Origin of the sequence: Isoalcanivorax pacificus W11-5 (genome assembly GCF_000299335.2) — a bacterium.
Taxonomy (GTDB): domain Bacteria; phylum Pseudomonadota; class Gammaproteobacteria; order Pseudomonadales; family Alcanivoracaceae; genus Isoalcanivorax; species Isoalcanivorax pacificus.
The window spans coordinates 972,387-1,029,201 of the sequence record NZ_CP004387.1 but is presented as its reverse complement, the minus strand read 5'-3'; the positions used below and the strand labels follow the sequence as shown (position 1 = coordinate 1,029,201).

Here is a 56,815-nt window from a genome sequence, read left to right as displayed (position 1 = left end):
CGCACCGGCATGTGGAAAATCTCTTCGGCCAGTTCCGCCGCGCCCTCAATTTTCGAGGAGCCACCGGTCAGCACGATGCCACCCGGTATCAGATCCTCGAAGCCGCTGCGGCGCAGTTCCGCCTGGATCAGCGTGAACAGCTCGTCGTAACGCGGCTCCACCACTTCCGCCAGATTCTGGCGGCTCAGTGTGCGCGGCGGGCGGTCGCCCACTGACGGCACCTTGATGGTTTCATCCGCGCCAGCGAGCTGGGTCAGCGCGCAGGCGTATTTCATCTTGATCTCTTCGGCGTACTGCTTCGGTGTGCGCAGCGCCATGGCGATGTCGTTGGTGACCTGGTCACCGGCAATCGGAATATTTGCCGTGTGACGGATCGCACCTTCGGTGAAGATCGCGATGTCCGTGGTACCGCCGCCGATGTCCACCATGCACACACCGAGTTCGCGTTCGTCCTCGGTCAGCACTGCGTAGGCGGAGGCCAACTGTTCGAGGATCATGTCCTCCACTTCCAGGCCGCAGCGACGCACACATTTTTCGATGTTCTGCGCCGCGTTTACCGCGCAGGTCACCAGATGCACTTTCGCTTCCAGGCGCACGCCACTCATGCCGACCGGCTCACGCACGCCTTCCTGGTTGTCCACCACATATTCCTGTGGCAACACATGTAGTGTTTTCTGGTCCGCCGGGATCGCCACCGCCTGGGCGGCGTCGATCACCCGGTCGATATCCGCGTGCAGCACTTCGCGGTCGCGGATGGCGACGATGCCGTGGCTGTTCAGGCTGCGTACGTGGCTGCCGGCGATACCCGCGTACACGGAATGAATCTGGCAGCCGGCCATCAGTTCGGCTTCCTCCACCGCGCGCTGGATCGAGCGCACGGTGGCTTCGATATCCACCACCACGCCTTTCTTCATGCCACGCGAAGGCTGCGATCCGATGCCAATGATCTCCATGGCACCCTCGGCATTTACCTGGCCGACGATGGCCACCACTTTCGAGGTGCCAATGTCCAGGCCAACGATCATCCGGTCCTGTGCTGAATTTGCCATGGCGTCAGACTCTCTTCTCGGGCTTGCTGTCCGGGGCCTTGTCCTGGCCCCATGTCACCGCCATGCCATCGGCATAGCGCAGATCCACTTTTGCCAGAGCGCGGTTGTCCGCCTCCAGCACTGTCCGGTATAGCTGCACAAAACGACGCAGCTTGTGCGCGTATTGTTCACGGTCCACCACCAGTACCACACCGTTGTCGAGCGTCAGTTCCGCGGTCAGTCGCGCATTGACACTGACGTTGCGGATGCCGAGGCCGATCTCCTGCAGAATGCGGCTCATGCTGTGGTAGTAGCCCATCACTTCCGTCAGTCGCAGCGCCGGTCCGGACAGTCTCGGCAATGCGTCCACGCTGTACTTGTCCAGACCACGGAAAGGTTCACCGCTGCTGGCCACCAGCAATTCATCGTTCCACACCGCCACCGGCACGCGTTCTTCCACTTTCAGTACCAGTTGCCCCGGCCAGCGGCGGCGCACTTCTGTTTCCGCCACCCAGCTCAGGGCGCTCACTTCCTGGTGCAGCGCATCCAGGGAGACGGAGAAAAAATTCTCGCCGCTGACCAGCGTCGACAGCGTCAGTTGCACCTGCTGCTGACGCCGTGCGTCCTTGACGCCTTCCACTGTCACCGCCTGCAGCGGGTAACTGTCGAGCATCCGCGGCAGGTAGATCAGCCCGGTCATGACGATCAGCAGTGCCAGGCTGGCGAGCAGCCAGGGCAGCGCCCGTGACAGCCGCGCCAGGATGCCCGTCAGCGAAACGGACGGCAGGCGGCGCGCTGCCGGCCTGCGGGCCGGCTTGCGTACCGCCCCGCGGGCGGGCTTACGCGCCGGCCGCGCCACGTCCCACGTCTCCCGCCGACAGCAGGATCTCTGCCACCAGCGCTTCAAAACTCAGCCCCTCGGCCCGGGCCGCCATCGGCACCAGCGAGTGGTCTGTCATGCCGGGCACCGTGTTGATTTCCAGCAACTGGAACTGACCATCGGCGTCCTGCATCACATCGACGCGGCCCCAGCCTTCGGCGCCAACGGCACGGAAGGCACGCAATGCCAGCGCTTTCAGTTCGTTTTCCTGCACCTCATCCAGACCGCACGGGCACAGGTAACGCGTGGTGTCGGCCCGGTACTTGGCGTCGAAATCGTAGAAGCTGTTCGGCGTTTCCAGCCGGATCGCCGGCAGCGCCCGGTCGCCGAGAATCGCCACGGTGAATTCGGCACCGGTGACCCAACGTTCCACCAGCACCTCATCGTCGTATTCCTGGGCGGCGGCAATCGCCCCGGCCAGTTCCTGCGCGTTGTCCACTTTGCGCATACCGATGGATGAACCTTCGCGCGCCGGTTTCACCATCAGTGGGAACCCCAGCGCCGGTGCGTCGGCGCTGCCCGCCACATAGAACGCCGGTGTCGGCAGGCCCGCGCCGGCCCACAGCAATTTGGTCCGCACCTTGTCCATGCCGATCGCCGACGCCATGACACCGCTGCCGGTGTACGGCACACCCAGGTGCTCCAGCACACCCTGGATCACACCGTCTTCTCCGCCACGCCCGTGCAGGGCGATGAACACACGCTTGAAACCGGTCAGGGTATCCACCGGCACTTCTGCCGGATCAACCAGTTCTGCCAGCACGCCCAGCTTGCGCAGGGCGGCGTGCACTTCGCGGCCGCTTTTCAGGGAGATCTCCCGCTCTGCAGAGCGGCCACCCGCCAGCACGGCCACGCGGCCGACACGGGACAATGCCTGTTTCAGTTGCGCCGGGGTGTCAGTCATGGCGCACGCCTCCCGCGGCCAGTTGCCGCGCAATAGTGCCTACGTTACCGGCGCCCTGCGTCACCAGCAGATCGCCGTCCTGCAACAGTTTTTCCAGCAAAGCCGGCAATTTGGCCGGGTCGTCCACGAACACCGGCTCGACCTGTCCACGCTGGCGAATGCTGCGGCACAGCGCACGGGCATCCGCGCCGGGAATCGGCTCTTCTCCCGCGCCGTACACTTCCAGCATCAACAGCACATCGACGCCGGACAGTACTTCCACAAAATCCTCGTACAGATCACGGGTACGCGTATAACGGTGCGGCTGGAACAACATCACCAGACGCTTGTCCGGCCAGCCGGCACGGATGGCATCGATGGTGACTTTCACTTCGCGCGGGTGGTGGCCATAGTCATCCACCAGCATGGCCTTGCCAGCGCTGAAACCGTAGTCGCCAAGCACATCGAAACGACGGCCGACACCCGTGAACTTCTCCAGGCCACGGACAATGGCGTCATCCGGTGCGCCTTCATCTGCCGCCACGGCAATCGCTGCCAGTGCGTTCAGCACATTGTGCCGGCCCGGCAGGTTGATGGTGATCTCCAGCGGCGCGCTGTCACCACGCAGCACACGGAAACGTGTGCTCATGCCCTGCTGGGTCATCACTTCGCCACGGACGTCGGCGTCTTCGTCGAAACCGTAGCGGATCACCTGACGATTGACGCGCGGCAGCAGCCGGCGCACCACCGGGTCATCAATGCACAATACCGCCAGACCGTAGAACGGCAGGTTGTGCAGGAACTCAATGAAGGTATTTTCCAGCCGCGCAAAATCACCGCCATAGGTGTGCATATGATCGGCGTCGATATTGGTGACGATGGCGGACATCGGCTGCAGGTGCAGGAACGAGGCATCTGACTCATCCGCCTCGGCGACCAGATAGCGGCTCTGGCCCAGGCGCGCGTTGGTGCCGGCGCTGGTCAGGCGGCCACCAATCACGAACGTCGGGTCCATGCCGGCCTCGGCCATGATCGATGCGGTCATGGACGTCGTCGTGGTCTTGCCGTGTGTCCCGGCCACGGCGATACCGTGACGGAAGCGCATCAGCTCGGCGAGCATTTCCGCACGCGGCACCACCGGAATGCGGGCCTTGTTGGCCGCCAGCACTTCCTCATTGGACGATGCCACCGCGGTGGACGTCACTACTACGTCCACACCCTCGACATTCTTCGCGGCATGGCCAATGTCCACCCGCACACCCAGTTCACGCAGGCGTGTTACCACCGGCGACTCACGCAGGTCGGAACCGCTCACCTCATAACCCTGGTTGCACAGCACTTCGGCAATACCACACATGCCGACACCACCGATGCCGACAAAATGGATACGCCGGATGCGGCGCATTTCCGGCACCACATGAGCAATCGGTGCAGTGTGTTTCATATCGTGCTTATCGTGGTCAGCCACGCAGCACCTCCTCACAGATATCGGCCACCCGGGTTGCGCTGTCCGGCAGTGCAGCCGCGCGGGCCCGGCCGGCCAGTTCGGCCAGCGCAGTGCGATGCATCAGGCCGGCCAGCTTCTCAGACAAGCCGGCGGCATCCAGTTCCTGTTGTGGCAAAAGTCTTGCCGCGTTTCGTGACGCGAGCCACGCTGCATTGTGCGTCTGGTGATCGTCGACAGCGGTCGGCAGCGGTACAAACAAGGCCGCCACACCTGCCGCCGCCAGTTCCGATACCGTCGAGGCGCCACTGCGACAGATCACCAGATCCGCCCAGGCGTACGCGGCGGCCATGTCATCGATGAATTCTTCTACCGCAGCGTCCAGCGCGACCACCTGATAGGCTTCGCGTGCTTCGTCAGCGCGGTTGCGCCCAGCCTGGTGTCGCACGATCACCGGCTCGCTGCCAAACAGCGACGCCAGCGCCGCCGGCAATTTTCGATTCAGCGCCAGCGCACCCTGGCTGCCACCGAGCACCAGAATGCGCAGCGGCCCCTGATGCTGGCTGTAACGCTCCGCCGGTGCCGGCAGGGCTGCAATGGCGTCGCGTACCGGATTGCCCACCATCACTGCACGGCCACCGAATGCGCCATCAAATCCTTCCAGTGCCCGCGTCGCCACGCGTGCCAGAACACGATTGGTCAGGCCCGGAATCGCGTTTTGTTCGTGAATGATCAACGGCACACCGCACAACCGCGCAGCAATGCCGCCCGGACCACTGGCAAAACCACCAAAGCCCAGCACCAGCACCGGCGACAGTGCGCGGATTTTCTGCCGCGCCGCCAGCACCGCACGCAGCAGTTGCAACGGCATCTGCAGTTTGCGCACCACACCACTACCACGTACACCACGCACGTTCAGTGTATGCAGTGGATAGCCCGCTGCCGGCACCAGACGGTTTTCTATGCCCTGCTCCGCGCCCAGCCATTCAATATGGTAGCCACGCGCGCGCAGCACATCGGCCACAGCCAGGGCCGGGAATACGTGGCCGCCGGTGCCGCCGGCCATGATCAGGATGGTGCCGCTCATCAACGCACCCTCCCGCGCTCACGCGCTTCGTAACCCTGTAACTCGGTGCCGGCACGGAGCACGATCGCGACCATGGCCGCCGATACCAGCAAGCTGCTGCCACCATAAGAAACAAACGGCAGGGTCAGGCCCTTGGTCGGCAGCACCCCCATGTTCACACCGAGGTTGATCAGCGCCTGGGTGCTGAAGATCAGCGCAATGCCGTATACCAGCTGCGCGTGGTAGAACCAGCCACGCTGTTCCAGCCGGCCACCGAGCAGGAAGATGCGCGCGATCACAAACGTGAACGCCGCAATCAGCAACAGGTTGCCGATCAGGCCGAGCTCTTCGGCCATCACCGCAAACACAAAATCGGTATGCGCTTCCGGCAGGTAGAACAGTTTCTGTACGCTGTTGCCCAGGCCGACGCCGAACCAGTGGCCGCGTCCAAACGCGATCAGGCTCTGGGTAAGCTGATAACCGCTGCCGAACTGGTCGGCCCACGGATCCATGAAAGACATCAGCCGCGCCACGCGGTAAGGCTGCGCAAAGGCCACGACAGCAGCCAGCACCACTACCACCAGCGACAGCAGCAGGAAGCGCTGGGTCGGGACGCCCGCCAGGAACAGCATGCCCATCGCGGCCACACCGAGGACCACCACCGCACCAAAATCCGGCTGCATCAACAACAGCAGCGCCAGCATGCCCATCACCATCAGCGGCAGCAGGAAACCTTTCCAGGTGGTTTGCAGCTCGGTGCGGCGCTGCGCGATATAACCGGCCAGGTACATGACAAACCCCAGCTTGGCCACTTCCGAGGGCTGCAGGGTAAAACCGGCGATGCTGATCCAGCGCAACGAACCGTTCACTTCGCGGCCCAGGCCCGGAATAAAGAGGAGAAGCAGCGCAAACACGGCCGCCGGCAGTGCCAGGAAACGGATTTTCTCCAGCAGCGACAGCGGCACCAGCGTGTAGACAAACAGGCCCACGCCCAGCCCCATCAACAAATAGATGCCGTGGCGCAATGCGTAATAGAAGGGTTCGCCCAGACGCGTTTCAGCAATCTGCAACGATGCCGAGGTCACCATCACCAGACCCAGCAGTGACAGCGACAGCGCAGCGGCCAGCAACGGCACATCGATCCGCGCCAGCGTCGGGCGCAGTACCTGCCACTCAAGCTTCACCGGTCACCTCCTGCACCTGGCGAATGAAATCTTCACCGCGTGCGACATAACCGGAATACATGTCAAAACTGGCACAGGCCGGAGACAACAGCACCGCATCGCCCGGTTGCGCCAGCGCGGCAGCCCGGCGCACGGCGGCGGCCATGTCCGCCACGCGCTCGCAGGGCACGCCGGGCAATGCCGACGCCAGTTGATCGGCATCCTGCCCCAGCAACAGCGCGGCACGCACATGGCGTTGCGCCGGTTGCGCCAGCGGTGAAAAGTCCTGGCCCTTGCCCTGGCCACCCGCGATCAGCAGCACCTGCCCCTGAATCGCCGGGCCAATCCCCGCCAGCGCCGCCAGCGTGGCGCCGACATTGGTGCCTTTGGAATCGTTGAACCACTGCACCCCGTCTTTTTCGCTGACCAGCTGGCAACGATGCGCCAGGCCACTGAAACGCCTTGCCGCTTCCAGCGCTGCGTCACGCGGCAGTTTCAGCGCATCCGCCATGGCCAGCGCAGCCAGCACGTTCAGTGCATTGTGGTTGCCCCGCAGCGTCAGCGCCGACACTGCCATCAGGTCTTCACCACGGCAGGTCAGCATGCCGCGCGCGGCATCCAGCCGGTAGTCCGCCTGTGCATGTTCACCGAAGGTAATTTCACGCGGCACCGCGCTTTGCGGCCGGGTGGCTTCATCGTCGCGGTTCCACACCGCCACTTCACAGCCGTCATAGATGCGCTGCTTGGCAGCGATGTAATCCGCCAGGCTGTGATAGCGATCCATATGGTCCTGCGACACGTTCAGGATCGCCGCCACCTGCGCGTCCAGGCTGTAGGTGGTTTCAAGCTGGAAGCTGGACAGCTCCAGCACGTAAAGCTGTGCATCGGCATCCAGCAGGTCCAGTGCGGGAGTGCCGAGGTTACCGCCGGTAAGCGCGTGGCGCCCGCCCGCGTGGGCAATATCACCCAGCAGCGTTGTCACGGTGCTTTTCGCATTGGAACCGGTGATGGCCGCCACCGGCACACTGGCGGCACGGGCAAACAGTTCGATGTCGCCGATCACTTCCTTGCCGGCCGCCACCTGACGGGCGATCTCGGGCGTGCTGATCGCAATACCGGGGCTGACGATCAGGCGACGCGCCTGATCCAGCCAGTCCTCGCGATACCCTCCGGTGTGCATCGGCACATCACGGAACCGTTCCCGCAGGTCATCCAGGCCCGGCGGCTGGGCACGCGTGTCCAGCGCACGCACCGGCATACCCTGCGCCGCCAGATAGCGCACGCAGCTTTGCCCGGTGATGCCCAGACCAATGACCAGATCGAACGCTTCCTTACTCATATCCGCGTCGCCACACCATCAATACAGCTGTTAACGAATCTTCAGGGTCGCCAGACCCACCAATACCAGAATCACTGTGATCACCCAGAACCGGACAATGATCTTCGGCTCCGGCCAGCCCTTGAGTTCAAAATGGTGATGAATCGGTGCCATGCGGAAAATACGGCGGCCGGTCAGCTTGAAGGAGGCCACCTGCAACATCACCGAGACGGTTTCCATCACGAACACGCCACCCATGATGAACAGCACGATTTCCTGCCGGACGATGACGGCCATCACCCCCAGCACCGCGCCCAGCGCGAGCGCACCGACATCGCCCATGAACACCTGCGCGGGGTAAGCGTTGAACCAGAGGAACCCCAGCCCGGCACCGCAGATCGCAGCCGCCATCACCACCAGTTCGCCGCTGCCGGCGATGTAGGGAATGTGCAGATAATTGGCGAACTGGGCGTGGCCACTCACATAGGCGAAGACGCCCAGCGCGCCGGCCACCAGCACGGTCGGCATGATGGCCAGCCCGTCGAGGCCATCGGTCAGGTTCACCGCGTTACTGGTGCCGTTGATCACGAAATAGGTCAGTACGATGTAGAACACGCCCAGGTTGATGGCCACGTTCTTGAAGAACGGCACGATCAGCTGCGTTTCCGCCGGGGTCTGCGCGGTGAAGAACAATGCGCAGGCGGCCGCGATGGCACCGACCGACTGCCACAGGTATTTCCAGCGCGCGGGCAGCCCACGCGGGTTCTTTTCCACCACCTTGCGCCAGTCATCGACCCAGCCCACGGCGCCGAAAATGAACAGCACGCCAAGGGTAATCCAGACGAAACGGTTTTCCAGATCAGCCCACAGCAGCGAGGCCAGTACAATCGCCACCAGGATCAGTGCGCCACCCATGGTCGGCGTGCCGGCCTTGCTCAGGTGACTTTTCGGCCCGTCATCGCGGATCGCCTGGCCGACCTGGTAATGACGCAGCTTTTCAATCATTACCGGCCCGACCACGAAACAGATCACCAGCGCCGTCAGGACGCTGAAAATGGCGCGCAGCGTCAGGTACTGCACCACCAGAAATCCGGGATGGAACTGCGTCAGGTATTCTGCCAGCCAAAGCAGCATCAGTGTGTCTCCCCCATTGCCCGCAGCTGTGACGCGACCACGTCCATATGTGCGCTGCGTGACCCTTTGACGAGCACCGTGCCCCCGCCCTGCAACACCGGCCGTGCCTCCTGCACCGCCGCCTCATGGTGCGCGGCGTAACGTGCCGACTCACCGAATCCTTCTGCGGCCGGACGGGCGCCTTCGCCCACCGCGACCAGATGTTCAATGCCGGCGGCGCGTGCCGTACGGCCCAGTTCCCTGTGAATGTCGGCAGACTGCGGGCCAAGTTCGCCCAGCGCGCCCAGCACCAGCATGCGCGGCGCCGCATAGTCCGCCAGCAACGCGATCGCGGCCTGTACCGAACCGGGGTTGGCGTTATAGCTGTCATCGATCAGCGTGCCACCCAGGCAGGCGCTGCGGTTGACGCGCCCCGGCACCGGCTTGAGTGTGGCCAGCCGGCCAATGGCCTGGGCCAGCGGGATACCTGCAGCGTTCACCGCCGCCAGCGCCAGCAGCGCGTTGCTGACCTGATGCCGGCCCGGCAAGGGAATCATCACCGGGTAGAAATCGCCGCCGACGCTCAGTGAAAAACGCACCTGATCAATATCGGTCTCGATATCGGTGGCACTGATATCCGCTGCCTGTTCGGCGCTGACCCGGCACAGTGTCAGGCCGGCGTTTTCCGCCTGCGCACTGAAGAAATCCGCAAAGGCATCATCGCTGTTGATGATGGCCGTGCTGCCGGCGCGCATGCCGGTGAAAATTTCTGACTTGGCATCCGCAATGCCCTGCAAGGTGCCAAAGCCTTCCAGATGCGCGCCGGTGACATTGGTGATCAGTGCAATCTGCGGTTTCACCAGGCTGCTGGTCCAGCGGATTTCACCCGGCGCATTGGCGCCCAGTTCGATCACCGCGAAACGGTGGCTGTCATTCAGCGACAACAATGTCAGTGGCACGCCGATGTCGTTGTTCAGGTTGCCGCGTGTTGCCAGCGTCTGCCCGCCCAACATCAGCGCGATCATTTCCTTGACGGTGGTCTTGCCGGCGTTGCCCGTCACACCGATGCGCAGTGCAGTGAACTGATCCGCCCATCCGGCAGCGAGCAGGCCCAGGCCGCGGCGGCTGTCTTGCACCTGCACATAGTGGGCGAAAGCCCCGGTGGGCTGTTCCACCAGCGCGGCACGGGCGCCGGCAGCGGCGGCCTGATCCAGATAATCGTGTGCATCGAAATGTTCGCCGCGCAGCGCGACAAAAAAATCTCCGGCCTGCAGGGTGCGGGTGTCGGTGCTGACACGCTCGATGGCGATATCCGTGCCCACCAGCGTGCCCCCGGTCAGTGCGGCGATACGGGACAGGTTCATGCGCCCTCCCCGCCGGCACGACGTGCCTGCAGTGCCGCCAGTGCCAGTGCGCGATCATCCATCGGGTAGCGCTGGCCCTGGATTTCCTGATACGTCTCGTGCCCCTTGCCCGCGATCAGCACCACGTCATTGTCACCCGCCTGCCCAATCGCCTCGGCAATGGCGTCGTCGCGGCGCACGATGATGCGGGCCCGCTCAGGCTGGGCCAACCCGGCGCGCATGTCAGCCAGGATCGCCTGCGGTGATTCAAAACGCGGGTTGTCGCTGGTCAGCACCACGACGTCGGCCAGTTGCTCAGCGACCGCCGCCATCTCCGGACGCTTGCCGCGATCCCGGTTGCCGCCGCAACCGACCACGCAATGCAGCCGGCCGGCAAAATGCACGCGCGCAGCACGCAGGGCTTTGTCCAGGCCATCCGGGGTGTGGGCGTAATCCACCAGCACCACTGGTGCCGGCGTACCAGCCAGCGTGACAGGCTGCATACGGCCCGGTACCGGTGTCACCGCAGCGAAGGCGCGCTCCAGCGCGTCGGCATCGTAGCCCAGCCCGTGCAGCACGGCGGCCACTGCCATCAGGTTGTCAAGATTGAAACGGCCATACAGCGGCACGCTGGCCGTCACGTTTGTGCCGGCCACATTCAATACAAAGCGGATGCCGTCCGCGCCGGCCTGCAGGCGCTCGCAGCGTACTACTGCGTCGGCGTGATCACCGAAGGTGATGCAGGGCAGCCGCGCTGGCAGGCGCTCACGCAGGCGCACGCCGGCCGGGTCATCCAGATTGATCACCGCGAGCGACAGGTCGGCCCCCTCAAACAGCTTCGCCTTGGCCGCCAGGTACTGTTCCATGTCGCCGTGATAATCCAGATGATCACGGCTGAGATTGGTGAACACGGCCACCGATACCGGGGTGCCATTCAGGCGTCCCTGATCCAGCGCGTGGGAAGACACTTCCATCACCACCGCCTGGGCGCCTTCATCGCGAAAACGGGCCAGCGCCCGTTGCAGCGTGATCGGATCCGGCGTGGTGTGGCCCACATCCTCCAGCGCCCCGGCAAACCGCAGCCCGAGCGTACCGACCAGCGCACAGGCGCGGCCCACCGCATTGAGCGCATCACACAGGAACCAGCTGGTGCTGGTCTTGCCATTGGTGCCGGTAATGCCGGTAACCGTCATCGCCCTGCCCGGTTCACCGAACAGCCGCGCGGCAATCACACCCAGTTGCTGGCGCAGCGCAGTGATGCCGATCACCGGCACGCCCTGCTGCATGACAACGCGGGTTTCGTCCGCTTCCGCCAGCACCAGCGTCGCGCCGCCGGCAATGGCCTGCTCGATATAGATGCGGCCGTCCTGCTGATGCCCCGCGAGCGCCACAAACGTATCGCCGGCGCTGATGCGCCGGCTGTCCAGACACAGTGCGGAAATCGGCGTCGCCGCCAGCGACGCCGGCAGGGGCATGTCGGGCAGCAGCTGACTCAGGGCCAGGCTCATAGACGGCCCTCCCGGTCGATCACGCCGGCATAAGTACCGACCGGCTGTTCCGGTTCGATATTCAGTGTGCGCAGGACGCCGGCCATGATGCTGCCAAACACCGGCGCCGCCACCAGCCCGCCGTAGTAGTCCTGACCCTGCGGATCATCCACCACTACCACCGTGACGATACGCGGATCTTCCGCCGGGGCGATACCGGCAAACAGCGCCACGTAACGATCATCGGCGTAGCCGGCGGCGGTCAGCTTGTGCACGGTGCCGGTCTTGCCGGCGACACGGTAGCCCGGCACTTTCGCGCGCCGCGCGGTGCCCTCGGCGCTGATGACGGTTTCCAGCATGCTTACCAGAGCACTGGCGTGCTCTGCACTGATGATGCGTTCGCCCTGCGGCGGCTGGTCCACTTTTTCCAGCGACAGCGGCACTTTTATGCCGCCATTGGCGATCACGGCGTAGGCGCGTGCCAGTTGCAATGCCGTCACGGACACACCGTAACCGTACGACAGAGCGGCAGTTTCGATATCGCGCCAGCGCGACCGGATCGGCAACATGCCGTCACTTTCACCCGGGAACGGAATGCCGGTGGCGGTGCCCAGGCCGAAGTGTTCCATGAACGCCGGCAGCGCATGATCTTCCATCGCCAACGCCAGCTTGGTGGTGCCGACGTTGGAGGATTTGGTCAGCACCGTGGTGATGTCGATGACGCCGTAGTTGCGGTGATCACGAATCGTCTTGTTGGCCACGCGAATGGTGCCCGGCCGCGTGTCGACGGTGGAGTTCACCGAGACTAGCCCGCTTTCCAGCGCAGCCGCCACCGTCAGAGGCTTGATGGTGGAGCCCGGCTCGAACACGTCGGTGATGGCGCGGTTGCGCAGCGCGGCAGTCTGCACGCCGGAGCGGTTGTTCGGGTTGTAGGCCGGCTGGTTCACCATCGCCAGCACTTCGCCCGTTCTGGCATCCAGCACCACGGCGCTGCCGCCGGCGGCGCGGTTGCGCGTTACGGCAGCAAGCAGTTCGCGGTAGGCGAGATACTGCAGGCGCAGGTCGATGCTCAGGGTCACATTGCTGCCCGGGTGGGCCTCTTCCAGTACGGCAATATCCTGGATCACGCGGCCGTGCAGATCGCGTACCACTTTCTTGCGCCCCGGTGTGCCGCGCAGGCGGTTATCCATGGACAGCTCAATGCCTTCCTGCCCGACATCATCAATGTTGGTGAAGCCGACCAAATGGCTGGTGACTTCGCCGGCCGGATAATAACGGCGGTACTCGGTCAGGGCGTAGATGCCGGGCACGCGCAGATCAAGCACCTGCTGTGCCTGCTCAGGCGCCAGGTGGCGGGCCAGGTAAATAAACTCCCGGCCGGCGTTGGCCTCGACACGCTGCGAAAGCGTGCGGCTGTTGAGCACCGGGTTGTTGGAAAGTTTCACCCACTGCTCGCGCGCGGCCAGGACTTCGCGCGGGTTGGCCCACAAGGTGGTGACCGGGGTGCTCACGGCCAGCGGACGGTTGGCGCGGTCGGTGATCACACCCCGATGCGCTGCCAGCGGCTCAGTACGCAGGTTGCGCAGGTCGCCCTGGCGGGCGAGAAAATCATGTTGCAGCACCTGCAGGTCCAGCGCACGCCAGCCCAGCACCAGCGCACAGACGCCCAGCGCGCCCAGCACCACGCGCAATCGCCGTGGACTGTAGCCTGCCTGCTGTTGTCTGCTGTGACGCCGTGCTCCGCTCATGGACGCACCACTACCCGCTCACTGGCCGCTGGTTGTTTCATTTTCAGTTCCTGCCGCGCGAGCTGTTCCACTCGCGCGAATGAACCCCAGGTACTTTCTTCAAGGAGCAATTGCCCCCATTCCGTGTGCAGCCGGTACTGTTCGCGCTGCAATTGCTGTGACTGTGCGGTGAGCTTGCGGGCCTGATGCACGCTGTAGCTCACCGCCACCGCCGTCATGACCAGCACGGCGGTCAGCGCCGGCCAGATCAGCGGGTTGTTGCGCTCGGCCACCGCGGCCATCAGGCAACCACCTTTTCTGCAGCCCGCAGCACCGCGCTGCGCGCCCGGGCGTTGGCCGCCACTTCGGCGTCACCGGCCTGCCGCGCCTTGCCCAGGGGTTTCATCAACACCGGCTGCGGCGGCAACGGCAAACCCCGGGGTTGCGGACGACGCCCCGAGGCATCACGCATGAACAGCTTCACCAGCCGGTCTTCCAGCGAATGAAAACTGATCACCACCAGCCGGCCGCCGGGTGCCAGGCACTGCAACGCCTGATCAAGCACCGCTTCCAGGGCAGCCAGCTCCTGGTTCACATGGATCCGGATCGCCTGGAAGCTGCGCGTGGCCGGATGCTTGCCCGGTACACCACGTCCCAGCACGGATTCGATCAACGCCGCCAGTTCCGTGGTGGTGGTCAGCGGTCGCTCGCGGCGCTGCGCGCAGATGCGGCGGGCAATGGCCCGGGAGCGGCGCTCTTCGCCATAGCGATACAACACGTTGGCGATGTCTTCTTCTTCAGCACGGGCCAGCCACTGAGCAGCACTTTCGCCACTGGTAGGATCCATGCGCATATCAAGCGGCCCTTCGCGCATAAAGCTGAACCCCCGGGCCGGGTCGTCCAGTTGCGGCGACGACACCCCCAGGTCCAGCAACACACCATCCAGCGGACGCCCGGCTTCGGCGACCACTTGTTCAAGGCAGTCGAAACGGCCCGCATGAATACGGAAACGGCTGTCGGCCTGTGCCAGATCATGGCCTGCGGCGATGGCCAGCGGGTCACGGTCGATTCCGACCAGCCGTCCCTGAGCATCCAGGCGCGCCAGCAGTGCCCGGCTGTGTCCACCACGGCCAAAGGTGCCGTCGACGTAGAAACCGTCTGTCCTGGTAGGCAACAATTCCAGCACCTCCTCCAGCATGACCGGCTGGTGTACGTACTGCTCAGGTTGCGTCATGGCGTGGCCCTTGTGGCTGTCGGAACGTTCGCTTCAGGCGCAGTTCAGAACGCCAGCTTCTGCACGCTTTCCGGCATGGCCGAAAGATCCATCTGGCCATACTGGTCCTGCTCCGCCTGCCAGGCGGCCTCGCTCCAGATTTCGAAACGATGAATCTGCCCCACCAGCATGGCGCGCTTTTCCAGGGCCACCAGTTCACGCAGTTCGCCAGGCACCAGATATCGGCCGTTGGCGTCCATTTCCAGCTCCACGGCCTGACCGAGAAAGCGGCGCTTGAGGTAGCGCACCACCGGCTCGGCGTCGCTCAGACCCGCCACCTGACGGGCGACGTCCTGCCACTGCTGTTCGGGATAGAGGGACAGACAGTTGTCGTAGGGGTGATGTGTCAGCACAACGCGTCCGCCGCAGGCGCGCACGAGCGCGTCACGGTGTCTGGTCGGTATCGCCAGACGCCCTTTGGCATCCACATTGAGGGCGGTGCGCCCACTGAACACGATGATTACCCCGCTGCCGGTTCCATCCACCTGGCCGATCCAGGCTGCTCACCGGGATTCCTTCGGATGCCCACAAAACCGCACCCGAAACTGCTCGAAATCCCACTAAATCCCACTTTTCTCCACATTGCGACACTCTAGGGCCGCGACAAATTCAAAGTCAAGCAACGCCGGGTCAGCGAATGTAAAAGAAAGCTTTTGCGAATCAGTGATTTAGGGGGTCAGGGGAGGCATTTTGCCAGTCTTCGGGAAGGGGGCCACAAGACTAATCAGCAGCCTGGGCGGACCATCTGAGGTTTTACATTAAGTGTTAGAATAATTGGCTATATGAATAAGATTCAATGAGGAAAATAAAGAATAAGCAACGATGAGGGAGAGCCTTTTGCTTTCCCACTCTCCCCCACCGTTGCCTTGCGGATCAGGGAACCAACCGATAAGCCGGGTTCTGTCGTGGACAGTCATTCATCTGGGACCGGCGTCGCCGCCGGCCTCTAGCGACCTACCCGTGTCCAGCGCGGGCCGCGCCATGGGACACCTATTTGGTCTTGCTCCGGGTGGGGTTTACCCTGCCACGGCGGTTGCCCGTCGCGCGGTGCGCTCTTACCGCACCTTTTCACCCTTACCTGTGCACCGGTTCCGAAGAAACGGGCCATCGGCGGTATCTTCTCTGCGGCACTGGCCGTAGCCACGCCGTCGCCAGCGTGGCCCCCAGGCGTTACCTGGCACCCTGCCCTGTGGAGCCCGGACTTTCCTCCAGCGGCTTGCGCCGCCAGCGACTGTCTGGTTGGTTCGCGACGGAGTCTACAGGCGTGCCCGGGGGCGCGCCAGCGGCGGGCTGCAAGCGGCGAGCTGCGGGCCAAACGATTCAGGCTCGCAGCCCGCCGCTGTGGCCCGGGCATTAAAGGCGTCCGAGCCACTCATAAACCTCCTGACGTTTGCGGCCGGAGTACGCTGCCAGGATGCGGGCAGCGCGGGAGGCAGGGAGTTCTTCGAGCAGCAGCTTGGCCAGGGGAATCAACTCCGCGTCCCCGGCCGCCTCGGGCGGAGCACCGGCAAGGACCAGCACCACTTCACCGCGCTGCTGGTCCGGGTCATTCGCTACGCGCTGGCGCAGGCCGGTAACGCTGTCGCGGATCACGGTTTCAAAACGCTTGGTCAGTTCGCGGCACAAGGTGATCTCGCGCTCGCCAGCACCAGCGGCCTCAATGCTCTCCAGGAGCGACAGCAGTCGATGCGGCGCCTCAAACAGCACCGACGTCGCGCGGTTGGCGAGAATATTGCGCAGCGCCTCGTCACGCACGCTGCCTTTATTGGGCAGAAACCCCTCGAACAGAAAGCGGTCGGTGGGCAGGCCGGCCACGGCCAGCGCGGCCAGCACGGCACTGGCGCCCGGCACCGGCACCACCGGCACCCCCGCCTGCTGGCAGGCACGCACCAGACGGAAGCCTGGGTCACTGACCAGCGGCGTCCCCGCATCAGAGATCAACGCCACCGACGCGCCAGCCTGCATTTGCGCCACCAGTTGCGTGCTGCGCTCTCCTTCATTGTGATCGTGGCAACTCACCAGCCGGGCACGGATACCCAGCGCATCGAGCAATTGCCCACTGCGGCGGGTGTCCTCGGCGGCCACCACCTCGACGTCAGCGAGCACGCGCAACGCGCGCTGGGTGATGTCCTCCAGATTACCGATCGGCGTGCTGACAACATATAAAGCGCCGGACATGGCCAGGGAACCTCTGCAACAGACATTGATCCCAGCAACAGCGGCACGGCGCACACGCCGCCGTCAGCTTGGTGGTGGGCTATAGATGAACCGCCTACAATAGCCGCTTCATTTCCACAATTCGACCGCTGGTGATCATGCCCTATCGTCTGCTGATTCCTGTCCTGAGCCTGCTGGTGCTGCTCAGTGCCTGTACGACCAGCCCCACCCAGACCTCTTCTTCTGCGCCGGCCCGCCCGGATCGCGGCACCGTGATCGCCGCCCCGGCGCAACTGGAGGAGGCATTGGGCGAGCTCTCCACCCGACAGGGCGAGGAGCGCACCACGCTGGCAATGGCCTGGGCACGCAGCTACCTGGCATCGGATCGCCCGCGCGATGCCGAAGCCTTGCTGAACCGGATCGACGGCGAACGCCTCAGCGGCGATCTGCGGCTGGAATGGCTGATGCTGCGCGCGCAACTGCTGCTGGCACGCCAGGAAGCCGGCGATGCCCTGGCATTGCTCAGCGACAACGCTCGTTATCAGGTCGACCGCCTGGTGAATGAAGCCCCGCTGGCATTGCAGAACCGTTATCTGCTGCTGCGTGCCGACGCACTGGCGATCAACGGCGAACTCGCCGCCAGCCTGCGCGCACGCGTGGCGGTGGACCCGATGCTGGACACCGACGACCAGGACTACAACCAGCAGATGATCTGGACACTGCTGATGCAGATGCCACAGACCGCCTTGCAGGCATTGGCCGGCAGCAGCGAACAGGATCTGCTCGGCTGGGCAGAACTGGCGCAGGTCTATCGTGATCCGCTGGCGGATATCGACCGCCAGATAACGGGCCTGCAGGACTGGGAACGTCGCTGGCGCAATCATCCGGCGGCGCGCAACAAGCCGGTCATGGTGCAGGCACTGCAGCAGGCGGTCAGCCAGCGGCCGCAGCGTGTGGCCGTGCTGCTGCCGGAAGCCGGTTCGCTGGCCGGCGCAGCGCAGGCCGTACGCGACGGCATCCTGGCCGGTTACTACAGTGCGCTGGAACAGGGTAATCCGGTGCCTGAAATCCTGTTCTTCGATACACACGAGGCAGACCTGTTTGCGCTCTACAACCAGGCCCTGGTGAGCGGTGCTGAATTCATCATTGGCCCGCTGGATAAAGAACAGGTCACTCAACTGGCCGGCGTACAGGATTTGCCCGTCACCACCCTGACACTGAATTACACCGATACCGCCCCGGCGTCTGCCAACCTGTATCAGTTTGGCCTGGCCCCCGAAGACGAAGCCCGCCAGATCGCCCGCCAGGCCTATGCCGAAGGCGCGCGCCTGGCAGGTGTGTTGTATCCGGAAAATGAATGGGGTCAGCGCCTGGCTGCTGCCTTCACCCAGGCCTGGCAGGACCAGGGCGGCATCCTGACCGCGCAACGCGGCTACGGTGACGACATCAGCAACGACGTGAAACAGATGCTCAGCATCGAACAGAGCCGCGCCCGCTCTGAAGCAGTGGCGCAGTTCATCCAGGAAAAAGTGCACCTGCAGGGCCGTCGCCGCCAGGATCTGGATTTCATTTTTATCGTGGCCAGCCCGGCCCAGGGCCGTCAGCTCAAGCCGGCCCTGAATTTCCATTACGCAGAAGACCTGCCGGTCTACTCCACCTCGCATATCTACAACGGCCAGCCGGACCGGCGCGCCGACACAGACCTCAACGGCATCCGCTTTGTCGACCTCCCCTGGTTGCTGGATCACGACTCTGCATTGCATCAGACCGTTGCCCAGGCCTGGCCGCAGGGCCACGGCCGCTACGAGCGGCTGTTCGCCATGGGCGTGGACGCCTATCGCCTGCAGGCACGCCTGGCCCTGCTGCGGGAAGTGCCGGGCAGCAGCCTGCCCGGCGCCACCGGCGAGCTGAGCCTGGACGCACAGCATCGGCTGGTACGCGAACTCGACTGGGCCTGGTTCCGGCGCGGCCAGCCGGAGCGGCAACCGGTCGTGCAGACGCCGTGATGCGCATGCTGTTCGGCGGCGGCGATCGCCGCACGCGCGGCGCCAGCGCCGAGCGGCAGGCCGAACAGTGGCTCAACCGGCAGGGGCTGGATACCGTGGCCCGCAATTACCGCTGTCGCCAGGGCGAGATTGATCTGGTCATGCGCGGTGGCAACGTGCTGGTGTTTGTGGAAGTGCGCCTGCGCGCCTCACAGGACTACGGCGGCGCACCGGCGTCGGTAACCGCCCGCAAGCAGCAGCGGCTGGTGCGCGCGGCGCGTCATTATCTGGCCGCCCATCCCGGCCAGGCGACGCTGGACTGTCGTTTCGATGTGCTGGGCGTGGCGCCCGGCGCCGGCGGCGAGCCGGACTTTGAATGGATCACACATGCCTTTTATGCTGAATGACAGCCTTGGCATTAACGCGGTTTGACTCGGAGTGAGACACCCAATGAGCGTAGAACGAATCCGGCAGATGTTCGTCGACAGCATCGAAACCAAGGTCCAGGCCGCCGAAGTGCTGCCGGAAGTGATCGAGGCCGCCGGCCAGCGCATGGTGGAGTCGCTGCTCAACGGCGGCAAGATCCTGACCTGCGGCAACGGCGGCTCTGCCGGTGACGCACAGCATTTTTCCTCCGAATTGCTGAACCGGTTCGAGCGCGAACGCCCGGCGTTGCCGGCGGTGGCCCTGACCACGGACTCCTCCACCGTGACGTCGATCGCCAACGACTACAGTTACAACGAAATTTTCTCCAAGCAGATTCGCGCGCTGGGCAACGCCGGCGACGTCTTGCTGGCCATCTCCACCAGCGGCAACTCCGCCAACGTGATCCAGGCCGTGCAGGCCGCCCACGACCGTGACATGACCGTGGTCGCGCTGACCGGTCGCGAAGGTGGTGAAATGGCGAACCTCTACAGTGCCGGCGATGTCGAAATCCGTGTGCCGGCGAAAGTCACCGCCCGCATCCAGGAAGTTCATCTGCTGGTCATCCACGCATTGTGTGATTACATCGACCAGCAATTGTTTGGAGGGGAATAAATGGCAGTCACCTCAGGGCGTGGCGCGCTGTGGAGTGCACTGGCACTGAGCCTGACGCTCAGCCTGACGGGCTGCGCCAGCGTCACCGCCTCCTGGTCCGACGAGCCGGTGGACACCAGCCACGGCTCGCGTACCTTCGGCGCCCGCATCGAAGACGGCAGCATCGAGCGCAAGGTGCGCATCAATCTGCTGCGCGATGACCCGCGCTTCGCGGAAGAGTCCTCGTTCGACGTGGTCAGCTTCAACGGCAACGTGTTGCTGGTAGGCGAAGTCCCCGACGCGCAGCTCAAGGCGCGTGCCAGCGACATCGCCGGCCGCGTGCGGCACGTCCGCAACGTGCACAACGAGTTGCAGGTCGGGCCGCGCAGCTCCTGGGTCGCAGGTTTCAACGACGGCTGGCTGACCACCAAGACCAAAAGCCGCCTGTTGATCGACGGCGATGCCCCCGGCACCCGCACCAAAGTCGTCACCGCCAACGGCGTGGTCTACCTGATGGGGCTGCTGACCCGCGCCGAAGCCGACGCAGCGGTTGAGCAGGTACAGCGCGTTTACGGCGTGCAGAAGATCGTAAAGATCATCGAGTATATCGACCAGCCCTGACCGCTTCATTGCACGCACCCCATAAAAAAAGCGCCGATACTCCGGCGCTTTTCTTGTTTTATCGCGGCATCACTTCTTATTGTGATACAGCATATAACGCTGGGTTTCGTACAACCCTTCCAGCAGCGATTTCAACTCTGCCTTCTTCTCCGGCAGGGCCTCGGACAACTCGTTCTCCAGCGACGGCTCGATCTGCGAATACAGGCGCGCCTGATCGCCGTCGTAGTACATCTGCAGGTAATGCTCCGGGCCCACCAGACCGATATAGGGCCTTACACTGCGGTCGCCGCCGAACACCGTCACATAGTTCCAGTCCGGATCAGCCTGCAACAGGTTGCGGCCCATGGTGCGGTTCTCATACGGCAGGCCGGCCAGTGCCAGCGTGGTCGGCAGAATGTCCACCAGGCTGGCGTTCATCTCCATTTCCCTTGCCTCATCGATCAGGCCCGGCGCATGGATGATGAGCGGCACGTGATAGCCATCCAGCCCCAGGTGCTCAGTCCAGCCCATATGCTGGCCGAAGGTGCCCCGGGTGTTGTGGTCGCCGTACAGCACAAAGATCGTGTTGCCGTCGTAGGCTGAACCGGGCACCAGCTCGTTCAGGTAGAAGTTGATATTGAAATCCAGCAGCCGCGCGGCGTTGTACTGGCCATGGTCCTGCCAGGTGTATTTGCCCAGCCAGTCCATGTCCGGCGTCTTGTATTCGAAACCGGAGTCATCGACCGGGATGGTATAGGGCCGGTGGTTCGCAGCGGTCTGGATAAACATCACGAACGGGCCATCCTTCGCCGCCTCACTGGCACGCTTGTGCGCTGCCTTGAACAGTTCACGGTCGGAGATACCCCATACATCGACCGTGGGGGCGTCGTAATCCTTCTGTTCCCACAGCTCCAGGCCATCAATGTTGTGCTCCAGCAGGCCGCGGATATTGGCCCAGCCGGCGTCACCGCCAATGAAGTACAGCTTGTGGTAGTCCTTGAACTCATTCACCAGCGTGTACTGGTCAATGATCAGCGGATTGCGCGAGGAGGTGGAGCCGCCCCAGGCCACATCCGGAATGCTGGTCACGATACCGAATACCGTGCGCGCGGTACCGCTGGCCGGCACCATGAAACGCGGGAAGAACAGGCTGTCATTCTTGGCCAGCGCATCCAGATGCGGCGTGGCGCCGGTCGGGTTGCCGTACAGGCCCAGGCGGTTGGCACCCAGCGATTCCAGCATGATGAACACCACGTTGGGACGGCGGCCGCTGTCGTTGCCCGGTACCTGGCGAACGAAAGAGAGATTCTCCGGGTCACGCTCAGTCACGCCCAGGTAGGACGCAATCTGGTCGTAGTGTTCGGCCACCTTCTCCCGGTCGAACGATTTGCCCTGGTTGGTGTAGGTGTCGAAAAAGTACACCACCGGGTTCAGTCCCAGCGAGGAGATCTGCACGTTGCCGGAGAAAAAGGCGTTGCTCCAGCGCAGCGGCACCACGCTGGTGACCTTGCCGATAATGCCGACGCAGAACAGCGCCACGCATACACCGACAATGGCCAGGCGCGTGTACCAGCGGTACTCAGGCCAGGGCTGGCTGCGATAACGGTTCAACAGGAAGCGTGCGAAGCGATAGCCAACGAACCCCATCACCGCCAGCACCAGCAACAGGCGCACCACCGGGTAGGTCTGCCAGACCATCGCCATGGAATCGCGCTGGTCCTTGAAGAATTCCAGCACGGTGACGTTGATACGCTCGCCCAGGTAGGCAAAGTGGGCAAAGTCAGCGATATAGAACAGCGACAGCCCCAGCGAGGCCAGCACCAGCCAGGCAATCATCAGCGCACCGGCGATGCGGCTGTCGCGCAGCCGCAGCGGCCAGGGCAGGAAACTGATCACTGCCACCGGCAGCATCACCAGCAGCGCCAGCCTCAGGTCAAAGCGGACACCAATCCAGAACGCCTGGGACAGGGCATCGCCATGCATTTCGGCCTGGGGCCGGAGGAAGTACAACAGGAAACCGATACGCAGCAGTACCAGTACGGCAGACACAGCCAGCACCAGGGTCAGCAGCATGCGCACACGGGGAGAAAGTCTCGACAACATGCAGAACAGCTCCGAAAAAAGAAAACGGCAAGCGCCGGGTCTGTTATCTCGCCACAGAAACACCCGCGTATCGCCCTGCTCCCGGCAGGCGGACGACCGTATGAAGGCGGGTTGCGGCAGGCCGACACGATACCCCTATTGGGCGGAGACGTGAAGCGACCTGCTTCGCGCGGACAAGCTGTTGTGCAACGCCTGCCCGACGGCACGCCGGCCATCCACACAGGTACGGCAGACAGTGGGTCCTGCCGCTAACCACAAAGAGAGCCAGGGAAGGCCGGGAGCCGCTTCAGACAGAGAGTGCACAGCAGACGAACAGGAAATCTATTTGACGACTTTCAGGGACGGCCGCCCGCCTTCCGGTTCCGGGGTCGGCTCGGGATCGCTCGGCGGCGTCGGTTCAAACGCCATACCTTCGCCATTTTCGCGGGCGAATACCGCCAGCACGGCATTGACCGGTATCTCGATCTGCATCGGGCGGCCGCTGAACCGGGCCGAGAAGCTGATCAGGTCATTGCCGGCCACAAACTGCTGCACTGCCGCCGGAGCAACATTCAGCACGATCTGGCCGTTATTGATGAACTCCCGCGGCACATGCACCCCGGGGTATTCCGCATCCACCAGCAGGTGGGTGGTCAGGCCGTTGTCACAGATCCACTCATAGACCGCGCGAATCAGATACGGTCTGTTAGGGGTCATGGCTGACATTGGCCCTCCTCTGGATGCAGCACAACCCGCCTTACAGCGGGTTGCGCATTTCCCGTTCCTGTTCGGACAGGCTGGCCTGGTAGCTGTCACGCTTGAACACGCGCTCGGCATAGTCCAGCAGCGGCTTGCATTGCTTGGCCGGCAGCTCGATACCCAGCGACGCCAGGCGCCACAGGATCGGTGCAATCGTGCAATCCACCAGGGTGAACTCGTCGTTCATGAAGAACGGCTTTTCATTGAACAGCGGAGCAATGCTGGTCAGACCGTCTCGCAGCTCTTTGCGACGCTTGTTCAGTTCGGCCTCTTTCTCCACACCGGCGGCAATGGCATCCACATGGACACACCAGTCTCGCTCGATACGGTGGATCAACAGACGGCTCTGGGCACGCGCCACCGGGTACACCGGCAGCAACGGCGGATGCGGAAAACGCTCGTCAAGGTATTCCATGATGACGTTCGACTGAAACAGCGTCAGCTCGCGGTCCACCAGAGTCGGCACTTCGTTGTAGGGATTCAGCGAAGCCAGGTCTTCCGGCTTGTTGTTGTCGTCCACATCAACGATATCGACGGTGACCCCTTTCTCAGCCAGCACGATACGGACCCGATGGCTGTAATGGTCCCGTGGGTTGGAAAAGAAGGTCATCGAGGAACGCTTGGTAACAACGCCCATGGTGAGTCGTCTCCCGCGACAGGGTGATAAAAAAGACAAGAAACAGGATAACCGCTGCGCCGGCCGGGATTAAGCCCCCGGGCCAGACACAACGCCCGGCAGAGCCGGGCGTTGGCAAGGTTACCCTGTTTCGCGCCGGAAGTGCGTGAAACTTACTCCACGTCCTTCCAGTATTCCTTCTTCAGCAGATACGCCGGAATCAGGAGGATGAACAGGAACACCAGCACATAGACCCCCAGACGCTCACGTTCGAGCTGCACCGGCTCGGCGGTGTAGGTCAGGAAGTGGGTGATATCCAGCATCGCCTGCTTGAAGTCTTCCTCGCTCAGTTCTTCCTGCAGATCAGCCATGACGTGCGGCATACCCACGGACGGGAACACGTGGTTGTTGTAGCCGTACGGACGGCTGTCGTCCGGGTAGAAGCTGATCAGATAGGAATACAGCCAGTCAGGCGTACGCAGACGGGACACCATGGTCAGGTCCGGCGGCGCCGCGCCAAACCAGGTGGATGCCTCGTCCTTCGGCATGGCGTTGTTCATCTGGTCGCCAATCTGCTCGCTGGTGAAGTTCATGTGCTCCATCACCAGTTCGCGCGGAATACCCAGATCATCCGCCATGCGGCCATAACGCTGGTACTCCAGCGAATGACAGCCCATGCAATAGTTGACGAACAGTTGCGCACCACGCTGCTTGGACACCTTGTCCTGCAGGTTGATCGGCGCATGCACCACGTGTTCGTTATGACCACCGGCGGCAAATGCCAGGACCGGCAGGCAACTGAGCAGCAATACAACCAGCTTTTTCATCAGTGGCCTCCCGTAACCCGATCCGGAACTGGTTTCGACTTCTCAAAGCGGTGACCAAACGGCAGGATCACCAGGAAGAAGATGAAGTAATAGAAGGTGCCAATCTGTGCCCAGCCGGTGAAGCTGATGCCCAGGAAGCTGTTATTGGCAGGCTGTGTCCCCAGGAAGCCCAGCACCAGGAAGAACAGCGCGAACAGCATCAGGGTGACCTTGCTCAGCATGCCTTTGTAGCGGATCGACTTGACCGGATGACGGTCCAGCCAGGGCACCACGAACAGGATGGCAATCGCGCCGCCCATGATGATCATGCCCCAGGTCTTGGCGTCGAACAGGAAGCTGAAGGTGGTCGCCCGCAGCATCGCGTAGTACGGCCCATAGTACCACACCGGTGCGATGTGATCCGGCGTCGCCAGCGGGTTTGCCGGGGTGAAGTTCGGACGCTCGATGAAATAGCCGCCGCCATCGGGGAAGAAGAACAGCACCACGGCGAACACCATCAGGAACACCACCACGCCGACCAGGTCTTTCACGGTGTAGTACGGGTGGAACGGAATGCCGTCTTTCGGAATGCCGTTCTCGTCCTTGTTTTTCTTGATCTCGACGCCGTCCGGGTTGTTGGAACCCACTTCGTGCAGCGCCAGGATGTGCAGCACCACCAGCGCCACCAGCACCAGCGGAATCGCCACCACGTGCAGTGCGAAGAACTTGTTCACGGTGGCTTCGGAGAGCAGGTAGTCACCACGCACCCAGGTGGTCAGCGCCTCGCCCATGGCGGCCGCTTCGGTGCCGTCCACGAACGGCAACACCTGGAACGGAATCGCTTCGGCCAGGGAAATGATCACCTGCGCGCCCCAGTAGGACATGTTGCCCCAGGGCAGCACATAACCGAGGAAACCTTCGGCCATCAGCGCGAGATAGATCATCATGCCGAAAATCCACACCAGCTCGCGCGGTGGCTTGTACGAACCGTACAGCAGGCCACGGAACATGTGCAGATACACCACAGCGAAGAAGGCGGAGGCGCCGACCGCGTGCATGTAGCGGATCAGCCAGCCGAACTGGACGTCGCGCATGATGTATTCCACCGACGCGAACGCATCGGAGGGCGAATAGAACATGGTCAGCCAGATACCGGTGAGCAGCTGGTTGACCAGCACCACCAGAGACAGCACACCGAAGTAGTACCAGAAGTTGAAATTCTTCGGCGCGTAATACTCCGACATGTGCTTTTTGAAGGCATTGACCACCGGCAGACGGGCATCAACCCAGTCCACTGCACCCTTGATCATCCCCATCACGCGGTCTCCCCTTCTTCAGAGCCAATGATGATAACGGCGTCGCTGAGGTAGGAATGTGGCGGCACAACCAGGTTGGTCGGCGCCGGCACACTGCGATAGACCCGTCCCGCGAAATCGAACATGGAACCGTGGCAGGGGCAGAAGAAGCCACCAAACTCCAGTTGCACCGTCGGTTGCGGTGTATAGGTCGGCGAGCAGCCCAGGTGAGTACAGGTACCGATCAGCACCAGCACTTCCGGCTTGATCGAACGATACTGGTTCTGAGCGTAATCCGGCTGCTGATTGGTGTTGCTGGATTCCGGATCCGACAGCACTTCTTCGGTAGCCAGCTTGTCCAGCCCTTCCAGCATTTCCTTGCTGCGACGCACCACCCATACCGGCTGGCCACGCCACTCACGCACCACGCGCTGGCCTTCTTCGAGTTTGCTGATATCGATCTGCACAGGGGCGCCGGCGTTTTCGGCACGGGCACTGGGCAGCCAGGACTTAACAAAGGGAACTGCAACACCGACTGCGCCCACGGCACCGACAGCGGATGTCAGGCCAATCAGAAAGGTACGCCGGCTGGTGTTTACGCCGTCTTTACTCATCGAGATGATCTCCCCTGGATCCCACGCTCGGGTGGTTCGGTCAACGCAGGATGAAAGACCCTACGTTCCGGGCGGAATAAGGCGCCGCAAATGGTAAAGAAAAAGCCCGGTACTGACAACCGGATTCAGGCCGTCAGAGCGGCGATAAATGGCTGATTTGACCATAAAAAAAGCCCAGCCAAAGGACTGGGCTTTTTGGGCCACACGCAGCGTATTAACGCTTGGAGAACTGCGGACGCTTGCGCGCTTTGTGCAGGCCGATTTTCTTCCGCTCGACTTCGCGGGCATCGCGGGTCACATACCCGGCGCGACGCAGCGACGAACGCAGCGCTTCATCATATTCGATCAGCGCACGGGTGATACCGTGACGGATGGCGCCGGCCTGACCGGTGGTGCCACCACCTTCAACCGTGACCAGGATGTCGAAACGCTCGGTCATTTCCACCAGTTCCAGCGGCTGACGCACCACCATGCGGGCGGTTTCGCGGCCGAAGTACTCGTCCAGCGGACGACCGTTGACGACGATCTGGCCATTGCCCTGGCGCAGGAACACACGCGCCGAGGAGGTCTTGCGGCGGCCAGTGCCGTAGTTGCTTGCTGCAGTTGCCATCAGTTACCCCTTAGATGTCCAGTGACTGCGGCTGCTGCGCAGTGTGAGGATGTTCGCCGCCGGCATACACCTTCAGCTTGCCCAGCATGGCGCGACCCAGCGGGGTGCGCGGCATCATGCCTTTCACGGCCAGCTCCAGCACTTGCTCCGGCTTTTTGGCAATCAGGGTTTCGAAGTTGGCTTCCTTGATACCACCCGGGAAGCCACTGTGGCGGTAGTACATCTTGTCGCTGGCTTTCTTGCCAGTAACACCGATCTTTTCAGCGTTGATCACAACGATGTAATCACCGGTGTCAACGTGCGGTGTGTATTCCGGCTTGTGCTTGCCGCGCAGACGCGTGGCAATTTCGCTGGCCAGGCGGCCCAGCGTTTTGCCGGAAGCGTCCACCACATACCAGTCGCGCTTTACGCTGTCCGGTTTGGCGCTGAAGGTTTTCATGAAATTCTTTCCCAAATTCAGGAGTTTACGGGTAAATACGACCCACCGGTGGCCGACCACCGGGCAAGAGAGCGCGAATTCTACCCAAGCACCCCGTGTAAAACAAGCGCTTTGGCGGGGTTCCGGGCAGGGTCATGCAGGCTGTCTCAGGCGGGCAGGAAAGCCCGTGAAGTATAGCCGCAGTGGAAGCCGAACGGCACGTGGTGACGCAGCGGCACCGCCGCCACTTCCTCCAGCGCTGCACTGCGGGCATCCAGCAGCAGCACTTCACTGCGGTGATTGCGCGCATCATACACCACCGCACACAGATATCCGTCGCCCTCGGCCTGTCCCTCGGCCACGAACACCGCCTCGGAGGTGAAGCGGCCCGGCCCCAGGTCATGCAGCGTCACCGCGCCGGTTTCGGTATCCAGCCGCTGAATGGCGTTGAAGAAGCCCGGCGTGCCGTTGTCGGCGATGGCGGCCGAGTACAGATAGCGGCTTTCGCCCGCACTGTAACGCAGGTCCCATTGCGGGAATTCACAGCTCGCCGCCATCGGCAGGGGTTGCCCGGCCACCTGGCCCGTGCGCAGGTTCAGGCGCAGCTGCCAGGGCTGCCCGCCCTGTGAGGCGTCGCAGGTGAATACGTTGCGCAGCGCCTCGGCCACGGCATAATCCTCGAACCGCACCAGTTCCAGCACCAGTTCATCGCCGCGCTCGCGGCAGTTACCCAGGTGAAACACGGCAAACGGGGGCAGCTCGAAGACCCGCTCCACCGCCAGGGTTTCCAGCGACACCACGTAGGCCTTCATGCCCCACTCCGGGCGGAACTCAACGCACTCGTCAAAGGCCTTCAGGCCCAGCATGAAGGGCAGCGGGTTGCCCAGCCCGAGCGGATGCACCAGGAACACCTTGTAGCGCGCCGACATACCGGCGTCGTGGACGAATGCCAGCCGGTCTATGCGGAAATGCGACTTGCGCTGCAACCGGCCCGCCGGGCTGACCTCGTACAGATTAATGCGCGGCCCGGTCAGCCCCATCGAGACGCCGTGATTGTAGTAGCAGCCATTCGGATGCACGCTGCCATGGGCGCTGAACGGCTCCCACGGGCGCAGACGGCCGCCGTAATCACACTCCCCCACCGTCGCCAGCGACACCGGGTCCACTTCCCAGGGACGGCCACCTTCCCAGAGCGCCAGCAGACGGTCACCGTGCCAGACCATGCTGGTATTGGCGCAATTGGCCGGCGGCCGGCCAATGTTCTTCAGCCAGCCGCCCGGTGCGTTGTGCCCGAAGCTGCGGCAGCGCACCTGTTGCGCCGCTGTCTCGCGCACATACTTGGGCGTACGCACATAGCGGTTGCGATACCAGGCCCCTTCGTCGGTGAAGGTGAGCGCGTGCAGCATGCCGTCGCCGTCGAACCAATGGCCAAATTTCTGCCCGCCCAGGCTGTTACGACCCGGCCCGATGCGAAAAAAAGTGCCACGCACCGACGCCGGTACGCGGCCACGTATCTCGGCCGTGCCGATGCGATAATCCAGCTCCTCTTCCAGCGCCGTGAACCCACCTACATGAGCCAGCCTTGGCTCGGACCAGCCCTGTGGGGCGCGGCCTTCCAGCGCGACCGCTTCCGTGACGACTGAACGCGCCATATCCGCCTCCCGCAACCATTGCATTCACCCCGATATAGGCCACCTGAGCCCACGCCCGCAAGGGCGCTATACATAAAATCATTGCCTGTTCGCGCCTGCATGGCAGCCCGAGGGAGCCGCCGCTATCATCGACCGCTCATCGCATCACGCTTATCGCAGTAATGGGAGTGCAGCATGGAATACCGCCAACTCGGCCGCACCGACCTCAAGGTCAGCGCGCTGTGCCTGGGCACCATGACCTGGGGCAACCAGAACACACAGGACGACGCTTTCGCCCAGATGGACCTGGCGGTGTCACACGGCATCAACTTCTTCGATACGGCAGAAATGTACGCCGTGCCCTCGTCGGCCGAGACCGCCGGCAAGACCGAAACCATCATCGGCAACTGGCTCGCCCGCACCGGCAGGCGCGACGACATCGTGCTGGCCACCAAGGCCACCGGCCCCGGCGACTGGATGACCCACATCCGCGGCGGCCCGCGGCTGAACCGCGAGCACATCACCCAGGCGGTGGAAGGCAGCCTGCGGCGCCTGCAGACCGATGTCATCGACCTGTACCAGATGCACTGGCCAGAACGCAGCACCAATTTCTTCGGCCGCCTGGGCTACCGCCACCGCGACGACGAACAGGCGATCCCGATCGCAGAAACCATCGAGGTGCTCAACGACCTGATCAAACAGGGCAAGATCCGCCACTACGGCCTGTCCAACGAGAGCGCCTGGGGCGCCATGACCTACCTGCATGAAGCCGACCGGCTGGGCGCCCCACGGCCGGCATCCATCCAGAACCCCTACTCGCTGCTCAACCGCAGCTTCGAGGTGGGCCTGGCCGAAGTGGCGCACCGCGAACAGCTCGGCCTGCTGGCCTATTCACCGCTCGCCTTCGGCCTGCTCAGCGGCAAGTACCTGAATGGCCAGCAGCCGGAAGGCGCCCGCCTGACCCTGTTCAAACAGTTCTCGCGCTACACCAACGCCTCCAGCCTGAAGGCCACCGAGCGCTACCAGGCCCTGGCCCGGGAACACGGCCTGTCACTGACCCAAATGGCGCTGCAATACGTCACCAGCCGGCCGTTTGTGACCAGCAACATCATCGGCGCCACGAGCCTGGCACAACTCGAGGAAAACCTGGGCAGCCTCAACGTGCCGCTCGACAAGGCACTCGAACAGGCCATCGACGCCATCCACGCCGAACACACCTACCCCGCCCCCTGAACCCCATGGCGCCTGCTTCCGGGCGCCAGCCCTCTTGACCCTCCTGGCAATGAAGTGCAATGTTAACGCCGTTAACTTATCGCACGGAGGGCGCATGCCCCGCGACCAGTACCACCATGGCGACCTTGCCCAGCAGGCCCGCGATACCGCGCGCACCGTGCTGGACGAGCACGGCGATGCCGCCATCAGCCTGCGGGCCCTGGCACGCCAGCTCGGCGTGACCCCGCCCGCGCTGTACCGCCATTTCAGCGACCGCGAAACCCTGCTGGCCGAACTGGCCGCCGACGGTTTCCGGCAACTGGCGGCCGCACTGCACGAGGTCCCCACTGAGCCGCCCCGTGACGCGCTGATCGGCATCGGCGTCGCCTATGTCCACTTCGCGCACCGGCATCCGAACCGCTACCGGCTGATGTTCGGCGGCGGTGTGCTGCCCCGGGGCGTGCATTCCCGCCTCGACGACGCAGGCCGGGCCGCCTTTGCCGTGCTGGAGCACACCATCTGCCGTGCCCGTGATGCCGGCTACCTGCGCGACGACCAACCCGTTCCACAACTGACCGCCGCCGCCTGGGCACTGGTCCACGGCCTGTCATTACTGTGTATCGACGGGCATCTCGGCCAGCAGGCCATGCCTGATCTGCTGGCCGCCCAACTCGGCGCCCTGCTGCTCGACGGCACGGCGCGATAACAACAATCCGGGAGAGATATCCATGCAACCCAGCACCCTGCGCATCGGCAAACGCTACCGCGCCAGCCGCCTGAACGGCCCCTACGACGCCATCGTGATCGGCTCCGGCATCGGCGGCCTGACCACAGCCGCCCTGCTCAGCCGCATGGGCCGCAAGGTGGCCGTCTTCGAACAGCACTACACCGCCGGCGGCTTCACCCACAGCTATGAACGCAACGGGTACGAATGGGATGTCGGCGTGCATTACATCGGCGACGTGGGCGCACCGCACACCCTGACACGCAGGCTGTTCGACTACGTCACCCGTGGCCAACTCACATGGGCGCCGATGGACGCCAGCTACGACCGCCTGTTCATCGGCGACCGGCAAATCGACCTGGTCGCCGGCCCGGCCAATTTCGCCGCTGCCCTCAAGCGCGAATTCCCCGGCGAAGAACAGGCCATCGATACCTACCTGGACTATCTTTCCCAGGTCGCCGATGCGATGCGCGGCTACACGATCGGCAAACTGCTGCCGAAGATGCTGGCGAAACCGCTGCAACGCCGCCAGCCCGCGTTTTTCAACCAACCGACCCGTGACGTGCTCAGCCAGCTCACCCGAAACCAGACACTGATCGCCGCCCTGACCGGCCAGTGGGGTGACAACGGCCTGCCACCGGCACAGTCCAGCTTCCTGATCCATGCCCTGATCGCGCGGCATTATCTGTACGGCGGCTACTACCCCATCGGCGGCGCCTCACGCATGGCCGCCACCATCATTCCGGTGATCCAGGAAGGCGGCGGCGATGTCTTCACCTACGCCGACGTGCAGCAGATATTGATCGAATCCGACCGTGCCGCCGGCGTGCGCATGGCCGACGGCGAGGACATCCACGCACCACTGGTGATCAGCAACGCTGGCGTGTTCAACACCTTCGGCAGCCTGCTGCCCGACGGCGCAGAAAGCGTGCCCTACCGCCAACGCCTGCACGGTGTGCAGCGCTCCATGGCCAGCGTGTGCCTGTACATCGGCCTGCGCGACACAGCAGAAAATCTCAGACTGCCGAAAACCAACTTCTGGATTTATCCCGGCGAGCAGTACGAGCAGCACCTGGACGCCTTCCTGAAAGACCCGGACAACACCGACCTGCCGCTCACCTATATTTCCTTCCCGTCCGCCAAGGACCCGGATTTCAGCCGCCGCTATCCCGGCCGCGCCACCATCGAGATTGTGGGCCTCGGGCCACACGAGTGGTACGCCGCCTGGGCCGACAAGACCTGGGGGAAACGTGGCGAGGATTACGAAGCCAAAAAAGAAGCCTATGCCCAGCGGCTGCTGGAAAAACTGTTCGAGAAAATGCCGCACCTGCGCGGCAAGGTGGATTACTACGAACTCTCCACCCCGCTTTCCACCGACTATTTCTGCCGCTACACCCACGGCGAAATCTACGGCCTCAACCACGACCCGTCGCGCTTCAAACAGGACTGGCTGCGCCCGAAGACCGACATCCCCGGCCTGTACCTCACCGGCCAGGACATCATGACCTGCGGCGTCGCCGGCGGCCTGATCAGCGGCCTGCTCACCACCCTGGCCATCAGCGGCTGGCGCGGCCTGCCCCTGGCCAAGCGCATGTTCGTCGGCTGAACCGTGCGCTTCTGGCTGCTGTTTGCGTTACTGGCGCCCTGGCTGCTGTACCAGGCGCGCCGCACACGCCGTGACACACCACGCCTGCCTGAGGCCGACGGGCCACAACAGGCGACCCGCGGCACCGGCGAGCCGGCACTGCGGCTGCTGATCATCGGCGAATCCCCCGTGGCCGGCGTGGGCGTCACACACCAGCACGACGGCCTCGGCCCGGCCATCGCCACGCCCCTGTCACACCACACCGGCCGCGCCGTGCACTGGCATTGCCACGGCACCAACGGCCTGCGCCTGCACGGCCTGCTCGCGCAGCCGTTGCCCGCAGACGACACCGCGCCAGACCTTATCCTGGTGATGATGGGCGTGAACGACACCACCGCCCTGACACCGCTGCGGCGCTGGCGCGCCGACCTGCATGCCCTGATCCGCACGCTGACGCCTCACGCGAGCGTCTGCTTCACCCCCGTGCCACCGATGTCGCGCTTTACCGCCTTGCCCCAGCCATTGCGCTACGTCATCGGCCTGCGCGCCCGGCAACTGGACCAGGCGCTTCAGGACGTGTGCCGCGACACTGGCTGCCCCTACCTGCCCTACGGCGACCTGGCCCATCCTGACCTGCTCGCACGGGACGGCTATCACCCATCCGCCACCGGCTATCAGCTCATGGGCGCATCGCTGGCCGGACAACTGATTGAGAAACTTTTCCCGTTGCGCCAGTCTGACCAGTGAGGAAGGCGGCAGGCCGCCACCGGCGACCTGTCATCCCTGCCACCCCACCACGGAGGCCGCCATGGAGAAAACCTGGATCGTCGTCGCCGACAGTACCCACGCTCGTATCTTTTACGCCTGTAATCGCGTCCAGCCACTTACCCCCGTCACCGAGCTGAGTTTTCCGGAAGCCCGCCTGCGCACTCAGGACATCTACAGCGACCGCCCAGGCCGCGTTTTCGAAAGCGCAGATGAAAGCCGCAGCGCGATGGAGCCGCCAGACGTACGGGATCAGCAGCAGCATGCCTTCGCGCGGGAAATCTGCGAGAAACTGGACGCAGGCCGCAATCAGCAAAAGTTCGCCGCACTGATGCTCGTGGCCCCACCCGCGTTTCTTGGCGCCATGCGGCACAGCATGAACAGTCAACTGGGCAAGATGGTGGAGAAGAATGTGCAGAAGAATCTGGTGATGGAAGAGGAAAGTCGGATTAGGGAGTATTTGTTTAACTGAGCTACCAGAGCGAATGTTGCTGCTTGAAGTTCCGATTCCCCACCATCGGAAAGTTCGATAGCATCGCGGGCCGAGCGCACCATCCTCGATCTGAAGTTCCGATTCCCCACCATCGGAAAGTTCGATAGCATCTATTTTCTCGTCCGCCGTGCACGGTGCCGCGTTCCGATTCCCCACCATCGGAAAGTTCGATAGCATCAGGCGATCCGAGAGCCAGAACACGATTGAGGTTCCGATTCCCCACCATCGGAAAGTTCGATAGCATCCTGTCGTTGCTCGTGAACTTGATCTGCTCGGTTCCGATTCCCCACCATCGGAAAGTTCGATAGCATCGCATGGCCTGTACGGATACATCGAATACCTGGTTCCGATTCCCCACCATCGGAAAGTTCGATAGCATCCTTCGGCTTGCCGAATGTTGCAGAAACTGCTGTTCCGATTCCCCACCATCGGAAAGTTCGATAGCATCCGAGGAGGAGGAGCGGGAGATGGAGGATACCGTTCCGATTCCCCACCATCGGAAAGTTCGATAGCATCGGACCAGGGCCACAACCTGCTCCTGTCGCGGTTCCGATTCCCCACCATCGGAAAGTTCGATAGCATCCAGATATCAGCCAGGCGCTTATGTTCTGGGGTTCCGATTCCCCACCATCGGAAAGTTCGATAGCATCGCACGCGCGCCTCGGTCTGCTCGCTGTTCCGTTCCGATTCCCCACCATCGGAAAGTTCGATAGCATCGCACGCGCGCCTCGGTCTGCTCGCTGTTCCGTTCCGATTCCCCACCATCGGAAAGTTCGATAGCATCATCCTTCGTCAACGAGGTAGAAGAAGATGAGTTCCGATTCCCCACCATCGGAAAGTTCGATAGCATCCAGCATGACCGCGACCACGTTCGCACGCCTGTTCCGATTCCCCACCATCGGAAAGTTCGATAGCATCCGAGGAGGAGGAGCGGGAGATGGAGGATACCGTTCCGATTCCCCACCATCGGAAAGTTCGATAGCATCGGACCAGGGCCACAACCTGCTCCTGTCGCGGTTCCGATTCCCCACCATCGGAAAGTTCGATAGCATCGCACGCGCGCCTCGGTCTGCTCGCTGTTCCGTTCCGATTCCCCACCATCGGAAAGTTCGATAGCATCGTGACGCCGGATTCATCGACGCGCTCCTTGGTTCCGATTCCCCACCATCGGAAAGTTCGATAGCATCGTCGCGCTCCTGCGTGACGCCCTCCTGCATGTTCCGATTCCCCACCATCGGAAAGTTCGATAGCATCGGACCAGGGCCACAACCTGCTCCTGTCGCGGTTCCGATTCCCCACCATCGGAAAGTTCGATAGCATCATCAGCCCGCAGGGCAGCCTCACGCCGCAGGTTCCGATTCCCCACCATCGGAAAGTTCGATAGCATCCCGAACCGGCGCGACCCGACGCTCAGGGCCGTTCCGATTCCCCACCATCGGAAAGTTCGATAGCATCTTTCCAGGCAGGCGGCCGTGGCTTCGCCCAGTTCCGATTCCCCACCATCGGAAAGTTCGATAGCATCGATGCAATTAGAATGCAGCACTCGTTGACCGTTCCGATTCCCCACCATCGGAAAGTTCGATAGCATCAATAATCGAATCAACCCGCGCAGCCAGCACGTTCCGATTCCCCACCATCGGAAAGTTCGATAGCATCGGTCGGTGTATAGGAACGATTACGGCTCCGGTTCCGATTCCCCACCATCGGAAAGTTCGATAGCATCTGAGCGGGTGTTCAACAACATCATTGAGGGGTTCCGATTCCCCACCATCGGAAAGTTCGATAGCATCGGGTGAGTTGCCGGCATTCAATGCCCCCTTGTTCCGATTCCCCACCATCGGAAAGTTCGATAGCATCGTTGAGCATCCGCTGTATCAGATCCTGCACGTTCCGATTCCCCACCATCGGAAAGTTCGATAGCATCACTCGCTGGCGCAGCTGTGCGGCTGTGTGTGTTCCGATTCCCCACCATCGGAAAGTTCGATAGCATCCCAGTTGGCTCTCCAATCAAATGCCCGTACGTTCCGATTCCCCACCATCGGAAAGTTCGATAGCATCATTCCGGCGCTAATCGATCAGGATTACATCGTTCCGATTCCCCACCATCGGAAAGTTCGATAGCATCCAGGAAACCTCGATACCGTCAAGCGTCACCGTTCCGATTCCCCACCATCGGAAAGTTCGATAGCATCCTCATGAGTGGCAAGGATGTGCTTCACCAGGTTCCGATTCCCCACCATCGGAAAGTTCGATAGCATCTCGCAGAGCTGCCACCAGCGTGGTCATGGTGTTCCGATTCCCCACCATCGGAAAGTTCGATAGCATCGTTCAGGGAGGCGATGTGACCCCATTCACCGTTCCGATTCCCCACCATCGGAAAGTTCGATAGCATCTGGAGACGGTCCATCTGCTCCTGCCACATAGTTCCGATTCCCCACCATCGGAAAGTTCGATAGCATCCACCTGGCGGATAGATGTCGTACTCCGCATGTTCCGATTCCCCACCATCGGAAAGTTCGATAGCATCGAGCAGTACGGCCTGCGCTCCATGCTGATGGTTCCGATTCCCCACCATCGGAAAGTTCGATAGCATCGAACTGTCCGGCCAGCACGCGGACCCGCATGTTCCGATTCCCCACCATCGGAAAGTTCGATAGCATCTGAATCACTCCAACTCCTTGATGGAGTTGGGGTTTTCTTTACCTAAAGCAATGATTCGAAGTGATCTGCTAGATCAGCATAATCTGCTCTGGAGCATCCGGCCGGTGCTGGTAAGGCCTTGGCCCAAGAAATTCTCGCGTCATACCGTACTGCTTGTCCGTCATGAGCATGAAGGCCACCTTGGCCCCAGGGGGAATCTGGTGCTTAAGACGCTGAATCATGGCCTCGGCAGCTGCCATGGTCGGAAAATGACGCACATACAGGGAATACTGAACCTGTATGAACGCATGATTCAGCAAGCGCTTGCGAAATACCGTGTAATCATGCCGGGCTTCCGGCGTGGTCATGGGGCAGTCGTATACGGCGATTAACCACATGACTCTCCACCCATTGATTGCCATGTTGCATTACGGGCACTCCGGCAGCTCCAGCTTGCGTCTGCGCCCACCCCCTCCTGCTTCCAGAATTCGAAGATAGCTCGCTACCGTCTTGCGAATCGCCGCTGGTAATCGGAAATCCTGCCCATTCAAGCAGACCGTTTGCTCAAAAAGATCGGAAATCAGGCGCTTCCTGCTCTGCGCATCAAACTCTGAATTTTCATCAGGAGGATAAGACACCACAATCTCATCTACTAGGAAACGGTATGGCTCAAGGAAGTCATCCGCCAGATTGAAAGGATTCTCCGTGCTTCGATGCCCAACGCCAATTTCCGGCCGCAATGCCGCGAATGCCAGCTCACGCGCCACCAACGATCGAAGTAGCGCATAACCAAAATTGAGGCGGGTGTTAATCGGGTCTTCTGCACCACGTTTCTGGCGCTTAAAAGGCACATCAAAAAGATCACGCCAATAGAGCCTGGCACCTTGGCCTTCGAGGTGGCCAGCATCGCCCGGCTCTACAGCCTCGGCCAAGCGCGCAAGCCGGGCGGTAGATCTTCGCTCCAACTTGCCGAGAAGCCTACTTTGCGTACGCAGCTTCCATGAAACCAGCTGCTGCCAGACCAGCCTGTCCTGGCCGCTCTGTTCCAATGCGATCTGTTGACGCAGCCTAACCACCGCATTAGGACGGCCGTAATCCTGCAACATTAATCCTGCGGGCTGGTGACGATCATCCGTCACCAGAATAGCGGCACCCGCCTCTGTCAGCTTTCGCAACACATGAACCGATAATTGCACCGTATGATGGTGCAGACATAGCACTGCAATATCAGAAGGCAGGAGCCTTAAAGGCTCCATACCTTTGCGTGAAACCTTAAGGCACTCAAGGTGAATATTCAGTGCGCACGGGCTTTCAACAAGGAGAATGTGCTGCTCCGACATGCATGTTACTCTGCGCAGAGCCTTAACAAATGTATGTTGCGCCCACCAACCTTCAAACGTCCCCATTTTGCACTAAGTAAATCAGCCGGCTTAGTCTCAGTCACTGGCGTAAGGATCAACTTACCTCCTCCGTCGCCGAGAATCTGTTTAATCGTGTACACTCTACCCGTCTTGATATTCTTGACGGTGTCTCCCTTATAAAATCGAATAAAATCTCCGGATTCAGGCGCCCTCTTAATTCCAACCGCTTCGCTTGGCCTCACGAGATTTGGTACGCCATACAGAATCCCTTCTTTGCAGGGAACTTCCATATATGCGAAACCATCATTGAGAAGCATTTTGTAGTGATGCCCTCGGCGACTACTATGTTCAATCCGAACGCAGTCATCTGCCTTGCTGTAGAAACACCGCACTTTCCTGAGAATATTTCCCTGGAACTCAATCGGCTCACGTAGTGCCTGCTGTGGCGTCATGCCTTTCGAAACTCGCTTCTCAAAAATATTTGAAATATGCAATCGAATCGCCTCTCCAACAATTCGGGAAATATTCGCTCTCACTTTATCTACATCTATAGACTTCTTTTCTGGAGCCAGGTCCGTCAGAGATTTTCGTGAAACAAGCCAATCCACCTTTTCACCTGATCTCTCGTCTAATCTCTGCGCAATACCATAAGCGGTAGCCTCAAAGAATCTACCGTCCGGATACCGGTCAGGCTTATGGCTAATTCTCACAGAACGAACCGCCTCCAGCGCTATATCCCGTATCGTCAGAATGGGCATCGGAAGCTCAACTTTTACATCAACACGGCCATGACGCTGCTTCTCATCAGCAACCTTCCACGCTTTGGCATACTGCTGATAGAGAGACCTTGAGGTAAGAGCTGTAACAATGGCGTCAACTAGGTGGTGGCGATGATCTATACGTTTATCCGGACGACGGTCTGTACGCATTTCACGGGTAACGCGATGCCCCTCCCATTGAAGTCGGAATTTCTCGAACTCCTCTGGGGTGATCTCCGCCCCCTCCTCGTCGACAACCGGCATGCCTGATTCAAAGCGCACCTGTGGAATAACCGTGTCTAGCCCCCAGCGCCTGCGCAACTCCGCAGTTAGCGATCCACGCGATACGTATACATCACTACCAAGTGATGAAAGCCACTGAGTTGTAACCTTGGCAAGCCACGAGCTTTCATGTAGTTGACGATCTGCAAACTCGTCAATGGACTCATCGGTCAGTGCTTCGCCTTCAAAATCCTTGAGCAATAGCAGCCGCGTCTTGCGCGAGCTTTTCTTCGGCAATGCATTGGCACGCTGTTCAACAATTCGCCACCGCCTGTCGTCATGGCCAAATGCCTGATACGGCGTCCTGTTGCCCTTCTCGTCGTTACACTCCCTATGGGCCAGCACGAGCTCCGAGCGCTTGCGCCCTATCTGTGTCAGGGTGCGGGGTAGAATATGCTCAAAGTTTGTATATGCGCCGCTCAACGCCTGCTCAAGACTGATATTGGATTCACAGTAGGGACACTGGTGCCCTTGCTCTATCCACAGCTGATAACGCAGAATTCGGGCAGGTGTCGGAGTTTTACCATTCTCCTCAATGCTTTGCGCAGCCTTCTTACGCTCGCTGGCAAAACGCTTGTTCTGCTTCTCGATATCATTACGCCGGGTGACGCCGCCCTTCATCTCCCGTGCCATTTCAACCACGATCTGCGCAGGCACAGACCCCAGGTCGTCAATCATCATATTGATAGTGTGACGCACCTGGCGCAGGGCAACATCGACGACTTCATTACCCGTTAACGGAGGCGGCTCCAGCTTGCTTTGTCGGCCACCTTGTGCGGGCGTAGCCAGCGACTCCGGATAACATTCCCGTATCGCTGCCTCTTCATCAACCCGATGCGTCTCTGGTGTTTCTCGCCAATGGGGCGCAATCATCCACTCGGTGAGTGCTTTCAGTGCTTTGATTGAGTAACTCGACCTGCCACCCTCAAACCCCATTTTCGAAAGCCGGTCGAATCCATCTGTCATTCTCAGCTCATTCATGAAAGCAACAAATTCATCAGAAAAATTGCGTGGCCTACCGTTTTTTCCCATGAATCGGCATGACCAGTCATCCGTATCCAGTTGTTCCGGTGAGCCGAGGTCCGCAAGAAAATTGATCACCTGAATTTGCGTTACTTCGTCCAATTCTTGCCAGCGATCCTCCAGACCCAGCTTGCGCCAAGCCGCGAGCGTAGTATTACCGGAAAGATCGTCGCGGCCGCCTAAGGCGGCACGATCCATATTCAGGCCCTTGCCTTCCGGGCCGGGGCAGCCGGCCCTCTCAAGCTCCTTGTAGATCTTTCTGAAGGAGAGTTCTTTCTGCTGGTTCAACAGTTCACGAATGACAGCCTTCTGGTGGTCATTCAACATCTCCGCTCGGCGCCCCATACCCCAACGAAGATCCGCCATCTGCTTTTCAATACGGAAATTCTGAGCCGCTATTTGTGCCCGTGGCGCACGCGGCAGGTTGGTTTGCAGAGAACAGCGACCGACCTTGTCTGCCGGTGATTTGAGAGGGCGCTGAAAGAAAATCGCGTTCCTGATTTCTTCCTTTACTCCATGATCTTTCATTACGTCATGGAACTGGGATTGTGTTGCCCATATACGCTCAAACTCATGTTCAATCTGATGACGCAATGCATACATGTTTGGCAGGCAGTCAGGTCTCCCTTTGATCGCAGGCAGCCCCAGATATTGCCTAAATAGTGCATACTCCGGAGCGTAATATTCATTGTTTGCGGCCACTTTCAGCTTGCTTGGCAACCCGTGCTCAACACGCGCGGCAAGATATTCACCAACCGTCACCGAGTCTTTGTTCTGCACAGAGGCTAAAGCAACCATCTCTTCTTCCAGTCGCGATGCGCCGCTAGCGACCTCACCTGCCTCCCCCACCTTACGAACGGCCTTGAAAGTGCCGCCATAACCACGCTTCTTACCCATTCTCAGTAACACAGCGCGCAACTGGCCAAGCTCAATGCGCTCATTAACCGCCATAGCACGCAGTGTGGGTACATCATTCCCATGCACACCAGAATCATTTCTACCGGGGGCAATACCAAGGCGTCGCGATACGATTGCTATACGGCGCAAGCGCGACGCACGACGATCAATCTGGCGGCGCTGCTGCCTAGCCAAACGTCGTGCAGCTTTCTTGGGCTTAAGTTGCCCCATGTCCGGCACAAGAGGCTCTGAGAAAAGGCGCTCGTAATGCCAGATCAGCTCCATCGGATTGCCTTGCTCATCCATGGAAAATACCGCAGCGCCCACGGACGCGGTTCCCAAATCAAGCCCCACACGATAACGCATGATTGGTTCCTTCAACTCAATTACAAATTGTTTGATCCCGGAAATAAGGCGATTGACAGTGGTAGCATGTTCGCCTAGAGTCCCAACGGTATCGAACTTTCCGATGGTGGGGACCTTCGGTAACAAGATGAGAGCTTCGGCTCGACATCACCGATACTGGATAGCCCCTTCGGGGGCTTTCTTCTTTTTTGTTCATCATCATTCTCCTGTCCCACTATCCCAAGCCTAACAAGCCACGTTGTACCAGAACGGCACTACCCTTTTGTACAGTACCCCCCCAGCACCTGCTAACCGTACCGCTTCACCGCTTCGCGCAACCTTTCAGCCACCGCTTCTCGCAATTCCAGTGGCCCCAGCACCTCCACATCCGCCCCATGCCGCAGGATTTCCTTGATCAGTTCCGTGGGATTGGCGTAAGGGACCGTCAAGTGGTAATGCTCTCCGTGCCACTCCCCATGCTGGTCCGGATGCCAGCGCTCATCCGCGACCCACTTGGCCGCGCTGGCATTGAAACGCAAGTGAGCACGCTCACGGGCCGTGCCCAGAAAAATACCGAAGCTGCCCTCGGTATCCAGCTCCAGCTCCTCATCGGTGCGCTGCAGCGCCTGCCTGTCCTGAGCCACCGGGTGCTCGATCTTGTCCAGGGAGAACAGCCGCAGGGCATCGGCCCGGTGGCACCAGCCCAGCAAGTACCAGTTATCCCGGTAATACAGCAGCCGCTGGGGGCTCACCTGGCGCATTCTGCGTTCGGCCTTGCTACGCGCCTGATACTCAAAACTCAGCTGCCGCCCCGCCATCAGGGCATCCGCCACCACCTGGAACGTGGCGCTGTGGACACTGCGGTAATGGACTGGCTGGACCTTCACGCGGGTGCTGATATCGACGTCCCCTTGCCCTCCTGCTTTCAGCAGTTCTCGGATACGGTCCTTGAGCGGCTTCATCAGGTCTTCAATGGCGTCGAACTGCAGGCCTTCCAGCATTTGCTGGCACACCAGCAGAGCGTGCAGCTCCGCAGCAGTGAACCACAGGCCCGGCAGCTCAAAAGCGTCAGCCTCCGGGTCGTAGTAATAGCCGTTCAGATGGCTGTCGTATTTGATCGGCGCCCGGAAATGATCACGCAGATAGCGGATATCCTTCCTGGCAGCCCCCTCAGTGACCTCCATTGCCTCAACCAGTCGCCGCAGCGGCACCGGATGACGGGCGTCACGCAAGGTCTCATGAATGTGATATAGGCGCTCCAGCCGGTTCACGGTGCATCCCTGTTTCTTATGTTGTAGCCGCCCCCACCCGTGTACGGCGCTGGAAAGATTCAAGCAGATATCGTGACGGGTGTCACACCCCGGCAAGGCGAAGACGTGTAACGAGGAAGCGTGGAGACTGAGCAGCCAGTACCAGGGAATGAACCAGGACATTGGGCTGGCGGGGCAACGGACATGCATCACATTGCACCCCCCAGTCAATTTGTGCCAGCATTTGTGGGCACAAATCATTCTCAGGTGATGCCATGGAAACCTTCAGCATACGTGACCTGCGCGACCGCACTGGCGATCTGGTCCGTGGCGCAGAAGCCGGAGAGCTCGCTCTGGTGGCTAAGCACGGCCGCCCCGTATTCCTTGCGTTGCCGTTCGATGAAACCCTCGTGCGGGAAGGCGTGCTGGCGGCGCTCGCCCTGAAACTCTTTGCCACGGATGTCGTCAGCCTCGGGAAAGCCGCCAGGATCGCGCGCCTTTCCCAGGAGGCCTTTATCACGTTGTGCGGCACGCACGGCGTGGCGGTGGTGCGTTACGGTGCTGACGAACTCCAGAAGGAGCTGGAGGATATGAATGGCGTGCCTGGTCGCTGACACCGGCCTGCTGATTGCCTTTGCCCATAAGGCAGACGCTTAAACAACGGCCTGTACTGACCACTTGATCAAGCCGTCAGCACAATCGGGCCGGTTTAGCGATTGATTTTCAGTGCCCATCGTTGCAGACCTGCGCCGCAAAGAGAGCTTGCCCTACCAGGGCTGGTGCTGGGTCAACTGCTGGCGACACTGGACAGGCCGAGTCACTTCTATTGCACCCGCAAGACGAGGTGCCGTGCCGGGAAAAGCAAGGGAACAGAGCTGAACTAGGGGGCGGGGCAGCCCCTCTGGCAGAGAGGAACAGCCCCGGCCCCGACGTCATCAGGCCAGAATCGCCTTGCTGATAATGCTCTTCATAATCTCGTTCGTCCCACCATAAATCCGCTGCACACGCGAATCTGCAAACATGCGCGCAATCGGGTACTCCCACATATAGCCATAACCACCGTGCAGTTGCAGGCACTCGTCGATCACTTTGCATTGCAGGTCAGTGGTGAAGTATTTCACGGCGGCAGCGGTCGGCACGTCGAGTTTTTTCTGCAGGTGCAGTTCGATGCAGCGGTCCAGGTAGACGCGCGCGGCTTCGACTTCGGTGTGCAGTTCGGCCAGCTTGAATTGAGTGTTCTGGAATTCGGCGACGCTGCGGCCGAACGCCTTGCGGTCTTTCACATAGTCGATGGTGAGTTGTACGGCGCTTTCGGCCATGGAGATGGCGTTCACGGCGATGTTCAGGCGCTCTTGCGGCAGCTCTTGCATGAGGTAGATAAAGCCCATGCCTTCCTGGCCCAGCAGGGCGTCCGCCGGGACGCGTACGTCCTGGAAGAACAGCTCGGAGGTGTCCTGGGCTTTCATGCCGACTTTGTTCAGGTTCTTGCCTTTTTCGAAGCCCGGGGTGCCGGCTTCGATCAGGAACAGGCTGATGCCCTTGGCGCCTTTGGTCGGGTCGGTCTTGGCCACCACGATCACCAGGTCGGCGTTCTGGCCGTTGGTGATGAAAGTCTTGGAGCCATTGATAACGTAATGATCGCCGTCTTTCTGGGCAGTGGTCTTGATGCCCTGGAGGTCGGAACCGGCGGCCGGTTCGGACATGGCGATGGCAGTGATCAGTTCACCGGTCACCATTTTCGGCAGGTATTTTTTCTTTTGTTCTTCAGAACCGTAGTGCTCGATATAGGGCGCCACGATGTCAGTGTGCAGGCCCCAGCCGATGCCGGTCAGGCCCAGGCGGGAGACTTCTTCGCTGACCACCACGCTGTAGAGAAAATCGGCGCCGATGCCGCCGTACTCTTCTGCCACCATCGGGCAGAGGAAACCCTGTTCGCCGGCCTTGCGCCACAGCTCCGCTGGCACCTGGCCTGTTTTTTCCCATTGTTCGTGATGCGGCACCGCCTCGTTTTCCAGGAAGCGGCGCACGGTATCGCGGAAAGTCTCGTGGTCGGAAGTGAACAGCGTACGCGGGATCATTGCAGTCTCCAGTCAGGTTCAGTCAGCCCGGCCGGATGCTGCCGCCTGTCACGGCGGGGAAATGCGTCAGGCGCGGTGTTCGCGCGCCAGGTATTCGCGTGACTGCATTTCCAGCAACCGGCTTCGGGTGCGGTCAAACTCAAATTCCAGTCGCCCGCCGGCGTAGAGGTCCTCGATCGGGGTTTCCGCCGTGATGATCAGCTTCACGCCGCGATCGTAGAACTCGTCCACCATATTGATGAAACGCCGGGCCAGGTCATCCGTCGCCACCCCCATACGTTCCACATTGGCCAGCAATACGGTGTGAAACTCACGCGCCAGTTCGATGTAATCGTTCTGGGAACGCGGGCCATCACACAGTGACCGGAACTCGAACCAGGCGACGTCTTCGCTGACACGTTCGGCACGGATCGGCCGGCCTTCCACGTCCAGGTCCACCTGTTCGCGTTGCCGGCAATGCTCCGTTTCCAGCGTGGCGAAACGTTCTGCCAGGAACCGGTCGGCAGCGTCGCCCAGCGGGCAGTGGTACAGCTCCGCCTGTTCCAGCAGCCGCAGGCGGTAGTCGGTGCCTCCGTCCACATTGAGCACTTCGGTGTGCTCTTTGAGCAACGCGATGGCGGGCAGGAAGCGGGCTCGCTGCAGACCATCACGGTACAGGCCGTCCGGTTCGATGTTCGAGGTGGCCACCAGCGTCACGCCGTCAGCCAGCAGGGCCTCCAGCAATGTCGCCAGGATCATGGCGTCGGTGATGTCGGTGACGAAGAATTCGTCGAAACATAACACCCGGGTGTCGCCGGCGAAATCACGGGCGATGGCCAGCAGTGGATTTTTCTGTCCTTGACGGGCGCGCATCTGTTGGTGCACGTGCTGCATGAAGCGGTGGAAGTGCATGCGCCGTTTCTCTTTGAACGGCAGTGCATCAAAAAACACATCCATCAGATAGGTCTTGCCACGGCCCACGCCGCCCCACATGTACAGGCCCTTGACCGGGGCACGCTCCCGCCGGCGGCCGAACAGCCCGCCCCGGCGCGGCGGCTCGATCAGCTTTTCATACAACGCATCCAGGCGCCGCACCGCACGCTCCTGGGCCACGTCGTGAAAAAAGTCGGGGCGTTCCAGGTCCCGTTTGTAATGTTCAAGAGGTGTCATGGGTCCGCCCAGAGGGCAAAGGGGCGCTCAATGTAGCGCTGACATCGGGGCTTGGCAATTTGCCGGGCAGCGCGCGCCCTGGATGATGGCCTGTGATCCGTACTCGAAAAGCCCCCGACGCCGTTGGCCGCGACGTAGCGGGCGCGCCCTATTCCGGCAGACGGCTGCGCGCCACCTCCGCCAGTTGTATCAGGCGGCCATGGAAGAAATGCCCTGCATCACTGAAGCGGATCAGGTCAGGGGCCAGCGGTGTCTGCTGCTGCCAGGCGAACACCTGCTCGGCGGGCACCACCTCGTCGTCTTCGCTCTGGACCACGGTGACCGGGCAGTCGACGCGATCTATCGATACGAAATCGTAGTGATGCACCGGCGGCGCCACCAGGAACAGATGCTGCACGGGACGGTTGTTGTCGGCCAGAATGCGTGCGCCGCGCGCGGCGACAAAACTGCCGAAGGAGAACCCCGCCAGCCACAGCGGCAGTCCGGGATAGCGCTGGCTCAGCCAGGATTCGGCCGCGAGCAGGTCCTCGCATTCACCGATGCCGTCACTGTAGGCTCCCTGGCTGGCCCCCACGCCCCGGAAATTGAACCGTAATACCGCGCCGCCAGCATCACGGCAGGCCCGGCACAGGGTGGTCACCACCTTGTTGTTCATGGTGCCGCCGAACAGCGGATGCGGGTGGCAGACGATGGCCATGAACGAGGGCGCCTCACCGCTGGCCTCCAGCACCGCCTCCAGGGTTCCGGCCGGCCCGTTCAGGGACACTTTCTCAATGCTGGCGCGCGACATGCTGCAGCTCCTGTCTCAGGGGTGTGCGGCGAGGTTCGCCGAATGCCAAGAATTCTAACAATTACAGCGGCAGTGTGCTTGGCGCTGGTGAGGAAGCTGTGCTGCAATAGCGTGCACGCTGTGGTCCCCGGCTATCGGGTGCCACCGCCAGGCCAAGGAGTGAATCATGGAAAATCTTGCCGCTGTCCTGCTGCCGTTCGTGATGGGTGGCGTTGTCGGCGCAGCGCTCGCGTTCCTGCTGATGCCGGCCCGCCGCCAGCAGCGCCAGTTGCGTCAGGAACGGGACGAGGCCCTGGCCAATCTGGCCCGGCACCGGGACGAGGTGGACAACCATTTCCTGCGTACCGCTGAGCTGGTCAACCAGATGACAGCCTCCTACCGCGCCGTGCATGAGCATCTGTCGGCAGGCGCGCGCACGCTGTGCAGCGAGCAGGGCCGCCGGCTGGCGATGGCGAAATCCCTCGACAGCCTGCCCGGCTATCCAGGCGACAACAAGGATGTGCCGGCCAGTGTCACCCAGCCGCTGGACTATGCCCCCTCGGCCCAGGGCACCCTGGCGGAAGACTTCGGGTTGCGCAACCACGTACCCGAAGGCCCCTTCTCGCCCGTGGACGACCTCTCCATCACCACCCCGGAAGAGACAGACGCCCGCGTCGAGCCCCCTCGCGACTATGCCGAGGGCTGCGAAGACCAGGGCTGTTCCGTGGACGGCGAGCCGCCACGGCGCGCAGCCCGCTGACTCAGCCGGGCTGCCGCCTCGCGTCGAAGCGTGCGGCCGTCGCCGCCGGCACTCTGACCAGCACGGGCCTTTCCGCCACCGTCACCGCCGCCGGCAGCACGCCGGCGGGGTCGCCATCCGCCTGCAATGGCTCGTCCAGACCCCCTGGCGGCACAGCCACCTGAATATCGCGGGCGCTCACTGACACCACACCGGGCACCCGCTCCATGGCGCCAAACGGCAGCGCCAGCAGGCATTTCAGCAATTGCCCCCGGTCCGGCCGGGTGAACAGCAGCACCTGGAGTGCCGGCCGGGTCAGGTCTGCCTGACGGGTCAGGATGAAGCTGCCGCCATAGTGACGGGCATTGGCGATCACCGCCGAGTACGCCAGGTATTCGCGGCCATCCAGCAGGAAGCGGTAGCGCTGGCTGCCATAACGGCGAATCTGGCTGAACATGGCCAGCACATAGGCGAGTTTGCCGAAACGGCGCTTGACCGTCAGGTCGGTGGCCTGCACCACCCAGGCGTCATACCCCACCCCGACCCACATCAGGAAGCGGCGCCCGTTCAGGTCACCCGGCCAGACCGGCATGCTGACACCCTGGACGATTACATCGGCAGCCTGTTCCGGGTGTTTCGGCAATGCCAGTTCGCGCGCCAGCACGTTGGCCGTACCGGTGGCAAAAATCCCCAGCGGGACATTCCCGGCCAGGCCATTGAGCACTTCGTTGGTGGTGCCGTCGCCACCCACCGCCACGACCACATCGCCCTGGTGGGCGCGCTCTTGCAGGTGGCGGGTAGCGTCGCCCGGCGCTCGGGTGCGGTACACCTCGACGTCAGCGTGGCGTGCGGTGAGCGCACGCACCAGTTGTTTCAGGAGAGCTTCCCGGCCGCCCCCGGCCGCCGGGTTGTAGACTACAAGCACTTTCATGTTCTGTTCCGCCCGACCGGGCACTGCGCACAAAGGCGCGGATCATAGCATGGTGCCAGTAGCCGGCGGCATGACCGGCAGCACGTGGCCGGGAGGTGTCAGACCGGGTTATCGATGTCGATGAAAATGTGTTCGATATCGAACTGCCGGGCCAGCCATTCGCCCAGCGCCTGCACACCGTAACGCTCGGTGGCATGGTGGCCGGCGGCGAAATAGTGGATGCCGGTTTCCCGGGCAAAGTGCACGGTGGGCTCGGAAATTTCGCCACTGAGATACGCGTCCACGCCGACGGCCTGGGCCTGCTCGATAAACCCCTGTGCCGCCCCGGTGCACCAGGCGATGGAGTCGATCTCGTCTTCGGACTCGCCGATATGCAGGGTGTCGCGTCCCAGCGCGTCCTCCACCAGGGCGGCGAAATCCGCCGCCGGCATCGGTTCCGGCAGGCGGCCGACCAGGCCCAGTGCGCTGTCGCCCTCGCCCAGCCAGCCGGTCACGGCCAGCCCCAGCCGGCGCGCGAGCTGGATGTTGTTGCCCAGATCCGGGTGCGCGTCCAGCGGCAGGTGGTAGACAAACAGGTTCAGGTCGTTTTTCAGCAGCGTGTGCAGCCGCTGGCGCTTCATGCCACGGATGCGGGCGTCCTCGTTTTTCCAGAAGTAGCCGTGATGCACCAGCACCGCGTCGGCGTCTTCTACCAGTGCGGCATCCAGCAGCGCCTGGCAGGCGGTCACACCGGTCACCACGCGGCGAATCTGCTCGCGCCCCTCCACTTGCAGCCCGTTCGGGCAATAATCACGGAACTGCTGCGGTTTGAGCAGGGTGTCCAGTGCCTTGAGCATGTCGTCACGTCTTACCATCGGTATCACTCCTGTTGCCTGCCGTCGGCGCGCCGGTCGCCGCCTTCTTCACGGCTCTGCTACACTTGCCGCCAAGTGTACGCGGGGGCACGCGCCGCCGCACAATGTCCGTCGCAGGATACCTGACATGAAGGTGCTGAAATTTCTGGCCGGGCCGGTGCTGACCGGCATCGTGGTGGGGCTTGCCGTCCTCTGGCTGAACCAGAACGGCCCCAACGGCCAGCCCGGCGGCCATCTGGCCTCTCCCCCGGTAGTGACGTCCTATGCCGATGTGGTGGCCAAGGCGGCACCGGCGGTGGTGAATATCTATACCACGCAGATTGTGACCCGCTCCAATAACGAACTGCCCGCGCCGCTGCTGGAACAGTACATGCAGGAACCACGGCGCGAGCGCATTCTTTCCAGCCTCGGGTCGGGCGTCATCGTTTCCCCCGATGGCTACCTGCTGACCAGCTATCACGTGATCCGCGACGCCGATGAAATCCTGGTGGCGTTGCTGGATGGCCGCGAGTCACCCGCGCGGGTGGTCGGCACCGATCCGGAAACCGATCTGGCGCTGCTGCACATTTCGCTGGAGAACCTGCCGGTGGTCAGCCTCAGCAATGATGGCCCGGTACGGGTGGGCGACGTGGTGCTGGCGATCGGCAACCCGCTCGGTGTCGGCCAGACCGTCTCCATGGGTATCGCCAGCGCCACCGGCCGCAGCAATCTGGGCATCGCCACGTTCGAGAATTTCATCCAGACCGACGCTGCCATCAACCGGGGTAACTCCGGGGGCGCGCTGATTGATACGCGCGGCAATCTGATCGGCATCAATACCGCCATTCTCTCCACCGACGGGAGCTGGGAAGGTATCGGCTTCGCCACGCCCGCCACCACCGCGCGCAATGTGATGAACGATCTGATCGAGCATGGCCGTGTGATTCGTGGCTGGCTGGGTGTCACGGTGAAGGATGTCACGCCCTCGATGGCCACCGACCTCGGCCTGCGCGAAGTGCGTGGCGGACTGATTCAGGAAGTGGCCCTGCAGGGCCCGGCACACCAGGGCGGGATTCGTCCGGGCGATGTACTGGTGGGTATCGAGGGCCAGTTGCTGCGCGATGGCTATGAAGCGATGAACATCATTTCAGCCGCACGCCCCGGCACCCGGCTTGAGCTGACGGTGATCCGCAATCGCGAGGAAACGGTCGTGACGGTGGAAATCGGCACGCGGCCACCGGCCAGTGAAACCTGAGAGACCGGGGCCGCGCAGGCCGCCCCGTTGCCGTCAGAGTGTCTGATCCAGCGCCGCCAGCAAGGCAGCATTCTGCTCTTCTGTCCCGATGGTAATACGCAGGTACGGCGCAATGCGCGCCGGTTTGCCAAAGTGCCGCACAATCACACCATGCTCGCGCAGTGCCGCCGCCAGCGCGTCCCCCGCATGCCGGGGATGGCTGGCAAAAATGAAGTTGGCCGCAGACGGCAGCACCCGGAAACCGCGCTCCGTCAATGCCGCCGTCAGCGCGTCACGGCTGGCGATAATGCGCTGCCGGCTTTCCTCGAATGCGGCGTGATCTTCGAACGACGCCACACCGGCGGCAATCGCCAGCCGGTCCAGCGGGTAGGAATTGAAGCTGTTCTTGATGCGTTCCAGGCCATCGATCAACGGCGCCTGGCCGACCGCAAAACCGATCCGCAACCCGGCCAGTGACCGCGACTTGGACAGCGTCTGCACCACCAGCAGGTTCGGGTACCGGTTCACCAGCGCAATCGCACTTTCACCGCCGAAATCCACATAGGCTTCATCCACCACCACCAATGATTCGGTATTGCGTTGCAGCAACGCCTCAATGTCCGCCAGCGGCAACAGGCGGCCGGTGGGTGCGTTCGGGTTGGGGAAAATGATGCCGCCGTTGTGGCTGTCAAAATCCGCCAGCGCCAGGCTGAAATCCTCACGCAGCGGCACGGTGCGGTAATCGATGTCGTACAGGCCGCAATAGACTTTGTAGAAACTGTAGGTGATATCCGGAAACAGCAGCGGTTGCGGCTGCCGGAAAAACCCCATGAACAGATGGGCCAGCACTTCGTCGGAGCCATTGCCGACAAACACCTGGCTGGCCTGCACGCCATGAAAGTCCGCAATCGCCTGCTTCAGTGCGGAAGCGTCCGGGTCAGGATAAAGGCGCAGCGCCTCATCGGTGGCCCCGGCAATCGCCTTGAGCACCTTGTCTGACGGCGGATAGGGATTTTCATTGGTGTTCAGCTTCACCAGCCGGGCCATTTTCGGCTGTTCGCCGGGCACATACGGCTCAAGATGGTGAACGAACTCGCTCCAGTATCTGCTCATGATTTTTTGGCGTCGGGGGTCTTCAGGATTCTGTATTCCGCACTGCGCGCATGCGCTGTCAGGCTTTCACTGCGCGCCAGTGGCGAGGCGATGTCCGCCAGGCGGCTCGCCCCTTCCGGAGAACAGCCGATCAGTGAACTGCGTTTCTGAAAATCGTACACGCCCAGTGGCGACGAAAAACGCGCGGTGGCCGAGGTCGGCAGCACGTGGTTCGGGCCGGCACAGTAATCGCCCAGCGCTTCCGGTGTGTGACGACCGAGGAAAATGGCGCCGGCATGGCGCACTTTTTTTGCCCAGGTCTCGGCATCGTCCATGGACAACTCAAGGTGCTCTGGCGCCAGCCGGTTAACAATATCCAGGCAGTCGTCCAGGTCACGCGCCAGGATCAGGGCGCCACGGTTGGCCATGGACGTGCGGATGATCTGCTCACGCTCCAGCGTGCCGACCAGCCGCGCCATGCTGTCGGCCACCCGGTCGAGAAACGCGGCGTCTGGCGAGACCAATATTGCCTGCGCCTCTTCGTCATGTTCCGCCTGGGAGAACAGATCCATGGCGATCCAGTCCGGGTCGGTCTTGCCGTCGCACACCACCAGGATTTCAGACGGTCCGGCAATCATGTCGATGCCGACCTTGCCGAATACCTGGCGCTTGGCTTCCGCCACGTAGATATTGCCGGGGCCGACAATCTTGTCCACGCCCGGCACGGTGGCCGTGCCCCAGGCCAGCGCGGCCACCGCCTGCGCCCCGCCGATGGTGAACACACGGTCCACGCCGGCCACGGCGGCAGCGGCCAGCACGGTGTCATTGACCACGCCGTCCGGCGCGGGCGAGACCATCACCACTTCGCCAACACCCGCCACTTTTGCCGGCAGCGCGTTCATCAATACAGAGCTGGGGTAAGCGGCCTTGCCGCCCGGCACATACAGGCCGGCGCGGTCCAGCGGTGTCACCTGCTGGCCAAGCAGCGTGCCGTCGGCATCGCGGTATTGCCAGGACTCCTGCTTCTGCCGCTGGTGGTAATCGCGCACGCGCGCGGCGGCAGCTTCCAGGGCAGTGCGTTGCGCGGCGGGAATGCGGTGCAGTGCGGCCTGCAATGCTTCGGCGCCGATCACCAGTTCGCTGATATCGCGCACATCGCGGCGGTCAAAACGGTTGGTGAATTCGATCAGCGCCGCATCACCGCGCTCGCGAATGGCACGGATGATGTCGCTGACACGCGCACCCACTTCCGCGTCACGCTCCTCGCTCCACGCCGTAAGCTGTGCCAGGCGCAGGTCGAAGTCGGCATCGGTGGTGGCGAGACGGTGGGTTTTCATGCGCTGGCCTCGGCCTTGCGTGCCTGCACGGCAGCATCCATCACGTCGATGATGCGCTGGATATCCGCATGGCGGGTTTTCATGCTGGCCCGGTTCACGATCAGGCGGCTGGAAATGTAGGCGATCAGCTCGGTCGGCTCCAGGCCGTTGGCGCGCAGGGTGTTGCCCGTGTCCACCACGTCGACGATACGGTCCGCGAGGCCAACAATCGGTGCCAGTTCCATCGCGCCATACAGTTTGATCACGTCGGCCTGCCGGCCGCTGGCCGCAAAATAACGCCGTGCAACATTCACGAACTTGGTCGCCACCCGCAACCGTCCGGTGACGGGTTCGGCGTTCACCGGCCCTGCCACCATCAGTTTGCAGCGGGCAATATCCAGGTCCAGCGGCTCATAAATACCCGCCGCGCCATGCTCCATCAGCACGTCCTTGCCGGCCACACCGATATCGGCGGCGCCGTACTGCACATAGGGCGGCACGTCGGTGGCGCGCAGGATGATGATGCGCACGTCCTCACGCGTGGTGTCGAACACCAGCTTGCGGGATTTTTCCGGGTCCTCAAGCATTTCAATGCCGGCTTTTTGCAGCAGCGGCAGCGTCTCCTTGAGAATCCGGCCCTTGGACAGGGCAATGGTCAGCGGTCGTTCAGTGGCCATGGGCGTGGTTCAGCCTTGTCAGCCTGGCACGCGACGAATGCTCGCGCCCAGCAGTTGCAGTTTTTCCTCGATACATTCGTAACCGCGGTCGATGTGATAGATACGATCCACCACGGTATCGCCGTGTGCCACCAGGCCGGCAATCACCAGCGACGCGGACGCACGCAGGTCGGTGGCCATCACCGGTGCACCGTTCAGGTGTGGCACGCCACGGGAAATCGCCGTGTTGCCCTCGACCTGGATGTCTGCCCCCATGCGGTTCATTTCCTGCACGTGCATAAAGCGGTTTTCGAAAACCGTCTCGACGATGGTGCCGGTGCCTTCGGCAACCGTGTTGAGTGCCGTGAACTGCGCCTGCATGTCGGTCGGCATGGCCGGGTACGGCGCAGTGCGCAACGACACGGCTTTCGGCCGGCGGCCTTCCATGTCCAGGCTGATCCAGTCTTCGCCCACTTCCACCTTGGCGCCGGCTTCGACCAGTTTCTGGATCGTCGCGTCGAGCAGTTTCGGTGCGGTGTCCTTGACCTTGATGCGGCCGCCAGTGGCCGCCGCCGCAATCAGGTACGTGCCGGTCTCGATGCGGTCCGGAATCACGTTATGGTGGCAGCCGCCGAGCTTCTCAACGCCTTCCACCGTGATGGTGTCGGTGCCGGCGCCACTGATCTTCGCGCCCATCTTGGTCAGGCAATCCGCGAGGTCGACCACTTCAGGCTCGCGCGCAGCATTTTCAATCACGGTGATGCCGTCGGCCAGGGTGGCGGCCATCAGCAGGTTCTCGGTGCCGGTTACGGTGACGGTGTCCATCACCAGGCGCGCGCCCTTGAGGCGACCGTTCACCTTGGCGTGCACGTTGCCGTTGACCACGTTGATCTCTGCGCCCAGCGCGGTCAGGCCGCGCAGGTGCAGGTCCACCGGCCGGCTGCCGATGGCACAGCCGCCGGGCAGCGACACGATGGCTTCACCAAAGTGTGCCAGCAGCGGGCCAAGCACCAGGATCGAGGCGCGCATGGTGCGCACCAGTTCGTAAGGGGCTTCCAGCACGGAAATGGTCGAGGCGTCCACCTCGACATTCATGCGGTCGTCGATCACCAGTTGCACGCCCATGCGGCCGAGCAGTTCGATCAGGGTGGTGACGTCCTGCAGATGCGGCAGGTTGCCCACCGTGACCGGCTCGGAGGCCAGCAGGGTGGCGGCGATGATCGGCAGCGACGAGTTCTTGGAACCGGAAATACGGATCTCGCCGTCGAGCCGTTTGCCACCGGTGATGATCAGTTTGTCCATGCAGAAAATTTCCTGGGGTCGTGTTTAGCGGGAGCGGATCAGGCCAGGCCCATGCGCTGGGCTTTGTCCCACTCGGCCGGGGTATAGGTCTGGATGGTCACGGCATGGATGGTGCCGTCGGCAATACTGGCGTTGATGCAGCCATAGACCAGCTGCTGCCGACGCACACGGGACAGGCCGTCGAAGGCCTCGGCCACCACAGCGATATCGAAACGACTGCCGCCGCCCTGTACGCTGACCTGCGCGCCCTCGATACCTGCCTCTAGCAGGGCTTGCACCTGTTCGGGATTCATCATGGCGCCTCGTTCTGGTGAAAGGGCGCCATGATACGGCTTTTGCGGGGAAAAATCAGGCGCCGCCGGTAGCCTCTTCCACCGCTTCGGCCGGGTTCGCGCCTTCCACCTCGACCTCTGCGGACCAGTTCGCAATCACCTGGTCGATGTCGCCGTTGTACTGGGCCATGGCCTGCTCGAACTGGGCGCGGAACACCCGGCCCAGATTCAGGCCGTTGACGATCACGTTATCCACCCGCCATTGGTCGTCACTCTGGAACAGAGTGTAGGCAATCGGCACCACGCGCCCGCTGTCGGTGGTGAACTCCATCTGCACCCTGGCCCGGTTGCCGCGCACATCCCCCTCACCCATTGGCAGCACCTGGATCTGCTGGCCGGTGTACATGGTCACGCCGGCGGCGTAGGTCTGCACCAGGCTGGCACGGAAGCGCTCCAGGAAGGCATTGCGCTGGTCGCGGCTGGCGGCATCGAAGTGCTCGCCCATCACCAGCCGGGTGATACGGCGGAAGTCCACCAGGTTTTCCAGTTCCTCGGTCACGACCATGCGGGTGTAGGCCGGATCGCGGCTCATGCGCTCACGCTCGGCATCGATACGCTGGGTCAGCGATTCCACCGCGTCGCGGATCACATCGTCCGGGTCCTGGGCCTGGGCCAGTGTGCTCAGGCCAAGCACCAGCAGCGGGATCGAGAGCAGTTGTTGCCAGAGACGTTTCATCGGTTGGTTCTCCTTCACGCTGCATACCAGGACACAGCGACGGTTTCCATGATCGAGGCGCTATCCAAACAGGCGCGCCGGAAGCTGTCCAGTGTTCCGCACGGGATTGCCCGCCACAGGGTTGCCCGTACGGCGGCGAGCCTCTTTAATGGCGCCGCCCCATGGCGATTACAGATTGCCATGTGTCTGATGCATTCAGATTGATACCCCCGCCGGAGGTTCCATGTTGCTTGCCATACTGGCCTGTATTGCCGGGCTGATCGCCCTGGTCTGGAGTGCCGACCGCTTTGTCGGCGGCGCCTCCGGGCTCGCCCTGCGCCTGGGCATGACGCCGATGACCGTCGGCCTGACGCTGGTGGCACTGGGCACCTCCGCCCCGGAAATCCTGGTGTCGACGGCGGCGGCGCTGACCGGCAGCAGCGATCTGGCGATCGGCAACGCCCTCGGCTCCAACATCGCCAATATCGGCATGGTGCTGGGCATCACCCTGCTGGTCAGCCCGATCCTGCTGCACCGCGACACCCTGCGCCAGGACATGCCCGCCTGCCTGCTGGTGGCATTGCTGGCCGGCGCCCTGATGTACGACGGCCAGCTCAGCCGCCTGGACGGCGTCATCCTGATCGGCGCACTGCTGGCGCTGATTGCGCTGATGTGGCAGTTCCGCCGGGGCCAGGTGGGCGATGAAGGCGAGATCCCGGAACACGGCAGCACCACCGGCGCCGATCTCTGGCTGTTCATCAGTGGCCTGCTGGTACTGCTGATCAGCGCCCGGATCCTGGTGTGGGGGGCCGTGGAACTCGCCCGCACGCTGGGCGTCAGTGAAACGGTCATCGGCCTGACGCTGGTGGCGGTAGGCACCAGCCTGCCGGAGCTGGCCGCCTCGGTGGCGGCGGCGCTGCGCAAGCATGCTGACCTGGCCATCGGCAATGTGGTCGGCTCCAACATCATGAACCTGGTGACAGTACTGCCGGTCCCGGCACTGGTGGCACCCGGCCTGATCGAGCCGTCACTGGTACACCGTGACTACCCGGCCATGCTGGGCATCACGGTGCTGCTGA

At 62.2% G+C, this 56,815-nt stretch carries 52 protein-coding genes, 1 other RNA gene and 1 CRISPR repeat array (2 of these 54 only partly in view); of the genes, 13 read left to right on the top strand and 40 right to left on the bottom strand.

The features are described 5' to 3' along the window. The 16 genes from ftsA to rsmI all read right to left on the bottom strand — a co-directional run. On the bottom strand, nucleotides 1-1,049 hold the 5' portion of the coding sequence (ftsA, locus tag S7S_RS04850) for a cell division protein FtsA (protein WP_008739546.1). The gene continues 190 nt to the left of window position 1, outside the view; only the first 1,049 of its 1,239 coding nucleotides appear in the window; the start codon lies at nucleotides 1,047-1,049; its stop codon lies off the left edge, out of view. Nucleotides 1,050-1,053: 4 nt separating this feature from the next. Next, nucleotides 1,054-1,887, bottom strand: coding sequence for a cell division protein FtsQ/DivIB (locus S7S_RS04845; RefSeq protein WP_008739545.1), 834 nt, complete (start codon nucleotides 1,885-1,887; stop codon nucleotides 1,054-1,056). Continuing rightward, complete coding sequence (locus tag S7S_RS04840) at nucleotides 1,868-2,812, bottom strand: D-alanine--D-alanine ligase (protein ID WP_008739543.1); 945 nt, start codon at nucleotides 2,810-2,812, stop codon at nucleotides 1,868-1,870. The genes S7S_RS04845 and S7S_RS04840 overlap by 20 nt, the downstream gene beginning before the upstream one ends. Beyond that, nucleotides 2,805-4,235 (bottom strand): UDP-N-acetylmuramate--L-alanine ligase, encoded by a 1,431-nt coding sequence (gene murC, locus S7S_RS04835; RefSeq protein WP_035205770.1) that lies wholly within the window; start codon nucleotides 4,233-4,235, stop codon nucleotides 2,805-2,807. The genes S7S_RS04840 and murC overlap by 8 nt, the downstream gene beginning before the upstream one ends. A 16-nt stretch (nucleotides 4,236-4,251) precedes the next feature. Further along, nucleotides 4,252-5,322 (bottom strand): undecaprenyldiphospho-muramoylpentapeptide beta-N-acetylglucosaminyltransferase, encoded by a 1,071-nt coding sequence (murG, locus tag S7S_RS04830; protein ID WP_008739515.1) that lies wholly within the window; start codon nucleotides 5,320-5,322, stop codon nucleotides 4,252-4,254. Next, nucleotides 5,322-6,485, bottom strand: a complete 1,164-nt coding sequence (ftsW, locus tag S7S_RS04825; protein WP_008739513.1) for a putative lipid II flippase FtsW — start codon at nucleotides 6,483-6,485, stop codon at nucleotides 5,322-5,324. Before ftsW ends, murG begins: the two co-directional genes overlap by 1 nt. Next, a complete protein-coding gene (gene murD / locus S7S_RS04820) occupies nucleotides 6,475-7,803 on the bottom strand; it encodes a UDP-N-acetylmuramoyl-L-alanine--D-glutamate ligase (RefSeq protein WP_008739512.1) in 1,329 nt (442 codons plus the stop codon). Before murD ends, ftsW begins: the two co-directional genes overlap by 11 nt. 30 nt (nucleotides 7,804-7,833) lie before the next feature. Continuing rightward, nucleotides 7,834-8,916: a phospho-N-acetylmuramoyl-pentapeptide-transferase gene (gene mraY / locus S7S_RS04815; RefSeq protein WP_008739511.1), complete on the bottom strand. Its 1,083-nt coding sequence runs from the start codon at nucleotides 8,914-8,916 to the stop codon at nucleotides 7,834-7,836. After that, on the bottom strand, nucleotides 8,916-10,259 hold the full coding sequence (locus S7S_RS04810; protein ID WP_008739510.1) for a UDP-N-acetylmuramoyl-tripeptide--D-alanyl-D-alanine ligase: 1,344 nt from the start codon (nucleotides 10,257-10,259) through the stop codon (nucleotides 8,916-8,918). Before S7S_RS04810 ends, mraY begins: the two co-directional genes overlap by 1 nt. Further along, nucleotides 10,256-11,746, bottom strand: coding sequence for a UDP-N-acetylmuramoyl-L-alanyl-D-glutamate--2,6-diaminopimelate ligase (locus S7S_RS04805; protein ID WP_008739509.1), 1,491 nt, complete (start codon nucleotides 11,744-11,746; stop codon nucleotides 10,256-10,258). The genes S7S_RS04810 and S7S_RS04805 overlap by 4 nt, the downstream gene beginning before the upstream one ends. Next, complete coding sequence (locus S7S_RS04800) at nucleotides 11,743-13,473, bottom strand: peptidoglycan D,D-transpeptidase FtsI family protein (RefSeq protein WP_035205743.1); 1,731 nt, start codon at nucleotides 13,471-13,473, stop codon at nucleotides 11,743-11,745. Before S7S_RS04800 ends, S7S_RS04805 begins: the two co-directional genes overlap by 4 nt. Continuing rightward, nucleotides 13,470-13,754, bottom strand: a complete 285-nt coding sequence (gene ftsL, locus S7S_RS04795) for a cell division protein FtsL (protein ID WP_008739507.1) — start codon at nucleotides 13,752-13,754, stop codon at nucleotides 13,470-13,472. The genes S7S_RS04800 and ftsL overlap by 4 nt, the downstream gene beginning before the upstream one ends. Next, on the bottom strand, nucleotides 13,754-14,686 hold the full coding sequence (gene rsmH / locus S7S_RS04790) for a 16S rRNA (cytosine(1402)-N(4))-methyltransferase RsmH (protein ID WP_008739506.1): 933 nt from the start codon (nucleotides 14,684-14,686) through the stop codon (nucleotides 13,754-13,756). Before rsmH ends, ftsL begins: the two co-directional genes overlap by 1 nt. A gap of 44 nt (nucleotides 14,687-14,730) precedes the next feature. Then, complete coding sequence (mraZ, locus tag S7S_RS04785) at nucleotides 14,731-15,210, bottom strand: division/cell wall cluster transcriptional repressor MraZ (RefSeq protein WP_008739505.1); 480 nt, start codon at nucleotides 15,208-15,210, stop codon at nucleotides 14,731-14,733. A gap of 388 nt (nucleotides 15,211-15,598) precedes the next feature. Beyond that, nucleotides 15,599-15,972, bottom strand: an RNA gene (gene rnpB, locus S7S_RS19010) — RNase P RNA component class A. A gap of 106 nt (nucleotides 15,973-16,078) precedes the next feature. Next, a complete protein-coding gene (rsmI, locus tag S7S_RS04780; protein ID WP_008739504.1) occupies nucleotides 16,079-16,903 on the bottom strand; it encodes a 16S rRNA (cytidine(1402)-2'-O)-methyltransferase in 825 nt (274 codons plus the stop codon). A gap of 137 nt (nucleotides 16,904-17,040) precedes the next feature. On the opposite strand from rsmI, the gene S7S_RS04775 reads away from it, so the two are divergent. The 4 genes from S7S_RS04775 to S7S_RS04760 are packed head-to-tail and all read left to right on the top strand — an operon-like array spanning nucleotide 17,041 to nucleotide 20,505. Continuing rightward, complete coding sequence (locus tag S7S_RS04775) at nucleotides 17,041-18,888, top strand: penicillin-binding protein activator (protein WP_008739503.1); 1,848 nt, start codon at nucleotides 17,041-17,043, stop codon at nucleotides 18,886-18,888. Next, complete coding sequence (locus S7S_RS04770) at nucleotides 18,888-19,274, top strand: YraN family protein (RefSeq protein WP_008739502.1); 387 nt, start codon at nucleotides 18,888-18,890, stop codon at nucleotides 19,272-19,274. Before S7S_RS04775 ends, S7S_RS04770 begins: the two co-directional genes overlap by 1 nt. Nucleotides 19,275-19,317: 43 nt before the next feature. After that, nucleotides 19,318-19,905 (top strand): phosphoheptose isomerase, encoded by a 588-nt coding sequence (locus S7S_RS04765; protein ID WP_035205740.1) that lies wholly within the window; start codon nucleotides 19,318-19,320, stop codon nucleotides 19,903-19,905. Continuing rightward, the gene (locus tag S7S_RS04760) at nucleotides 19,906-20,505 is read left to right on the top strand and encodes a BON domain-containing protein (RefSeq protein ID WP_008739500.1); all 600 of its coding nucleotides are present in this window, start codon (nucleotides 19,906-19,908) and stop codon (nucleotides 20,503-20,505) included. A gap of 69 nt (nucleotides 20,506-20,574) precedes the next feature. Here the strand turns inward: S7S_RS04760 and S7S_RS04755 are convergent, their stop codons facing one another. The 9 genes from S7S_RS04755 to S7S_RS04715 all read right to left on the bottom strand — a co-directional run bounded on the left by S7S_RS04755 (nucleotide 20,575) and on the right by S7S_RS04715 (nucleotide 29,336). After that, nucleotides 20,575-22,587 carry an LTA synthase family protein gene (locus S7S_RS04755; protein WP_144401593.1) on the bottom strand — a complete coding sequence of 671 codons (2,013 nt, stop codon included), beginning with the start codon at nucleotides 22,585-22,587 and terminating at the stop codon, nucleotides 20,575-20,577. 321 nt (nucleotides 22,588-22,908) lie between these two features. After that, entirely contained in the window at nucleotides 22,909-23,283 is a 375-nt protein-coding gene (locus S7S_RS04750; protein WP_008739498.1) for a ClpXP protease specificity-enhancing factor, read from the bottom strand. A 40-nt stretch (nucleotides 23,284-23,323) separates the two neighbouring features. Beyond that, on the bottom strand, nucleotides 23,324-23,962 hold the full coding sequence (locus S7S_RS04745; RefSeq protein WP_008739497.1) for a glutathione S-transferase N-terminal domain-containing protein: 639 nt from the start codon (nucleotides 23,960-23,962) through the stop codon (nucleotides 23,324-23,326). Between the two features lie 152 nt (nucleotides 23,963-24,114). Next, nucleotides 24,115-24,768, bottom strand: a complete 654-nt coding sequence (locus S7S_RS04740; protein ID WP_008739496.1) for a cytochrome c1 — start codon at nucleotides 24,766-24,768, stop codon at nucleotides 24,115-24,117. Further along, the gene (locus S7S_RS04735) at nucleotides 24,768-26,057 is read right to left on the bottom strand and encodes a cytochrome b (protein ID WP_008739495.1); all 1,290 of its coding nucleotides are present in this window, start codon (nucleotides 26,055-26,057) and stop codon (nucleotides 24,768-24,770) included. Before S7S_RS04735 ends, S7S_RS04740 begins: the two co-directional genes overlap by 1 nt. Before the next feature lie 5 nt (nucleotides 26,058-26,062). Then, on the bottom strand, nucleotides 26,063-26,656 hold the full coding sequence (petA, locus tag S7S_RS04730; protein ID WP_008739493.1) for a ubiquinol-cytochrome c reductase iron-sulfur subunit: 594 nt from the start codon (nucleotides 26,654-26,656) through the stop codon (nucleotides 26,063-26,065). Nucleotides 26,657-26,870: 214 nt separating this feature from the next. After that, nucleotides 26,871-27,266: a 30S ribosomal protein S9 gene (rpsI, locus tag S7S_RS04725; RefSeq protein ID WP_008739491.1), complete on the bottom strand. Its 396-nt coding sequence runs from the start codon at nucleotides 27,264-27,266 to the stop codon at nucleotides 26,871-26,873. Between the two features lie 10 nt (nucleotides 27,267-27,276). Beyond that, on the bottom strand, nucleotides 27,277-27,705 hold the full coding sequence (gene rplM, locus S7S_RS04720) for a 50S ribosomal protein L13 (protein ID WP_008739483.1): 429 nt from the start codon (nucleotides 27,703-27,705) through the stop codon (nucleotides 27,277-27,279). 146 nt (nucleotides 27,706-27,851) lie between these two features. Continuing rightward, the gene (locus S7S_RS04715) at nucleotides 27,852-29,336 is read right to left on the bottom strand and encodes a carotenoid oxygenase family protein (protein ID WP_008739481.1); all 1,485 of its coding nucleotides are present in this window, start codon (nucleotides 29,334-29,336) and stop codon (nucleotides 27,852-27,854) included. A gap of 174 nt (nucleotides 29,337-29,510) precedes the next feature. On the opposite strand from S7S_RS04715, the gene S7S_RS04710 reads away from it, so the two are divergent. The 5 genes from S7S_RS04710 to S7S_RS04690 all read left to right on the top strand — a co-directional run bounded on the left by S7S_RS04710 (nucleotide 29,511) and on the right by S7S_RS04690 (nucleotide 34,073). Beyond that, nucleotides 29,511-30,548 carry an NADP(H)-dependent aldo-keto reductase gene (locus S7S_RS04710; RefSeq protein ID WP_008739470.1) on the top strand — a complete coding sequence of 346 codons (1,038 nt, stop codon included), beginning with the start codon at nucleotides 29,511-29,513 and terminating at the stop codon, nucleotides 30,546-30,548. A gap of 94 nt (nucleotides 30,549-30,642) precedes the next feature. Next, nucleotides 30,643-31,233, top strand: a complete 591-nt coding sequence (locus tag S7S_RS04705) for a TetR/AcrR family transcriptional regulator (protein WP_008739468.1) — start codon at nucleotides 30,643-30,645, stop codon at nucleotides 31,231-31,233. Between the two features lie 22 nt (nucleotides 31,234-31,255). Next, nucleotides 31,256-32,857: a phytoene desaturase family protein gene (locus tag S7S_RS04700; RefSeq protein WP_008739466.1), complete on the top strand. Its 1,602-nt coding sequence runs from the start codon at nucleotides 31,256-31,258 to the stop codon at nucleotides 32,855-32,857. A gap of 3 nt (nucleotides 32,858-32,860) precedes the next feature. After that, nucleotides 32,861-33,583: an SGNH/GDSL hydrolase family protein gene (locus tag S7S_RS04695; RefSeq protein WP_008739464.1), complete on the top strand. Its 723-nt coding sequence runs from the start codon at nucleotides 32,861-32,863 to the stop codon at nucleotides 33,581-33,583. Nucleotides 33,584-33,644: 61 nt separating this feature from the next. After that, the gene (locus tag S7S_RS04690) at nucleotides 33,645-34,073 is read left to right on the top strand and encodes a host attachment protein (protein WP_008739463.1); all 429 of its coding nucleotides are present in this window, start codon (nucleotides 33,645-33,647) and stop codon (nucleotides 34,071-34,073) included. Between the two features lie 28 nt (nucleotides 34,074-34,101). Next, nucleotides 34,102-36,755: direct repeats of the CRISPR family, unit length 37 nt; unit sequence GTTCCGATTCCCCACCATCGGAAAGTTCGATAGCATC. A 68-nt stretch (nucleotides 36,756-36,823) separates the two neighbouring features. Here S7S_RS04690 and cas2 read toward each other — a convergent pair. From cas2 to S7S_RS04670, 4 genes are all read right to left on the bottom strand, one after another. After that, a complete protein-coding gene (gene cas2, locus S7S_RS04685; protein ID WP_274544714.1) occupies nucleotides 36,824-37,132 on the bottom strand; it encodes a CRISPR-associated endonuclease Cas2 in 309 nt (102 codons plus the stop codon). A gap of 30 nt (nucleotides 37,133-37,162) precedes the next feature. Next, the gene (gene cas1, locus S7S_RS04680) at nucleotides 37,163-38,074 is read right to left on the bottom strand and encodes a type II CRISPR-associated endonuclease Cas1 (protein WP_008738262.1); all 912 of its coding nucleotides are present in this window, start codon (nucleotides 38,072-38,074) and stop codon (nucleotides 37,163-37,165) included. Nucleotides 38,075-38,079: 5 nt separating this feature from the next. Further along, nucleotides 38,080-41,421 carry a type II CRISPR RNA-guided endonuclease Cas9 gene (gene cas9 / locus S7S_RS04675; protein ID WP_008738269.1) on the bottom strand — a complete coding sequence of 1,114 codons (3,342 nt, stop codon included), beginning with the start codon at nucleotides 41,419-41,421 and terminating at the stop codon, nucleotides 38,080-38,082. A 287-nt stretch (nucleotides 41,422-41,708) separates the two neighbouring features. After that, a complete protein-coding gene (locus S7S_RS04670) occupies nucleotides 41,709-42,671 on the bottom strand; it encodes a helix-turn-helix transcriptional regulator (protein ID WP_008738270.1) in 963 nt (320 codons plus the stop codon). 254 nt (nucleotides 42,672-42,925) lie between these two features. On the opposite strand from S7S_RS04670, the gene S7S_RS04665 reads away from it, so the two are divergent. Beyond that, on the top strand, nucleotides 42,926-43,264 hold the full coding sequence (locus tag S7S_RS04665) for a UPF0175 family protein (RefSeq protein WP_008738271.1): 339 nt from the start codon (nucleotides 42,926-42,928) through the stop codon (nucleotides 43,262-43,264). 321 nt (nucleotides 43,265-43,585) lie between these two features. Here the strand turns inward: S7S_RS04665 and S7S_RS04660 are convergent, their stop codons facing one another. From S7S_RS04660 to S7S_RS04650, 3 genes are all read right to left on the bottom strand, one after another. Next, nucleotides 43,586-44,728, bottom strand: a complete 1,143-nt coding sequence (locus S7S_RS04660) for an acyl-CoA dehydrogenase family protein (RefSeq protein WP_008738272.1) — start codon at nucleotides 44,726-44,728, stop codon at nucleotides 43,586-43,588. Between the two features lie 66 nt (nucleotides 44,729-44,794). After that, nucleotides 44,795-45,877, bottom strand: coding sequence for a cell division protein ZapE (zapE, locus tag S7S_RS04655; RefSeq protein WP_008738273.1), 1,083 nt, complete (start codon nucleotides 45,875-45,877; stop codon nucleotides 44,795-44,797). A 148-nt stretch (nucleotides 45,878-46,025) separates the two neighbouring features. Next, the gene (locus S7S_RS04650; RefSeq protein ID WP_008738274.1) at nucleotides 46,026-46,667 is read right to left on the bottom strand and encodes an alpha/beta hydrolase; all 642 of its coding nucleotides are present in this window, start codon (nucleotides 46,665-46,667) and stop codon (nucleotides 46,026-46,028) included. 166 nt (nucleotides 46,668-46,833) lie between these two features. On the opposite strand from S7S_RS04650, the gene S7S_RS04645 reads away from it, so the two are divergent. Beyond that, nucleotides 46,834-47,406: a Z-ring associated ZapG family protein gene (locus S7S_RS04645; RefSeq protein ID WP_008738275.1), complete on the top strand. Its 573-nt coding sequence runs from the start codon at nucleotides 46,834-46,836 to the stop codon at nucleotides 47,404-47,406. Nucleotide 47,407: 1 nt separating this feature from the next. Here the strand turns inward: S7S_RS04645 and S7S_RS04640 are convergent, their stop codons facing one another. Then, the gene (locus S7S_RS04640) at nucleotides 47,408-48,316 is read right to left on the bottom strand and encodes a diacylglycerol/lipid kinase family protein (protein WP_008738276.1); all 909 of its coding nucleotides are present in this window, start codon (nucleotides 48,314-48,316) and stop codon (nucleotides 47,408-47,410) included. A gap of 98 nt (nucleotides 48,317-48,414) precedes the next feature. Further along, the gene (locus S7S_RS04635) at nucleotides 48,415-49,170 is read right to left on the bottom strand and encodes a Nif3-like dinuclear metal center hexameric protein (protein WP_008738277.1); all 756 of its coding nucleotides are present in this window, start codon (nucleotides 49,168-49,170) and stop codon (nucleotides 48,415-48,417) included. A gap of 127 nt (nucleotides 49,171-49,297) precedes the next feature. Between S7S_RS04635 and S7S_RS04630 the strand changes: the two genes are divergently transcribed. Continuing rightward, on the top strand, nucleotides 49,298-50,404 hold the full coding sequence (locus S7S_RS04630; protein WP_008738278.1) for a S1C family serine protease: 1,107 nt from the start codon (nucleotides 49,298-49,300) through the stop codon (nucleotides 50,402-50,404). Nucleotides 50,405-50,437: 33 nt separating this feature from the next. Here S7S_RS04630 and hisC read toward each other — a convergent pair whose 3' ends face one another. Genes hisC through S7S_RS04600 form a run of 6 tightly spaced genes read right to left on the bottom strand, consistent with a single transcriptional unit; the run spans nucleotide 50,438 to nucleotide 55,757 of the window. Continuing rightward, nucleotides 50,438-51,496 carry a histidinol-phosphate transaminase gene (hisC, locus tag S7S_RS04625; RefSeq protein ID WP_008738280.1) on the bottom strand — a complete coding sequence of 353 codons (1,059 nt, stop codon included), beginning with the start codon at nucleotides 51,494-51,496 and terminating at the stop codon, nucleotides 50,438-50,440. Next, nucleotides 51,493-52,812: a histidinol dehydrogenase gene (hisD, locus tag S7S_RS04620; protein WP_008738282.1), complete on the bottom strand. Its 1,320-nt coding sequence runs from the start codon at nucleotides 52,810-52,812 to the stop codon at nucleotides 51,493-51,495. The genes hisC and hisD overlap by 4 nt, the downstream gene beginning before the upstream one ends. Further along, nucleotides 52,809-53,468 (bottom strand): ATP phosphoribosyltransferase, encoded by a 660-nt coding sequence (hisG, locus tag S7S_RS04615; protein ID WP_008738284.1) that lies wholly within the window; start codon nucleotides 53,466-53,468, stop codon nucleotides 52,809-52,811. The genes hisD and hisG overlap by 4 nt, the downstream gene beginning before the upstream one ends. A gap of 18 nt (nucleotides 53,469-53,486) precedes the next feature. Beyond that, the gene (gene murA / locus S7S_RS04610; protein ID WP_008738285.1) at nucleotides 53,487-54,749 is read right to left on the bottom strand and encodes a UDP-N-acetylglucosamine 1-carboxyvinyltransferase; all 1,263 of its coding nucleotides are present in this window, start codon (nucleotides 54,747-54,749) and stop codon (nucleotides 53,487-53,489) included. A 38-nt stretch (nucleotides 54,750-54,787) separates the two neighbouring features. Then, nucleotides 54,788-55,042: a BolA family protein gene (locus tag S7S_RS04605; protein WP_008738286.1), complete on the bottom strand. Its 255-nt coding sequence runs from the start codon at nucleotides 55,040-55,042 to the stop codon at nucleotides 54,788-54,790. A 55-nt stretch (nucleotides 55,043-55,097) separates the two neighbouring features. Then, complete coding sequence (locus tag S7S_RS04600) at nucleotides 55,098-55,757, bottom strand: MlaC/ttg2D family ABC transporter substrate-binding protein (RefSeq protein ID WP_008738287.1); 660 nt, start codon at nucleotides 55,755-55,757, stop codon at nucleotides 55,098-55,100. Between the two features lie 223 nt (nucleotides 55,758-55,980). Between S7S_RS04600 and S7S_RS04595 the strand changes: the two genes are divergently transcribed. Next, nucleotides 55,981-56,815, top strand: the 5' portion of a protein-coding gene (locus tag S7S_RS04595) for a calcium/sodium antiporter (RefSeq protein WP_008738288.1). 107 nt of this gene lie beyond the right edge of the window; the window shows 835 of its 942 coding nt (coding positions 1-835); the start codon lies at nucleotides 55,981-55,983; the stop codon falls past the right edge of the window.

Excerpts from the sequence above, each read along its gene's own strand:
- rplM (WP_008739483.1), bottom strand. The coding sequence starts at position 27,705 with ATGAAAACCTTCAGCGCCAAACCGGACAGCGTAAAGCGCGACTGGTAT.
- murG (WP_008739515.1), bottom strand. The coding sequence starts at position 5,322 with ATGAGCGGCACCATCCTGATCATGGCCGGCGGCACCGGCGGCCACGTA.
- S7S_RS04600 (WP_008738287.1), bottom strand. The coding sequence starts at position 55,757 with ATGAAACGTCTCTGGCAACAACTGCTCTCGATCCCGCTGCTGGTGCTT.
- S7S_RS04805 (WP_008739509.1), bottom strand. The coding sequence starts at position 11,746 with ATGAGCCTGGCCCTGAGTCAGCTGCTGCCCGACATGCCCCTGCCGGCG.
- petA (WP_008739493.1), bottom strand. The coding sequence starts at position 26,656 with ATGAGTAAAGACGGCGTAAACACCAGCCGGCGTACCTTTCTGATTGGC.
- rpsI (WP_008739491.1), bottom strand. The coding sequence starts at position 27,266 with ATGGCAACTGCAGCAAGCAACTACGGCACTGGCCGCCGCAAGACCTCC.
- hisG (WP_008738284.1), bottom strand. The coding sequence starts at position 53,468 with ATGGCCACTGAACGACCGCTGACCATTGCCCTGTCCAAGGGCCGGATT.
- S7S_RS04715 (WP_008739481.1), bottom strand. The coding sequence starts at position 29,336 with ATGGCGCGTTCAGTCGTCACGGAAGCGGTCGCGCTGGAAGGCCGCGCC.
- S7S_RS04765 (WP_035205740.1), top strand. The coding sequence starts at position 19,318 with ATGAGCGTAGAACGAATCCGGCAGATGTTCGTCGACAGCATCGAAACC.
- rsmI (WP_008739504.1), bottom strand. The coding sequence starts at position 16,903 with ATGTCCGGCGCTTTATATGTTGTCAGCACGCCGATCGGTAATCTGGAG.
- S7S_RS04770 (WP_008739502.1), top strand. The coding sequence starts at position 18,888 with ATGCGCATGCTGTTCGGCGGCGGCGATCGCCGCACGCGCGGCGCCAGC.
- S7S_RS04840 (WP_008739543.1), bottom strand. The coding sequence starts at position 2,812 with ATGACTGACACCCCGGCGCAACTGAAACAGGCATTGTCCCGTGTCGGC.
- S7S_RS04775 (WP_008739503.1), top strand. The coding sequence starts at position 17,041 with ATGCCCTATCGTCTGCTGATTCCTGTCCTGAGCCTGCTGGTGCTGCTC.
- S7S_RS04710 (WP_008739470.1), top strand. The coding sequence starts at position 29,511 with ATGGAATACCGCCAACTCGGCCGCACCGACCTCAAGGTCAGCGCGCTG.
- S7S_RS04645 (WP_008738275.1), top strand. The coding sequence starts at position 46,834 with ATGGAAAATCTTGCCGCTGTCCTGCTGCCGTTCGTGATGGGTGGCGTT.
- murC (WP_035205770.1), bottom strand. The coding sequence starts at position 4,235 with ATGAAACACACTGCACCGATTGCTCATGTGGTGCCGGAAATGCGCCGC.
- S7S_RS04750 (WP_008739498.1), bottom strand. The coding sequence starts at position 23,283 with ATGACCCCTAACAGACCGTATCTGATTCGCGCGGTCTATGAGTGGATC.
- S7S_RS04650 (WP_008738274.1), bottom strand. The coding sequence starts at position 46,667 with ATGTCGCGCGCCAGCATTGAGAAAGTGTCCCTGAACGGGCCGGCCGGA.
- S7S_RS04635 (WP_008738277.1), bottom strand. The coding sequence starts at position 49,170 with ATGGTAAGACGTGACGACATGCTCAAGGCACTGGACACCCTGCTCAAA.
- ftsL (WP_008739507.1), bottom strand. The coding sequence starts at position 13,754 with ATGGCCGCGGTGGCCGAGCGCAACAACCCGCTGATCTGGCCGGCGCTG.
- zapE (WP_008738273.1), bottom strand. The coding sequence starts at position 45,877 with ATGACACCTCTTGAACATTACAAACGGGACCTGGAACGCCCCGACTTT.
- S7S_RS04810 (WP_008739510.1), bottom strand. The coding sequence starts at position 10,259 with ATGAACCTGTCCCGTATCGCCGCACTGACCGGGGGCACGCTGGTGGGC.
- cas9 (WP_008738269.1), bottom strand. The coding sequence starts at position 41,421 with ATGCGTTATCGTGTGGGGCTTGATTTGGGAACCGCGTCCGTGGGCGCT.
- cas1 (WP_008738262.1), bottom strand. The coding sequence starts at position 38,074 with ATGTCGGAGCAGCACATTCTCCTTGTTGAAAGCCCGTGCGCACTGAAT.
- S7S_RS04690 (WP_008739463.1), top strand. The coding sequence starts at position 33,645 with ATGGAGAAAACCTGGATCGTCGTCGCCGACAGTACCCACGCTCGTATC.
- S7S_RS04665 (WP_008738271.1), top strand. The coding sequence starts at position 42,926 with ATGGAAACCTTCAGCATACGTGACCTGCGCGACCGCACTGGCGATCTG.
- hisC (WP_008738280.1), bottom strand. The coding sequence starts at position 51,496 with ATGAGCAGATACTGGAGCGAGTTCGTTCACCATCTTGAGCCGTATGTG.
- murA (WP_008738285.1), bottom strand. The coding sequence starts at position 54,749 with ATGGACAAACTGATCATCACCGGTGGCAAACGGCTCGACGGCGAGATC.
- mraY (WP_008739511.1), bottom strand. The coding sequence starts at position 8,916 with ATGCTGCTTTGGCTGGCAGAATACCTGACGCAGTTCCATCCCGGATTT.
- S7S_RS04735 (WP_008739495.1), bottom strand. The coding sequence starts at position 26,057 with ATGATCAAGGGTGCAGTGGACTGGGTTGATGCCCGTCTGCCGGTGGTC.
- S7S_RS04640 (WP_008738276.1), bottom strand. The coding sequence starts at position 48,316 with ATGAAAGTGCTTGTAGTCTACAACCCGGCGGCCGGGGGCGGCCGGGAA.
- S7S_RS04745 (WP_008739497.1), bottom strand. The coding sequence starts at position 23,962 with ATGGGCGTTGTTACCAAGCGTTCCTCGATGACCTTCTTTTCCAACCCA.
- rsmH (WP_008739506.1), bottom strand. The coding sequence starts at position 14,686 with ATGACGCAACCTGAGCAGTACGTACACCAGCCGGTCATGCTGGAGGAG.
- cas2 (WP_274544714.1), bottom strand. The coding sequence starts at position 37,132 with ATGTGGTTAATCGCCGTATACGACTGCCCCATGACCACGCCGGAAGCC.
- S7S_RS04660 (WP_008738272.1), bottom strand. The coding sequence starts at position 44,728 with ATGATCCCGCGTACGCTGTTCACTTCCGACCACGAGACTTTCCGCGAT.
- S7S_RS04755 (WP_144401593.1), bottom strand. The coding sequence starts at position 22,587 with ATGTTGTCGAGACTTTCTCCCCGTGTGCGCATGCTGCTGACCCTGGTG.
- murD (WP_008739512.1), bottom strand. The coding sequence starts at position 7,803 with ATGAGTAAGGAAGCGTTCGATCTGGTCATTGGTCTGGGCATCACCGGG.
- S7S_RS04740 (WP_008739496.1), bottom strand. The coding sequence starts at position 24,768 with ATGAAAAAGCTGGTTGTATTGCTGCTCAGTTGCCTGCCGGTCCTGGCA.
- S7S_RS04760 (WP_008739500.1), top strand. The coding sequence starts at position 19,906 with ATGGCAGTCACCTCAGGGCGTGGCGCGCTGTGGAGTGCACTGGCACTG.
- S7S_RS04700 (WP_008739466.1), top strand. The coding sequence starts at position 31,256 with ATGCAACCCAGCACCCTGCGCATCGGCAAACGCTACCGCGCCAGCCGC.
- S7S_RS04705 (WP_008739468.1), top strand. The coding sequence starts at position 30,643 with ATGCCCCGCGACCAGTACCACCATGGCGACCTTGCCCAGCAGGCCCGC.
- hisD (WP_008738282.1), bottom strand. The coding sequence starts at position 52,812 with ATGAAAACCCACCGTCTCGCCACCACCGATGCCGACTTCGACCTGCGC.
- S7S_RS04630 (WP_008738278.1), top strand. The coding sequence starts at position 49,298 with ATGAAGGTGCTGAAATTTCTGGCCGGGCCGGTGCTGACCGGCATCGTG.
- S7S_RS04800 (WP_035205743.1), bottom strand. The coding sequence starts at position 13,473 with ATGAGCGGAGCACGGCGTCACAGCAGACAACAGCAGGCAGGCTACAGT.
- S7S_RS04605 (WP_008738286.1), bottom strand. The coding sequence starts at position 55,042 with ATGAATCCCGAACAGGTGCAAGCCCTGCTAGAGGCAGGTATCGAGGGC.